General features: G+C 41.2%; 55 protein-coding genes (1 of these 55 running past the window's edge). 30 read left to right on the top strand and 25 right to left on the bottom strand.

The window, feature by feature from the left end; translation table 11 throughout:
* Window positions 1-480, bottom strand: the 5' portion of a protein-coding gene (locus tag AB6D58_RS07030) for a YicC/YloC family endoribonuclease (protein ID WP_372156850.1). 387 nt of this gene lie to the left of the window's left edge; only the first 480 of its 867 coding nucleotides appear in the window; it begins with the start codon at window positions 478-480; its stop codon lies off the left edge, out of view.
* A gap of 248 nt (window positions 481-728) precedes the next feature.
* On the opposite strand from AB6D58_RS07030, the gene rph reads away from it, so the two are divergent.
* Together rph and pyrE are read left to right on the top strand one after the other, a co-directional pair.
* Window positions 729-1,445 (top strand): ribonuclease PH, encoded by a 717-nt coding sequence (gene rph / locus AB6D58_RS07025; protein ID WP_372132728.1) that lies wholly within the window; start codon window positions 729-731, stop codon window positions 1,443-1,445.
* A gap of 107 nt (window positions 1,446-1,552) precedes the next feature.
* Window positions 1,553-2,194, top strand: a complete 642-nt coding sequence (gene pyrE / locus AB6D58_RS07020; protein WP_017059267.1) for an orotate phosphoribosyltransferase — start codon at window positions 1,553-1,555, stop codon at window positions 2,192-2,194.
* Between the two features lie 84 nt (window positions 2,195-2,278).
* Here the strand turns inward: pyrE and lpxL are convergent, their stop codons facing one another.
* The 3 genes from lpxL to coaBC all read right to left on the bottom strand — a co-directional run bounded on the left by lpxL (window position 2,279) and on the right by coaBC (window position 5,270).
* Entirely contained in the window at window positions 2,279-3,259 is a 981-nt protein-coding gene (lpxL, locus tag AB6D58_RS07015) for an LpxL/LpxP family Kdo(2)-lipid IV(A) lauroyl/palmitoleoyl acyltransferase (protein ID WP_372156848.1), read from the bottom strand.
* Window positions 3,260-3,298: 39 nt separating this feature from the next.
* Window positions 3,299-3,889 carry a nucleoid occlusion factor SlmA gene (gene slmA / locus AB6D58_RS07010; RefSeq protein ID WP_004741428.1) on the bottom strand — a complete coding sequence of 197 codons (591 nt, stop codon included), beginning with the start codon at window positions 3,887-3,889 and terminating at the stop codon, window positions 3,299-3,301.
* A gap of 139 nt (window positions 3,890-4,028) precedes the next feature.
* On the bottom strand, window positions 4,029-5,270 hold the full coding sequence (gene coaBC / locus AB6D58_RS07005; RefSeq protein ID WP_102394583.1) for a bifunctional phosphopantothenoylcysteine decarboxylase/phosphopantothenate--cysteine ligase CoaBC: 1,242 nt from the start codon (window positions 5,268-5,270) through the stop codon (window positions 4,029-4,031).
* Between the two features lie 224 nt (window positions 5,271-5,494).
* Between coaBC and radC the strand changes: the two genes are divergently transcribed.
* From radC to mutM, 5 genes are all read left to right on the top strand, one after another.
* Complete coding sequence (radC, locus tag AB6D58_RS07000; protein WP_372156846.1) at window positions 5,495-6,169, top strand: DNA repair protein RadC; 675 nt, start codon at window positions 5,495-5,497, stop codon at window positions 6,167-6,169.
* Between the two features lie 291 nt (window positions 6,170-6,460).
* On the top strand, window positions 6,461-6,697 hold the full coding sequence (gene rpmB, locus AB6D58_RS06995; RefSeq protein WP_004728407.1) for a 50S ribosomal protein L28: 237 nt from the start codon (window positions 6,461-6,463) through the stop codon (window positions 6,695-6,697).
* A 13-nt stretch (window positions 6,698-6,710) separates the two neighbouring features.
* Complete coding sequence (gene rpmG, locus AB6D58_RS06990) at window positions 6,711-6,878, top strand: 50S ribosomal protein L33 (RefSeq protein WP_002535344.1); 168 nt, start codon at window positions 6,711-6,713, stop codon at window positions 6,876-6,878.
* A gap of 204 nt (window positions 6,879-7,082) precedes the next feature.
* Window positions 7,083-7,607 carry a hypothetical protein gene (locus tag AB6D58_RS06985; protein WP_032546317.1) on the top strand — a complete coding sequence of 175 codons (525 nt, stop codon included), beginning with the start codon at window positions 7,083-7,085 and terminating at the stop codon, window positions 7,605-7,607.
* 2 nt (window positions 7,608-7,609) lie between these two features.
* Window positions 7,610-8,419, top strand: a complete 810-nt coding sequence (gene mutM / locus AB6D58_RS06980) for a bifunctional DNA-formamidopyrimidine glycosylase/DNA-(apurinic or apyrimidinic site) lyase (RefSeq protein ID WP_372156844.1) — start codon at window positions 7,610-7,612, stop codon at window positions 8,417-8,419.
* A 33-nt stretch (window positions 8,420-8,452) separates the two neighbouring features.
* Here the strand turns inward: mutM and AB6D58_RS06975 are convergent, their stop codons facing one another.
* The 3 genes from AB6D58_RS06975 to coaD form a co-directional block, all read right to left on the bottom strand.
* Window positions 8,453-10,441, bottom strand: coding sequence for an LTA synthase family protein (locus AB6D58_RS06975; RefSeq protein ID WP_372156842.1), 1,989 nt, complete (start codon window positions 10,439-10,441; stop codon window positions 8,453-8,455).
* 9 nt (window positions 10,442-10,450) lie between these two features.
* Window positions 10,451-10,822: a diacylglycerol kinase gene (locus AB6D58_RS06970; RefSeq protein WP_372151489.1), complete on the bottom strand. Its 372-nt coding sequence runs from the start codon at window positions 10,820-10,822 to the stop codon at window positions 10,451-10,453.
* A 461-nt stretch (window positions 10,823-11,283) separates the two neighbouring features.
* Window positions 11,284-11,775 carry a pantetheine-phosphate adenylyltransferase gene (gene coaD, locus AB6D58_RS06965; protein WP_372151491.1) on the bottom strand — a complete coding sequence of 164 codons (492 nt, stop codon included), beginning with the start codon at window positions 11,773-11,775 and terminating at the stop codon, window positions 11,284-11,286.
* 156 nt (window positions 11,776-11,931) lie between these two features.
* Here coaD and AB6D58_RS06960 point away from each other — a divergent pair, with 156 nt between their 5' ends.
* Entirely contained in the window at window positions 11,932-12,852 is a 921-nt protein-coding gene (locus tag AB6D58_RS06960) for a glycosyl transferase family 90 (RefSeq protein ID WP_243584148.1), read from the top strand.
* On the opposite strand, the gene AB6D58_RS06955 is transcribed toward AB6D58_RS06960, so the two are convergent.
* Complete coding sequence (locus AB6D58_RS06955; protein ID WP_372151512.1) at window positions 12,836-13,903, bottom strand: glycosyltransferase family 9 protein; 1,068 nt, start codon at window positions 13,901-13,903, stop codon at window positions 12,836-12,838. The genes AB6D58_RS06960 and AB6D58_RS06955 overlap by 17 nt on opposite strands.
* A gap of 97 nt (window positions 13,904-14,000) precedes the next feature.
* On the opposite strand from AB6D58_RS06955, the gene AB6D58_RS06950 reads away from it, so the two are divergent.
* Window positions 14,001-14,693 carry a 3-deoxy-D-manno-octulosonic acid kinase gene (locus tag AB6D58_RS06950; RefSeq protein WP_372151493.1) on the top strand — a complete coding sequence of 231 codons (693 nt, stop codon included), beginning with the start codon at window positions 14,001-14,003 and terminating at the stop codon, window positions 14,691-14,693.
* 2 nt (window positions 14,694-14,695) lie between these two features.
* On the opposite strand, the gene AB6D58_RS06945 is transcribed toward AB6D58_RS06950, so the two are convergent.
* Genes AB6D58_RS06945 through waaA form a run of 3 tightly spaced genes read right to left on the bottom strand, consistent with a single transcriptional unit; the run spans window position 14,696 to window position 17,698 of the window.
* Window positions 14,696-15,280, bottom strand: a complete 585-nt coding sequence (locus AB6D58_RS06945) for a YrbL family protein (RefSeq protein WP_243584147.1) — start codon at window positions 15,278-15,280, stop codon at window positions 14,696-14,698.
* Window positions 15,273-16,394, bottom strand: a complete 1,122-nt coding sequence (locus AB6D58_RS06940) for a glycosyltransferase family 4 protein (protein ID WP_372156839.1) — start codon at window positions 16,392-16,394, stop codon at window positions 15,273-15,275. The genes AB6D58_RS06945 and AB6D58_RS06940 overlap by 8 nt, the downstream gene beginning before the upstream one ends.
* A 38-nt stretch (window positions 16,395-16,432) precedes the next feature.
* A complete protein-coding gene (waaA, locus tag AB6D58_RS06935) occupies window positions 16,433-17,698 on the bottom strand; it encodes a lipid IV(A) 3-deoxy-D-manno-octulosonic acid transferase (protein WP_372156837.1) in 1,266 nt (421 codons plus the stop codon).
* Window positions 17,699-17,823: 125 nt separating this feature from the next.
* Between waaA and AB6D58_RS06930 the strand changes: the two genes are divergently transcribed.
* Entirely contained in the window at window positions 17,824-18,705 is an 882-nt protein-coding gene (locus tag AB6D58_RS06930) for a hypothetical protein (protein WP_372151498.1), read from the top strand.
* A 26-nt stretch (window positions 18,706-18,731) separates the two neighbouring features.
* Here the strand turns inward: AB6D58_RS06930 and AB6D58_RS06925 are convergent, their stop codons facing one another.
* The 7 genes from AB6D58_RS06925 to rfaD form a co-directional block, all read right to left on the bottom strand.
* Window positions 18,732-19,466 (bottom strand): glycosyltransferase domain-containing protein, encoded by a 735-nt coding sequence (locus AB6D58_RS06925; protein ID WP_372151500.1) that lies wholly within the window; start codon window positions 19,464-19,466, stop codon window positions 18,732-18,734.
* A gap of 27 nt (window positions 19,467-19,493) precedes the next feature.
* Window positions 19,494-20,516 (bottom strand): NAD-dependent epimerase/dehydratase family protein, encoded by a 1,023-nt coding sequence (locus tag AB6D58_RS06920; protein ID WP_372151502.1) that lies wholly within the window; start codon window positions 20,514-20,516, stop codon window positions 19,494-19,496.
* Between the two features lie 16 nt (window positions 20,517-20,532).
* Entirely contained in the window at window positions 20,533-21,813 is a 1,281-nt protein-coding gene (gene tviB, locus AB6D58_RS06915) for a Vi polysaccharide biosynthesis UDP-N-acetylglucosamine C-6 dehydrogenase TviB (protein ID WP_372156834.1), read from the bottom strand.
* On the bottom strand, window positions 21,810-23,018 hold the full coding sequence (locus tag AB6D58_RS06910) for an O-antigen ligase family protein (RefSeq protein ID WP_372156832.1): 1,209 nt from the start codon (window positions 23,016-23,018) through the stop codon (window positions 21,810-21,812). The genes tviB and AB6D58_RS06910 overlap by 4 nt, the downstream gene beginning before the upstream one ends.
* Window positions 23,015-24,043 (bottom strand): lipopolysaccharide heptosyltransferase II, encoded by a 1,029-nt coding sequence (waaF, locus tag AB6D58_RS06905; RefSeq protein WP_372153397.1) that lies wholly within the window; start codon window positions 24,041-24,043, stop codon window positions 23,015-23,017. Before waaF ends, AB6D58_RS06910 begins: the two co-directional genes overlap by 4 nt.
* A complete protein-coding gene (gene lpxM, locus AB6D58_RS06900) occupies window positions 24,040-25,038 on the bottom strand; it encodes a lauroyl-Kdo(2)-lipid IV(A) myristoyltransferase (protein ID WP_372153395.1) in 999 nt (332 codons plus the stop codon). The genes waaF and lpxM overlap by 4 nt, the downstream gene beginning before the upstream one ends.
* Window positions 25,039-25,215: 177 nt before the next feature.
* Window positions 25,216-26,157 carry an ADP-glyceromanno-heptose 6-epimerase gene (gene rfaD / locus AB6D58_RS06895; RefSeq protein ID WP_372153393.1) on the bottom strand — a complete coding sequence of 314 codons (942 nt, stop codon included), beginning with the start codon at window positions 26,155-26,157 and terminating at the stop codon, window positions 25,216-25,218.
* 152 nt (window positions 26,158-26,309) lie between these two features.
* On the opposite strand from rfaD, the gene AB6D58_RS06890 reads away from it, so the two are divergent.
* The 6 genes from AB6D58_RS06890 (at window position 26,310) to AB6D58_RS06865 (ending at window position 31,803) form a co-directional block, all read left to right on the top strand.
* On the top strand, window positions 26,310-27,473 hold the full coding sequence (locus tag AB6D58_RS06890; RefSeq protein WP_372153391.1) for a nucleotide sugar dehydrogenase: 1,164 nt from the start codon (window positions 26,310-26,312) through the stop codon (window positions 27,471-27,473).
* Window positions 27,474-27,598: 125 nt separating this feature from the next.
* A complete protein-coding gene (gene rfbB, locus AB6D58_RS06885; RefSeq protein ID WP_372156829.1) occupies window positions 27,599-28,693 on the top strand; it encodes a dTDP-glucose 4,6-dehydratase in 1,095 nt (364 codons plus the stop codon).
* Window positions 28,693-29,580 carry a glucose-1-phosphate thymidylyltransferase RfbA gene (gene rfbA, locus AB6D58_RS06880; protein WP_372153387.1) on the top strand — a complete coding sequence of 296 codons (888 nt, stop codon included), beginning with the start codon at window positions 28,693-28,695 and terminating at the stop codon, window positions 29,578-29,580. Before rfbB ends, rfbA begins: the two co-directional genes overlap by 1 nt.
* Complete coding sequence (rfbD, locus tag AB6D58_RS06875) at window positions 29,580-30,461, top strand: dTDP-4-dehydrorhamnose reductase (RefSeq protein WP_372156827.1); 882 nt, start codon at window positions 29,580-29,582, stop codon at window positions 30,459-30,461. The genes rfbA and rfbD overlap by 1 nt, the downstream gene beginning before the upstream one ends.
* Before the next feature lie 4 nt (window positions 30,462-30,465).
* A complete protein-coding gene (gene rfbC / locus AB6D58_RS06870) occupies window positions 30,466-31,023 on the top strand; it encodes a dTDP-4-dehydrorhamnose 3,5-epimerase (protein WP_372097603.1) in 558 nt (185 codons plus the stop codon).
* 141 nt (window positions 31,024-31,164) lie between these two features.
* Complete coding sequence (locus AB6D58_RS06865; RefSeq protein WP_372156825.1) at window positions 31,165-31,803, top strand: TetR/AcrR family transcriptional regulator; 639 nt, start codon at window positions 31,165-31,167, stop codon at window positions 31,801-31,803.
* A gap of 62 nt (window positions 31,804-31,865) precedes the next feature.
* Here AB6D58_RS06865 and AB6D58_RS06860 read toward each other — a convergent pair whose 3' ends face one another.
* From AB6D58_RS06860 to AB6D58_RS06840, 5 genes are all read right to left on the bottom strand, one after another.
* Complete coding sequence (locus AB6D58_RS06860; RefSeq protein ID WP_016797614.1) at window positions 31,866-33,017, bottom strand: murein hydrolase activator EnvC; 1,152 nt, start codon at window positions 33,015-33,017, stop codon at window positions 31,866-31,868.
* A gap of 83 nt (window positions 33,018-33,100) precedes the next feature.
* On the bottom strand, window positions 33,101-33,922 hold the full coding sequence (gene cysE / locus AB6D58_RS06855) for a serine O-acetyltransferase (RefSeq protein WP_009847961.1): 822 nt from the start codon (window positions 33,920-33,922) through the stop codon (window positions 33,101-33,103).
* A 47-nt stretch (window positions 33,923-33,969) separates the two neighbouring features.
* Window positions 33,970-35,034: an NAD(P)H-dependent glycerol-3-phosphate dehydrogenase gene (gpsA, locus tag AB6D58_RS06850; protein ID WP_372055272.1), complete on the bottom strand. Its 1,065-nt coding sequence runs from the start codon at window positions 35,032-35,034 to the stop codon at window positions 33,970-33,972.
* Between the two features lie 178 nt (window positions 35,035-35,212).
* Window positions 35,213-35,680, bottom strand: coding sequence for a protein-export chaperone SecB (gene secB, locus AB6D58_RS06845; RefSeq protein ID WP_009847959.1), 468 nt, complete (start codon window positions 35,678-35,680; stop codon window positions 35,213-35,215).
* A 133-nt stretch (window positions 35,681-35,813) separates the two neighbouring features.
* The gene (locus AB6D58_RS06840; protein ID WP_016795010.1) at window positions 35,814-36,248 is read right to left on the bottom strand and encodes a rhodanese-like domain-containing protein; all 435 of its coding nucleotides are present in this window, start codon (window positions 36,246-36,248) and stop codon (window positions 35,814-35,816) included.
* Window positions 36,249-37,019: 771 nt separating this feature from the next.
* On the opposite strand from AB6D58_RS06840, the gene ispD reads away from it, so the two are divergent.
* The 5 genes from ispD to AB6D58_RS06815 all read left to right on the top strand — a co-directional run bounded on the left by ispD (window position 37,020) and on the right by AB6D58_RS06815 (window position 42,998).
* Window positions 37,020-38,396 carry a 2-C-methyl-D-erythritol 4-phosphate cytidylyltransferase gene (gene ispD / locus AB6D58_RS06835; RefSeq protein WP_372156822.1) on the top strand — a complete coding sequence of 459 codons (1,377 nt, stop codon included), beginning with the start codon at window positions 37,020-37,022 and terminating at the stop codon, window positions 38,394-38,396.
* On the top strand, window positions 38,384-39,544 hold the full coding sequence (locus tag AB6D58_RS06830) for a CDP-glycerol glycerophosphotransferase family protein (RefSeq protein ID WP_372156820.1): 1,161 nt from the start codon (window positions 38,384-38,386) through the stop codon (window positions 39,542-39,544). The genes ispD and AB6D58_RS06830 overlap by 13 nt, the downstream gene beginning before the upstream one ends.
* A gap of 57 nt (window positions 39,545-39,601) precedes the next feature.
* The gene (locus AB6D58_RS06825; protein WP_372156818.1) at window positions 39,602-40,750 is read left to right on the top strand and encodes a CDP-glycerol glycerophosphotransferase family protein; all 1,149 of its coding nucleotides are present in this window, start codon (window positions 39,602-39,604) and stop codon (window positions 40,748-40,750) included.
* The gene (locus AB6D58_RS06820) at window positions 40,740-41,474 is read left to right on the top strand and encodes a hypothetical protein (RefSeq protein WP_372156816.1); all 735 of its coding nucleotides are present in this window, start codon (window positions 40,740-40,742) and stop codon (window positions 41,472-41,474) included. Before AB6D58_RS06825 ends, AB6D58_RS06820 begins: the two co-directional genes overlap by 11 nt.
* A 384-nt stretch (window positions 41,475-41,858) precedes the next feature.
* The gene (locus AB6D58_RS06815) at window positions 41,859-42,998 is read left to right on the top strand and encodes a glycosyltransferase family 2 protein (RefSeq protein ID WP_372156814.1); all 1,140 of its coding nucleotides are present in this window, start codon (window positions 41,859-41,861) and stop codon (window positions 42,996-42,998) included.
* Window positions 42,999-43,071: 73 nt separating this feature from the next.
* On the opposite strand, the gene AB6D58_RS06810 is transcribed toward AB6D58_RS06815, so the two are convergent.
* Both AB6D58_RS06810 and AB6D58_RS06805 read right to left on the bottom strand, forming a co-directional pair.
* Window positions 43,072-44,103 (bottom strand): CDP-glycerol glycerophosphotransferase family protein, encoded by a 1,032-nt coding sequence (locus AB6D58_RS06810; RefSeq protein WP_372156812.1) that lies wholly within the window; start codon window positions 44,101-44,103, stop codon window positions 43,072-43,074.
* Between the two features lie 195 nt (window positions 44,104-44,298).
* Window positions 44,299-46,203, bottom strand: coding sequence for a nucleoside-diphosphate sugar epimerase/dehydratase (locus AB6D58_RS06805; RefSeq protein WP_016792888.1), 1,905 nt, complete (start codon window positions 46,201-46,203; stop codon window positions 44,299-44,301).
* Window positions 46,204-46,385: 182 nt separating this feature from the next.
* Between AB6D58_RS06805 and AB6D58_RS06800 the strand changes: the two genes are divergently transcribed.
* The 9 genes from AB6D58_RS06800 (at window position 46,386) to AB6D58_RS06760 (ending at window position 57,348) form a co-directional block, all read left to right on the top strand.
* The gene (locus AB6D58_RS06800; RefSeq protein ID WP_372135407.1) at window positions 46,386-47,375 is read left to right on the top strand and encodes a UDP-glucose 4-epimerase family protein; all 990 of its coding nucleotides are present in this window, start codon (window positions 46,386-46,388) and stop codon (window positions 47,373-47,375) included.
* A gap of 113 nt (window positions 47,376-47,488) precedes the next feature.
* A complete protein-coding gene (locus tag AB6D58_RS06795; RefSeq protein ID WP_372150043.1) occupies window positions 47,489-48,037 on the top strand; it encodes a sugar transferase in 549 nt (182 codons plus the stop codon).
* A gap of 268 nt (window positions 48,038-48,305) precedes the next feature.
* Window positions 48,306-48,551, top strand: a complete 246-nt coding sequence (locus tag AB6D58_RS06790; RefSeq protein ID WP_016784037.1) for a hypothetical protein — start codon at window positions 48,306-48,308, stop codon at window positions 48,549-48,551.
* A gap of 120 nt (window positions 48,552-48,671) precedes the next feature.
* Complete coding sequence (locus tag AB6D58_RS06785; RefSeq protein ID WP_372136642.1) at window positions 48,672-49,376, top strand: YjbF family lipoprotein; 705 nt, start codon at window positions 48,672-48,674, stop codon at window positions 49,374-49,376.
* 21 nt (window positions 49,377-49,397) lie between these two features.
* Window positions 49,398-50,324: a capsule biosynthesis GfcC family protein gene (locus AB6D58_RS06780; protein ID WP_372156810.1), complete on the top strand. Its 927-nt coding sequence runs from the start codon at window positions 49,398-49,400 to the stop codon at window positions 50,322-50,324.
* Window positions 50,324-52,591: a YjbH domain-containing protein gene (locus AB6D58_RS06775; RefSeq protein WP_372156808.1), complete on the top strand. Its 2,268-nt coding sequence runs from the start codon at window positions 50,324-50,326 to the stop codon at window positions 52,589-52,591. The genes AB6D58_RS06780 and AB6D58_RS06775 overlap by 1 nt, the downstream gene beginning before the upstream one ends.
* A 724-nt stretch (window positions 52,592-53,315) precedes the next feature.
* Window positions 53,316-54,449: a polysaccharide export protein gene (locus tag AB6D58_RS06770; protein ID WP_017063131.1), complete on the top strand. Its 1,134-nt coding sequence runs from the start codon at window positions 53,316-53,318 to the stop codon at window positions 54,447-54,449.
* Window positions 54,450-54,565: 116 nt separating this feature from the next.
* Entirely contained in the window at window positions 54,566-55,006 is a 441-nt protein-coding gene (locus AB6D58_RS06765; protein ID WP_048663167.1) for a low molecular weight protein-tyrosine-phosphatase, read from the top strand.
* A 170-nt stretch (window positions 55,007-55,176) separates the two neighbouring features.
* Window positions 55,177-57,348, top strand: a complete 2,172-nt coding sequence (locus AB6D58_RS06760) for a polysaccharide biosynthesis tyrosine autokinase (RefSeq protein WP_372156806.1) — start codon at window positions 55,177-55,179, stop codon at window positions 57,346-57,348.
* The last annotated feature ends 323 nt before the right edge of the window (window positions 57,349-57,671 follow it).

The raw sequence follows: 57,671 nt of genomic DNA, 5'->3' as shown, positions 1-57,671 counted from the left end.
GCGCTGTACGATTAGCGCCTTCATGTTCTCACCTTCACGAGCACGAGCATCAATGAACTCTGCGATAGCATCGTTGAATGCTTCAAGTAGGTCTTTGTTGATGGCATCCATGTCTTGCTCTGGCGTTTCCATCACACCAGGCCAGTTCATGACTTGGAATGGGTTCAAACGGCTCTCTTCGCCAGTCATCGTCATTACTTGTTTCGCCGCATTGATTACTTGCTGAGCCAAACCTTCGTTAATGCTTAGTTCGCCCTTTGCAGCAGGGTTTGCTTCAAAGCGTAGGTTACATTCAACCTTACCGCGCGCTAGACGCTTACGGAAACGCTCACGCAAGATTGGCTCTAAACCACGGAACTGTTCAGGCATACGGAAGTAAGTTTCTAGGTAGCGTTGGTTTACACTACGGATTTCCCATACTGCGCTGCCCCAATCGCCTTTTACTTCTTTGCGTGCGTACGCGGTCATACTATAAATCATCGAATTTTCCTGTCTTTTATCATTCTGAAAATAACGCGCACGCATAGTATCACGATATGGTGTGCTCTCGAAGCCTGTCGCTTTTCACTGTAAATAGCCTTTCGTGATAAATAGCTTTGAACGGTAAATAGATTTGCACGATAAACTGCTATATAATCTTGCCCCAATCAAAACTGTCTCACCCCTTTCTTAGGTGATGCACTCTTTCGATAGTAAATCACTTCAGACTGTTAATAAGGTAGATACCAATGCGTCCAAATGACCGCGCTGTAGATCAAATTCGTCCAATTAAAATTACTCGTAACTACACAGCTTATGCTGAAGGTTCTGTATTAGTTGAGTTCGGCAACACTAAAGTTCTATGTAATGCGACGGTAGAAGAAAACGTACCGCGTTGGTTAAAAGGCCAAGGAAAGGGTTGGGTAACGGCTGAATACGGCATGCTGCCACGTGCAACGCACACTCGTAACCGTCGTGAAGCGGCGAGCGGCAAGCAAGGTGGTCGTACGATGGAAATCCAACGTCTGATCGCTCGTAGCCTACGTGCTGTTGTTGACCTGAAAGTAATGGGTGAAATTATGATCACTGTCGATTGTGATGTTATCCAAGCAGACGGCGGTACTCGTACTGCTTCTATCTCAGGTGCAAGCGTTGCAATGGCTGATGCTATCAACAGCCTACTAGCAAGCGGCAAACTGAAAAAGAACCCAATGAAAGGCCACGTAGCGGCAGTTTCAGTGGGCATCGTTGGTGCACAAGCACTGTGTGACCTTGAGTACGTTGAAGACTCAGCAGCCGATACCGACATGAACGTTGTAATGACGGAAGACGGTAAGATGATTGAGATTCAAGGTACCGCAGAAGGCGAACCGTTCAGCCACGAAGAGCTGATGCAGCTTTTAACCCTGGCTAATAAGGGCATTGCCGATATCGTCGAAGCGCAGAAAGCTGCGTTGGCCGACTAGTCATTTTTAATAGCTCCCAATTTGGGGGCTATTTTTTTGTCTGTAAAACCTGAAAGGGTGGTACAGGGCGTAAGTTAAGTTTTATTGAGTAAACATAGAGGATGAGCATGAAAGCATATCAACGTGAATTTATTGAATTTGCACTAGAGAAAGAAGTACTTAAGTTTGGTGAGTTTACTTTAAAGTCTGGCCGCAAGAGCCCTTACTTCTTCAATGCTGGATTGTTTAATACAGGTCGTGACCTAGCGCGCTTAGGTCGCTTCTACGCAGCAGCATTGGCTGATTCTGGCATTGAGTTTGATGTACTATTTGGTCCTGCATACAAAGGTATCCCAATTGCAACGACGACAGCGGTTGCACTAGCGGATCACCACGATGTAGACACGCCCTACTGCTTCAACCGCAAAGAAGCGAAAAACCACGGTGAAGGTGGCAACCTTGTCGGTAGCGCGCTTGAAGGTCGCATCATGTTAGTGGACGACGTGATCACTGCAGGTACTGCGATTCGTGAGTCGATGGAAATCATCCAAGCAAATGGCGCTGATTTAGCGGGCGTGCTTGTTGCTATCGACCGTCAAGAGAAGGGCAAAGGCGAACTGTCTGCGATTCAAGAAGTTGAGCGTGACTTCGGTTGTGCGATTATCTCAATCGTTAGCCTGACTGACTTGGTGACTTTCCTTGAAGAGAAAGGCACAGACGCAGCACATCTAGAGTCAGTAAAAGCGTACCGCGCTCAATACGGCATCTAATACTACTCGTAATTAGATTATAGAATGCACAAGGGGTTGATGATTCATCAGCCCCTTTTCTTTTGGTTCAGTATTCAGTATTCATTATTTATAACGAATGCCGCGCTCCACTTTTGGGTCTTCCATGGTCTTAAAGCGCTTGTGCAGCCACATCCACTGTTCTGGTGCTCTTAAGATAATCTTCTCAAGGTAGCGGTTCATGTAGGCGGCAGCCGCTTTCTCATCTTTCTGTGGATAGTCATCTTCGATCGATTCATCGGCCATGATCTCATACTTGCCATCGGCATTTCTAAAACCAGAACCCGGAACAAGTGCGCATCGGCTCGTATAAGCCAGAATACTAGTGCCTGTTGTAGTACATGCATCTTCTACAGCGAAGAAAGGCACAAACACAGACTTGTTACGACCGTAATCATGATCCGGTAGGTAGAAAAGGATCTCACCCTGACGCAGGATTCGAATCATACGCTTCACGTCTTTACGGTGAATCAGACGATTGCCGTTCTGAGTACGGCCGCGGTATTGAATGAACTCATACGCCGGATTGTTGTGCGGGCGGTAAACACCTAAACCTGAAATACCGAGAACAGCCATTGCTCGCGCAGTGATCTCTAGGTTTAAGGCATGCACACAGCATAGAAGAACACCTTTACCGTTGGCTTTATGTGTACGCAGGGTTTGGGTGTCTTTATCTACTAGGATTCGCTTGAAACGCCATGTTGGCCAGAACCAGGTAATGCCCGTTTCGATGAGTGCCATACCTGTGTTCTTGAAGTTCTCACTGACCATTGCCGCGACTTCATCTGCTGGCTTGTCTGGGAAGGCGAGCTCCAAGTTACGTGTTGCTACCGCGACGCGCTTTTTACCATAGCGAGCACCCAAAGAGCCTAACGATCGGCCTAACAGCAGTAAGAGGCGATAAGGGAGAACGTTAACAATAAGCGCCAATAACCCAAAACCAAACCATACACCCCAATATTTAGGGTGAAGTAGAGCTAGAGTAAAAGGCGGCTTAGTAATCACGTGTTGTGCTGTGCCGTTTGCTGAAGAAGTTTTCGTCGTCATAACCATCACTTAAGATTTGATTGCCACTTAATTTGATTGCTACTTAATCTGAGCGCTTAGCAGTGCCCAATAAGCATCAAAGTTTTCTGTTGGTTGATATTTGAAGTCTGAGCGAACAAATCGATTCAAGCTGCCTTCAACTTGACCGAGCAGTTGAGCGGCTAAGATTTTCTCATCAACCGGGAATGATTTCCCTTCACGAAGCTTTCTTTCACGCAGGATCTGGCGAAGTTGCGTCTCAATGCGTTCGAAAAGTTGGTTGATGCGATCACGCAGGCGTTCATTTTCAAACATTAGAGCATGACCAGACAAAATTCGAGTCAGGCCTGGGTTACGTTCTGAGAAAACTAAGATAAGTTGTAGTACTAGGCGTATGCGCTCTAGCGTGTCTTTCTCTTCATCCAGAATACGGTTGATTCGAGACATCAATGCTTCTTCAATGAACTCGATCAGGCCTTCAAACATGCGGGCTTTGCTTGGGAAGTGGCGGTATAACGCAGCTTCAGAAACACCCACTTGCTTGGCCAACTTTACCGTTGTGATACGAGAAGCACCTTCGGTCGATTCCAACATTTGTGCGAGAGCTTGTAGGATTTCTTCACGACGGTTTGATTTTCGAGTACCAGCCATCTATTTACTTCCTTTCCTAAAGATGAGGATTGAGTGAAGAAGGATTATAAACACCATTCAATTCTGTTTCCTAGTTTTGTAAGCCCTAGGTCAACAGAATCGAGAGGTGTCAGCAGATTGTCAGAGCAAATTTGTGCGTTTATGCATCAATAAGCTGTTGGATCTGAGCGAGGATCTGGAAACCAAGTGTGTCTTTGCTTTCCAGTGGCAGAGATTTATCGCCGCCTTTCCAATAAAGGTGCAGCTCATTGCTATTGCTATTGAAGCCTTGCCCTTCGACTGAGACATCGTTGGCGCAGATCATATCGAGGTTCTTTCTTTCCAGTTTACCGCGTGCGTACTTCTCAACATCTTGAGTTTCTGCTGCGAAGCCGACAGTAAATGGGCGACCTTCGGTCATTGAAGCGACAGAAGCGACAATATCTGGGTTTTTAACCATTTGAATGGTCATGTCGTCTTTACCGTCGACCTTTTTAAGCTTTTGGTCTGCAATGGTCTCAGGGCGGTAATCGGCAACTGCGGCGCAGCTGATGAAAATATCGTGTTGAGAAGCGTTAGCAGTAACGGCATCAAACATCTGTTGTGCGCTGTCGACATCAATACGATTAACTTTATTTGGCGTTGCTAATGAAACAGGGCCGCTGATTAGAGTCACTGTTGCGCCTTGTTTCGCGGCTGCTTCAGCCAGTGCATAGCCCATCTTGCCCGAGCTGTGGTTGGTAATGTAACGCACCGGGTCAATCGCTTCACGAGTCGGGCCTGCAGTAATAAGCACAGAACGGCCAGCAAGTGGCTTAGGTTGGAAGAAGTCTTCACAGCGATGCACGAGCTGCATAGGCTCTAGCATGCGACCCATTCCCACATCACCACACGCTTGTTCGCCAGCCGCTGGCCCCCAAACTTCACAACCACGACGTTTTAGTGTCGCAATGTTCTCTTGAGTGGCAGGGTGGCTGTACATCTGTTGGTTCATTGCCGGAGATACCGCAACTGGCGCATCGGTTGCTAGAACCAAAGTGGTCAGTAGGTCGTTACCCATGCCAGCTGTCATGCGCGCAATCAGATCAGCGGTTGCTGGCGCTAGTAATACCAAATCAGCCCATTTTGCGAGCTCAATGTGCCCCATGGAAGCCTCAGCAGCAGGATCAAGCAAACTATCAGACACTGGCCTTCCAGAGACGGCTTGCATGGTGAGAGGAGTAATGAACTCCTTGGCTGCATTCGTCATCACGACTTGTACTTGTGCTCCACGTTCAATTAAGCGTCGAGTCAGTTCGGCACATTTATACGCAGCGATACCACCACTAATGCCAAGTAGGATTTTTTTCCCAGCCAGGCCTTGTAGGTCAGCGTTATCCAGTTGATTAACCAATGTTTGCATGATTCTGTTCCTTAATTTCTCTGCGACTTACGATATCAGAACAAAGGATTAGTGCCTAGAAGCAGAATTAGAACAGATTTGACGCTCATCAAGTTGGTGTTATCAAACTTATCAATTACACGGTTTTGCTAGTGACTCGTTTCCTTTTATCTCTACCGAAGGATCTCCGATTATGATCTCATTAAGGTGGTGGGTCGTGTTCATGACTAGTGATTAGTTTTTATATGCCAATAGATAAAATGCCTGCCGAATCGATGCCGAGAGAAAAGTTATTGAGTCGAGGGCCTGATTCTTTGAGTGATGCGGAATTGCTCGCGATATTTCTGCGAACAGGGACACAAGGAATGAACGTCTTGGAACTCGCAGACAAGTTGATCAAAGACTTTGGCTCGCTCCGCCATCTCTTTTCAGCAACGCAGGAAGAGTTTTGTGCTCATAAAGGGATGGGGCAGGCCAAGTATGTTCAATTGCAAGCTGTGTTAGAGATGACGCAGCGTTATCTAGCAGAGACTTTATCTCGTGGAGATGCGCTTACTAGCCCAAGTCATACTAAGCTTTATCTCTCGAGCATGTTGCGCGATCGCCAGCGAGAAGCTTTCTATATATTGTTCCTCGATAACCAAAATAGGGTAATAAAGGGCGAGGTGATGTTTGAAGGAACCATCGATGCCGCATCGGTTTACCCGAGGGAAGTGGTTAAACGGTCACTTCATCACAATGCGGCGGCATTAATTTTGGCTCACAACCATCCTTCGGGTGTTGCAGAACCAAGCCAAGCCGATAGGCGGATTACACGTCGATTAACCGATGCATTAGCGCTGGTGGACATCCGAGTTCTCGACCATTTTGTCGTTGGAGATGGCGAAGTTGTCTCTTTTGCAGAGCGTGGATGGATTTGAATCACATTTTAGGTTGTTAGTTGCGTTAAATCTGCTATTATTCCGCCCACATTTTTAGACCTAAAATCAGCTCTGATTACTCAAGCAAGCTGCGCTGCACAAAAAAAGATCACGAAATCCGTAAAAAGGATCTGTTCGGGTCTTGAGCAATGCGTGTCAAGTTAGTATAATGCGCGACCTTTGATAGCCTTGTATGGATTTTCCATAACGGTTTTTACCTTCTATTTTAACTGATAGAGAGGTTCGGCCACCAAGGTTGATATCGAGCTGAAACGATTGGAGAAGACATTCATGTCCCGAGTATGCCAAGTAACTGGTAAGCGTCCAGTAACGGGTAACAACCGTTCACACGCACGCAATGCTACTAAGCGCCGTTTTCTGCCGAACCTACAAACTCATCGTTTCTGGGTAGAGAGCGAAAAACGTTTTGTTAAACTACGTCTAACTGCTAAAGGCATGCGTATCATTGATAAGAAAGGCATCGATGCTGTTCTTGTTGATATCCGTGCACGTGGCGAAAACGTTTAAGAGGAATTAAGCAATGGCTAAAGGCATTCGTGAGAAAATTCGTCTAGTATCTTCTGCAGGTACTGGTCACTTCTACACAACTGATAAGAACAAGCGTAACATGCCAGGCAAATTTGAGATCAAAAAGTTTGATCCAGTAGTTCGCCAACACGTTATGTACAAAGAAGCTAAAATCAAGTAATTGATGCTTTTTTTGCTCTTCTTCAGTAGAAGAAAGAATTGAAAAACCCAGTTTAATCGCTGGGTTTTTTTATATCTACAATTTGAGGAACTCAATTATTCTTGCTTGATATAGCCTCTGATAGATAGAAATCTGTACAACATAGAAAGTATTGCCACTTTCACGATATACTGAATGTTCAATAGGTTAGATGAGCAGAATCAGATGAGATATCGTGGACGCCGGTGGAACAACATACTCATGTTCAGTGTGATCGCTTTTATTGGCGTGTTAAACCTTCCAACATTGATCAAAGCGTACCTTATCGAGCCTGAACCGCAGGTTGATAGCCCTTATCCTTATCTCCTGAACCCAACAGCAAAGCTTCAAGCGTTACACTTTGCTAAGTGGTCTGTCATTCAACAAGATAATCAATGGGTTTACCAGTTCGAAGATACTGACTTTCCTCAAGCAACCAATGCACAAGAGTTGTCACAACGTTGGAAAGAGCTTGTGGGCACGGAAGTCGACTCACAGACCTACACAGACCTTACGCCTCGGTTAAATACACCACACACCATCGAAGTATGGTATCAAGACCAAGAAGAGCCCCAGCGTATTACCTATTATCAATTGCCTGAGTTCTGGTTGTTAAAAAACTGGAATGATCAGTGGTTGGCGGTGTCTATTGAAGAGAGCTACCTGTTTCCAAGCTTTAACGCTAACCACTCCTCTAAATCGGACGACTAACTATGCCTGAATTACCCGAAGTCGAAGTAAGCCGTATGGGGATCTCGCCTCATTTAGTTGGCGAGACCATTAAAACCCTTACTTTTCGCACGCCTAAGCTGCGTTGGGATATCCCACAAGAGTTAAAAGCATTAGAAGGGCAGGTGATTCGCTCTATCTCGCGCCGTGCAAAGTACCTATTGATTGAAACGGATACTGGCACTGCCATTGTTCACCTTGGTATGTCTGGCTCACTACGCGTATTAGATGCTGACTTCCCAGCAGCCAAACACGATCACGTGGATCTTAAGCTCACCAACGGCAAAGTACTGCGCTATAACGACCCTCGCCGCTTTGGCGCTTGGCTGTGGGCTGCTCCCGACGAAACACACCCTGTGTTACTCGGTTCTGGCCCTGAACCACTAACCGATGACTTCAACGCTGACTACATTGCTGAGAAAGCAGAAAAGCGTAAAGTGGCCGTCAAGCAGTTCATCATGGACAACAAAGTGGTGGTCGGTGTCGGGAATATCTACGCTAACGAAGCCTTGTTCTCTGCAAAAATCCACCCGTTACGATCGGCAAACAAAGTGACCAAAGCCGAATGGATCTTGTTAACCGATGAGATTAAACAAGTACTCGCAACGGCTATCAAGCAAGGTGGTACTACGCTGAAAGATTTTTCTCAGGCTGATGGTAAACCAGGCTACTTCGCACAAGAGCTGCAAGTGTATGGTAAAGCAGGTGAAAAGTGCCCTAACTGTGAAGCTCTAATCCAAGAGTTAAAAATAGGGCAGCGGAATACGTTTTTCTGTGAAGAGTGCCAAAGTTAAAAAGGGGAGCACTGTGCTCCCCTTTTACTTTTATTATTGAGCTCTAAAGCCTCTCATTTGCGAATTGATGAACAATGTCTGTAACTTTGAATGTTCTACATCAATATTAGGCGTTGGGTTTGATATCGATTCCCTTTCGACAGCGAGGTTAGATTCATTCTTCCAAGGGTAAATCGCTTTAGAATCTGTGCTATGGGATACGCCCAGTGGGGTAAAGGTTACTCCGCTTGTGTAGGCGTATGGGGATGATACGTCTTGTTCTGCTAGTAGGTTTCTACCTCCCAGAGATGTATATTCTGCGTTTGATAGACTGAAACTATACAGCGTAGGAAAAATATCTCGATGAGAACCGATACGATTTTCTTGGTAACGATATTTGGAGTGCAATAAAATCTCTTTTGGAACATAGAGATAAAAAGGTACAGCATGAGCGACTCCTAGATCCTTTGGATAAGAGATCGAGTAGTTGCGCAAGCGGTGATCACCAGAAGCTGAAATAATAGTATTACTATTCAATTCACTGTCTTTAATGTCACTAATAAAGTCACCAAGTGCATTAGAAGAATATTGATATGTTTCATAGATCTTCTTTGAGTTTTCTTCACTCAAGGACATTTTCTTCATAGCATACTCACTCACTTCAATAGAACCTGGAGTATAGTTGCTTGGAATTTGGTAAGGAGGATGATTGGTTTGTGTCTGTATCATCACCATAACAGGCTGTGTATTTTCTTTGAGTAGCTTTTCAGCAAGCTTAAATGTAAATTCATCAGCGGCACCCCATGTGCTAGCGTACTCAACGGACTCAGGAAACGCTTCGTAGATATCTTCTTCCGAATAAAATTCATCAACCCCTTGTACCGGCATGTAATACTTGAGATTGCGCCATAATGGGCTACCTCCGGTAATGTATATAACTTTATATCCAGCTTTTTTATAAGGTAGGAATGCTGAGCCTGGTAATGGGGTGTTCTGTTCTTTGCCGTGGCTTATTGAGTTCACGTTACTATGAAATAACATCATGACGATACTGTTAATGGTTCCGCCTGTACCGGGCAAAAATCGCTCAAAGCTAAAATCGTTCTCGTAATGCGGTCTTAGTGAACCCAATAGGTCGGTTGTTTTCCCATTATCTTCAACAAGTAAGTTTGTCCCCATACTTTCCATGAGAGCAAACACTACGTTAGGTTTGTTGCTTTCAAGGTAGTTGTTTTTATCCGTATGGTAAACTGGATCGTCCTGACCAAGAACTTGGTGTGCTTTTTCTTCGAAATCGGCTCTTGTTACCGCGGTAAAATCTGCGCTTCTTTTATGCTCGCTTCTTGCCCAATCTAATGCCAAAAAAGCATTGGGTGTGACTTTATTGAGAACTTCGTAATTTGAAACATTAGCGTGGTATTGTTTGAGTGGGAATGTCCCTACAGAGCCTCGAGCTAACACAAAATAAGCCGCGATGGTGAAGAGTATGGTCAGAGTTGTAACCCAAACCTTTTGCTTCGGCCATGTTTTTTTATCTAAATTCGCCCAAACAGATAGCGTTATTTTGAAGAGCGTTATAGTGGTTAATAGCGATATTAACGACATGATGATGATTGGATAATCTTGCCACATTGTTAATAAAACGGCTGAAGTATCATCTTCAACAAGACCAAACATGAAGATATCGAAGTGATTACTGTATGTTTTATAGTAATAATAATTACCAATAGATACAGATATCCCTAGGAAATATATAACAAACGAATAAATGGGAATTATTTTATTGACTAATTTAAATGATTTTGTGCCTGATAGAATTAGCCCCAGTAATAATAATGGTGAAAAGGCTATTGTTGCAACTCTTAAATCAAATCTAAATCCAATTACAATTGATTGAATATAATCCGGGATGACTTGGTAGATTTCACTGACATCACCAATTAAAAAAGTGAAAACTTGTCTAAACAATGATACTAAAATAGTAAATAAAGCAACTTGTAACCAAATAATACGAGTGAGCTTTTTGATGTTGTTTTGAAACATAAATCTAACTTAAACCAATATTAATAACCAAGTGAAGATAGCAAATAGAATTGCAACCATGACTGCCGCGGAACCTATGTCTTTCGCTTTACCGCTGAGCTCGTGATGCTCTGGACCGATCCGATCAACGACAGCTTCTATTGCTGAGTTGATTAGCTCTAATATAAAGATAAATACTAGCGAACCGATAAGAGCTAGAGTTTCTAGTTTGCTTACATCTAAGTAAAGGGCCGTAGGGAAAAAAATAGCGCATAAGGCCAGTTCTTGTCGAATAGCGGCTTCACTCTTAAAGGCTGATCTCAAGCCTTTTATTGAGTAACCAGTTGCCTTTATAACTCTTAGAAGGCCTGTATTACCAGGTTTATTAGATGGGGTTGTCATAGAGTATTATTGCTGTCTGAAATTAGAGTTGTATTGTACTATAATGAATTACTGTTTACGAAATCAATTTAAGTCATTGAAAAATAAAATATATTCAATTGTGGGAATTCTTCGTATAGTCAATGTCTAGAATCATTAGGAGTTCATTACAATTACTCCCCACCCTGTATTTGGACACTCAAAAGGTTCGCTTCATTAGACATAATCCCAACGAAACCCTTGTTGACATAAGCTTAGATTTACTTGAAAGTATTGTTCAAAATCGTTCCACGATGGTGATGATCATTCGATAATGACATTGCTTGCTCAAGTCACTTTTAATAATGAAAGCTAAGTTATTTACTCTGATATTTTCAGACCAAAGTCACACCTCCAAGCTCGACTTTGTGTTATTTAGCAACCTGTCACCGTAGGTATGTCAATAGTGATAATGCTCCATAAATGGGGGTATTAACTTTTTACTATTTTAACTTCGAGAGAATAGCTTGATTGACCGACCGAGGAACAAATGGAGCTACATTTCCTTTATGAATGGCAACTTCTCTTACTATTGTTGATGAAAGAAAAGCGAACTCTTCAGCAGGGGTTAGAAAGATACTCTCAAGACCAGGCAATAGTTTACGATACATACTTGTTAAGCCAAATTCATACTCAAAATCCATAGTGGTACGTAGACCTCGAATAAGAATGTTAGCTTGTTGTTGTTGAGCAAAATCTACCAGTAGGCCATTAAAACCTACAACAGATGTATTGGTAAGGTGGCTACAAGATTGTTTTACTAGTTCGACACGTTCATCTAGATGAAACATAGTATTTTTAGAAGGACTGGCCGCAACACCGATAATCATCTCATCAAACATAACTGAAGCACGTTCAATGATGTCAAGGTGGCCATTGGTGACAGGATCAAATGTACCTGGGTAGATAACTCGCGTGTAATTCTTCTCAGACATAATTGGCTCGGAAGGTTATGGTATTCAAAATTAAATCAGATATTATATAAGATATCACAGTCAGAAAAATGTGAAAGGGTACCCACAGCTTGTATAAACGGGTTAAACTAGGCTCTGCGCTAACGGGATAAACATAAACCAAGGTGATCGCAATCGATGAAACTTTTCTACTATGTGAATAATTTTTTGCTTAATATTTATCCGTCATATCTATTTTCTCGATATAAGAAAAAACTAGAAGACCAGTTTAGTGGTGAAGCGGAAGCCATTCAGCGCCGAGTCGATTACTATTGCAAGCTTGTAAAGACAACGCAATTAAGCTCGAATGCTGAAAGCAGAGCGACTAACTACAAGTTACGAGATAAAAGTGCTTATTACTACGATCTTAAACAATACCTTTACTACTTTCCCAAGAGCTTCAAATTTTGTTATTACTTTGGCGATCATGTTTCGATTGAGCCCTGCCCTACGCTTTACAAAGCTCGTCCAACAGAAGGTTCTAATCAAAACTCAGTTTTATTTAAGTTAGATAAATTACGCCACTTTCGTTTTATTGAAGACACGCTCTCTTTTCATGCTAAGAAAGATATGGCGGTATTTCGTGGACGAGTAACTCAGAAGCACCGAATTCGATTCATGAATGCTATGTTTGACCACCCTTTAGTAGATGCAGGTCAATCCAACTTAAGTGAAGCGAATCCTGACTGGCAGCAACCTTTTATGTCAGTTGAAGAACAACTACAGTATAAATTTCTTATTTGCCTTGAAGGCAATGATGTTGCCTCCAACCTCAAGTGGGCAATGTCTTCAAATTCGATAGTCGTTACCCCTAAGATGAGATATGAGACTTGGTTTATGGAAGGAGCATTAGAGCCTGGTGTACATTTTATACAGGTTGAGGATGACTGGTCGGACTTCGAAGAAAAGATTCATTATTACCTTGATAACCCTTCTGAATCAGAAGATATACTTCGAAATGCACATAAACATGTGGCGCAGTTCAAGAATGCTAAACTTGAAGACCTAGTGTGTATTAAAACTTTAGAAAAATATTTTGCTATTAGCCAGCAATTATAACTTTATTGAGATGTATCGCTCGGGTTATCTTCTCAAACATTTTAATCACATGCTCACTTTTTATCCGCTGCATTGCTTGCTCATCTTTCACTCTAGTTCGCCAGTTTAAATCTTGACTTGTTTTGCCTGTTTCAGAAAATATGGCTTCTTCATAGACGGAAACTACGTAGGTGAGATAGCTGTAGGGACCAACACGCAAAGGATTATGATGAGCATAAAGACCAATAACGGGCGTTTGCATCGCATTAGCCATGTGAGTAGGACCTGTATCTGGTGCAATGACTAAGTCGACCTTATCAATAAGCGCTAGCATTTGCATAATGGAGCTTTGACCGACAAGATTTAGGCAGGGTTGAGATAGTTCGTCTTGAATCTCATTGGCTAGATCAATTTCTATCTTGGAAGGACTCCCTGCAAGAATTATGTTCCAACCTTTTGCTCGCGCATGTTCAATTACATCCACATAGCCTTGAGCGTGCCAGTTTTTATAAGCTTTGCTAGCTCCAGGTACTACTAGTAGATTAGGGGTGTTTTTGTTGAGTTGAGAGCTGGCCCATAAGCCATCTTGTTCTGTGTACGACAAGGACCATTTTAGATCTTGCGCTTTAATTCCAATATGATGAGCAAAAGCCATTAATCCATCAGCAACGTGCAAAGATGATGGAGATGTGACCTTTTGGTTGGTAAACAGAGTTTGAAAATCTTGACTTCTGTCTGCTGCAAACCCAAGTTTATATTTTGCTTTAATACCAAGAACCGCAAAACTTGCCCGAATGGCATATTGCATGTGTAGAAGAGCATCGAACTCTCGTTCTTTCAACTGAGCCCAAAGAGTTTGGTAGCCTTTGATACCATTTTTTTTGTCAAAGACGATTACTTCCACACCATCAATTGCAGCCAGTAGTTGTGCTTCGAGTTTTCCGGTAATCCAGGTGATTGTTGTTTCCGGCCACTGCTTTTGGATAGCTTGCACGGTTGCTATGGTATTACATACATCTCCAATCGCAGAAAGCCTAAGAATACAGATTGATTTTGGGGCTGAGTTGAACAAAGGCATGAGATTAACTCTATCAAATTGACTAATTAGAATTATGCAGCTGGGCTAGGGGAATGTAAAATAAAACTAAGTAACCAGATAGGTAAATATGATGGAAACGCTTAGTTCTAATAATCAAGTCATTTGGTTTGATGAATCTTTAATTTCACCGCAAATGGTAAAGCAAGCTTTTAAGGTGGAATATTGGCAACAGCAGAACAAGATGATTGGCAGTGCTACGGGACGAGGTACGACATGGTTTGTAGAACTACCCTCTATGCAGGCTGCATTGCGCCATTATCGTCGTGGTGGTTTATTTGGTAAGTTAGTTGAAGATAGTTATATTTATACAGGTGATGAGAGCACCCGGAGCTACCAAGAGTTTGAATTACTGACCCGACTTAAAGAATCTGGTGTTAATGTTCCCAGGCCAATTGCTGCAAGAGTTGTTAAAAATGGCTTGATTTATACAGCTGATCTTTTGAGTGAGAAAGTTCCTAATGCTCGAGATCTGGTCGCTGTTTTGCAAGAAAACGCATTGCCTAAAGAAATGTATCAAAAAATTGGTGTAGAAGTGCGCAAGATGCATGCAGCACAGGTTAATCATACTGATCTTAATATACATAACATTTTGATTGATGAGCAGGGCAAAGTTTGGATTATTGATTTTGATAAATGCTTCCAAAAGCAGGGTGAGAGTTGGAAGCAAGATAACTGGAATAGGTTACTACGCTCATTTAAAAAGGAGCAAATAAAACGAAATATTCACTGGTCTGTAGATGAATTCAACCATATGTTTGGATAATATTAGTTACAAACGTTAAGGTACTCTTCAATCGTAGGGTTAATACGCTCAACCATAAACTTCTGCCACTTTCTTTCAATCTTCTTTTTGCCTAAAAAGCGTATATAGTTAGCTAGGGGAAAGAGCTCAGCTGATCCTAAACCATCAACCATCATCACTTTCAACCCTTCTGGTTGACTGAGTACTAAGAAGTTACTCAGTACTAGGTCACATGGCACAATATTATTAATAATAAGGTAACGCTTGAGCTCAGCTAATGCAGCTTGAATTGCAATAACATCTTTATTACTCAAAGGGCGTTTTAGAAACTTATGTAGGTCTGGAGCACTTCTACCGTCTGGGTTACAGACAAACTCCATCTCAAGGCCTAAATAGTCCCCTTCATCCACTTTATTATAAAAGTTAGGAATATGAGAGTAAGAAACATCGCGTTTAGATAGGTAGCCGTAGTAGTTTAACTCACGTCTAGTCTGCTTAGATTTAGATTTTTTGCTGACTTTTATACAACGCGAGGGATCATATGGGTTGCGATAACATACTCGTTCTGCACCCGAACCAATTTCTGGCCATTCAAGAAAGTTAAGCATTAGCAGCCTTTTTCATTTCATATATTTTTATCAGTTCTTGATAGTTCTTTTCTAGAACGACTTCAACATCCATCGTCAGGGCTAAATCTCGACAGGTTTGGCTCACATTGGTTGTTCGTTTCTTATCTGCCCACTCAATCATCGCAGTGAGTAATTCATCAGGGTTTACATCAGAATCAATCACGGTGGCGACTTGCGGGTTGAGAACTTCTTTGGCTCCGCAGTTTTCGGTGGTGATCGCGGGTGTTCCACAGGCTAGCGCTTCGATAACGGTAAAGCCAAATGGTTCATATAAGGTTGGTAGCATATAACAATCAGCAAGAGTGAAATACAGTTCCGGGCGGTTGTCAGCACCTAAAAACTGGCAACGTTCTGAAACGGCAATTTCTTTGGCGAACTTGATGTAGTCTGCTTCATGCGTTTCTCTACCGACAACTAATAGGTGCGCTTCAAATGGCAGCTTTGAATAGGCGGTTAATGCTTGTTTTAAGCCCTTACGCTCATAACCAGTCCCCAAGAACAAGAAAACAGGTTTGTTATCATCAACGCCCAGCTTTTTCTTTAGCGCATCTGTTTCTGGTTGGATGCGTTCAGCGTCAAATCGTTTGGTATCAACAAAATTATGAATAACTGTAATTTTGTCAGTTGGAACATCATGAGCTTCTTGGATTTCAGCTGCACTCTTGTGTGAGTTACTGATGACTTGGTAGTAAGCACCTGGTGCCATCGCTCTACTTTCGATAATGTGGTTGATACGATCTTTAAAGCGCATTGGACGATTTAGTGAGCGTGACATATGTAAGCTTGTGCCAGCCCCAATACGTAATACATCATGGGTCCAAGCATGCGCTAAACCGTATACCAGATCATAATCAGATTCTTTTACATGCTTTTCTACCGCTTTGGCAAAGCGCCATAAGCGATGAGTTTTACCAATACTAAGGCCACGCAGTTTGACAAATTTAACAGAGGGGTACGGTGGTTTTTCATCATGAGAGCGGCAGATAATTGTTACGTCTTCGCCTTTTTCGGCAAGGTAGCGAGCCATTTGGTTCAAATATAGCTCAACACCACCAGAGTATGCGTGTCTTAAATGAACGAGTGCGATTTTCATGAAGAAATTCTCTTATTAATAGTTACTTTACCAGCTTACTACTTTTGTAACAGATTGATAGTTTGGCTGAGTGCCCCGCGATTTTTTTCAACTAATCGATAGGCGTTTTGTGCAAGTTGCTCACCTTTTACTGAGTTGGTGAACAGTTCATTTACTTGTTCTGCGAGTTGATTGCTGTCTTGGCAAACCAAAATACCTTTTTGCACTATTAGTGCTTGAGTAATTTCTTTGAAATTGAAAAAACTTGGTCCCGTAATGGTCGGTATATTAAGAGCTGCAGGTTCTAGCACGTTGTGGCCACCGACTTTTTTTCCACTTAGGCTGCCACCCATAAAACAAACATCTGAAGCTTTAAGTAACTTTAACATTTCTCCCATAGTATCTGCGAGATAGATCTGTGTTGAACTTTCAACTGGCTGGTTAGCAGTTCTTCGGATTGTATTGAGGTTTTGTGTTTGGCAAAGCTCAAATACTGAATCAAAACGCTCAGGATGACGAGGTACTAAGATAAGCAGTGCGTTAGGGTGCTGTAAAAGTACGTTTTTATGAGCTTCTAATACTTGCTCATCTTCACCTTTATGAGTGCTTGCTGCAATCCAAATAGGACGTTGAGCGCCAAACGATTTTTTTAGTGATTGGCCTTGTTGCTCTACAGTATCTTCTATTTTGATCTCAAATTTAATCGAGCCCGTCACGTCAATTTTTTCAGGGCTTACTCCCAGACGAATAAATCGCTGCGCATCCGCATCTGATTGACATAGCCAGCGTGTTACCGAAAGGTTTATTGAGTTAAACAAAGCTTGAACCTTGGCATAGTTACAACAAGATCTTTCAGATAATCGAGCATTAATAACTGATATATCTATACCTTGCTTATCGACTTGATGAAGGGTGTTTGGCCAAAGCTCGGTTTCAATAATAATTAACTGATTTGGCTGGACTACTTTGAGGAATCGACGTATTGCAAAGTTAAAGTCGATAGGCATATAGCGATGCTCGACCAAATCGCCGAGTTTAGCAATTTGCTCAGCACCTGTGCTGGTTGTGGTTGTTACTAAAATGGGCAATTCAGGAGATTTCTGTTTTATCTCTTTAACTATGTTACAGGCAAGAATCGATTCACCAACAGAGACCGCATGAATCCAGACTGGATGTTTTACGTGTTTGAGTTTGGGAGTAAAGCCAAAATGTTCTTTCCAGCGAGCACCAAAGCTAGGCTTGTTTGGCTTATTTTTGTATAAACCGATTAGGAGCATAGGAGCTAGTAAGAGTAGAACTAAGGTATAGAAAGTGCGGGCTAACATAGCGCATCCATGAAAAATGACATATTATTGCAAGCCAAAATAGTTAAAAAGTTAAGCCTTATAAGTGTATAAGCTTATAAGCTTGCTATGGATTATGCAATCCCAATAGAGATTGAGAGTCGATAATGATGTCCAATGATTCGGTGAATTCACCATACAAAGCAAGTTTTTTAGTTCTGCTCTACAATAAAGAAATTCAGAACTCGAATACTCTAAATCAATTACTTGATAGCAAGCTTTCTTTTGCTCGTTGTCAGTTGACGATTTGGAATAATGGACCGAAATTATTGATGAACCAAGCCGTCTCGAATTTTGAAAAACTGGGTTTTAGCGTTTCAATTGTTGAAACATTAGAAAACCGGTCACTGGCTAAGGTATACAATCAGTTTGCGGGTTCTGTTAAGTCAGATAAGTATGTGATCCTTGATGATGATTCTATACTTAACGATGATTATTTGAAGGATGTACTTTCGGCGAAGAGTGATGAGGTATGCATTCCTATCATTCGTATGAATGATGAAGTTAAAGGGCCGCGTATCAATAAGAAAATGGTGTTAGAGCCTAGCCAATTTACTAACCGTGTACGTATTAGTGCGATTGGCAGCGGGACTGTACTTGGCTCTAAGGTTGCTGAACTAATGAAACAGCAGGAAGGTACTATTTTTGATGAAAAATTCTTTTTTTATGGTGTTGATACTACTTTTTTTCTTCGCCTAAACCGACTCTCACAAGAAGTTCCTTTCAGGGTGATTAGTAGTTTTTCCCACTCATTATCTCGTTATGAAAAAGAGTCTGATAAGGTAAGAGAATTTCGGAAAAAGGAACGAAGTTGTACAACAGCACTGCGCTTGAGACATTACAAACCAGTAATTAATGGTTTTACGCTTTACTTAAAGCATATGCTTAGTAGTTTTTTTAAAGTAATCTTTGGTAAAGAATCGAAAATTGATTTCAAAGAGTTTACTCACGCTTATGTATCAGGTACGCACTACCGAGCGAGAAGTTAAAAGAAAGGCACTTAGGGTGCCTTTCTTTATAGCCATTTAAACAATTTATTGAGCTTTTTGTACAGAAGTACTTTTTTTCTATCAACCCAGCGAGTTCTATGGGTGTGTGCTTTTATTGAAAAGTATTCGGAATCACTTCGAATATTACTAATACCTAAAGATCCAATATTAACCTTATATTTTCCAATAACAAATGGGAAATAAAGCTGATCTCGGCGGATATGGTTCTCAAATAACTCAAACCATTCCTTCATTGCACAATTTAAAGCATCTGAGTTTGGGTTTCGAATCAGAATTCCACATTCAAACATTCCAGCCTGAGTATCTTTGAATGGTTGATAGCTCCCTTTTTTTGACTCCAAATACTCTGGGATAGTAATTTTGTTATAAATAAGGCACGCCTTGAATTCATCCGCAACATTACTTCTCTTTGGATGAGTAAAGGCGTAGATATCTTTGTCCGTATCGAGAGTTTCTAGTAAGTGATCTAAACTACCAGTAAAGTTAATGTTAGCATCGAGATAAATTGAATATTGATAGCTTTTGAACCAATCTAAACCGTTCATTTTGTAAAAGCGGTTTTCTACCGCGTACGAATCAAATTTACGCTCGACTTGGATAAGCCTCCAGGGTGCAGGCAGATCCAGCTTAATATCAGAGATTACATAATAATCGGTATTATTTTGTACGAGCTCTGAGTTAATCGGCTCGATCTTATCGTATGATCCAAATAGTGCTTTATATACAACAAATTCTTTCATCTTGCTCTCAAGTTTTCAGTTGACGACTTATCGTAAAAAACCGACGTACCAAGGCATTGCTTTTTGGATACCTTGCTGGATGTTGAACTCAGGTTGATACCCCAGGTTGCTTTCAGCTTTTGATATATCTGCTTGAGAATGTCGTACATCTCCTACTCTAAAATCACGATATGTTGGCTCTGATGAGTATTCAACATCATTTTCTAACAGTGTTTCTTTTATCGAGTCAAATAAGGAATTAAGTGTAGTTCGGTCACCTACGGCTACATTATAGACTTCGTTTTTGACATCATCGGAAGCGGTTGCAGCCAAGATATTCATTTGAACAGTATTTTCAATGAAACAGAAGTCACGACTTGTCTCACCATCACCATTAATAAAAATGTTTTCCTTTTCGATCATAGCAGCTGTCCATTTAGGTATTACTGCAGCGTAGGCGCCTTGCGGGTCTTGACGCTGGCCAAAGACATTAAAATACCTTAATCCAATACACTTAAAGCCATATGTACGAGCATAGACAGAAGCATAGAGCTCATTGACATACTTGGTAACAGCATAAGGCGATAATGGATTGCCTATTCGGTCTTCTACTTTAGGAAGGCCTGGATGGTCGCCGTAAGTTGAACTAGACGCAGCATAAGTGAAGCTTTTCACTCCCTCATTTTTTGCTGCATCTAACATATTTAAGAAACCATCAATGTTTGTGGCATTTGTTGTTAAAGGGTCATTTATTGAACGGGGAACAGAACCAAGAGCTGCTTGGTGTAGTACATAATCAACATTTTTTACTGATCTATTGCATACGCTTGGTTCTCGAATATCACCTTCGATGAACATAAAGTTAGCCCATTGCTGATCTGTTACTATATTCTGAACTTCATCCAAGTTATGTTGATGACCCGTGGCAAAATTATCTAACCCAACAACCTTTTGATTTAATTTAAGAAGTTTTTCCAATAGGTTTGAGCCAATGAAGCCAGCCACCCCGGTAATCAACCAAGTCTTAGGTTCATTGAGTAATTCTTTTTGTACCTGTTGATATTTTGACATAGTCTACCTGCTCTGTTTATAAACGAATATCAGCAAAGTCGCTGCTTAAAACATACTTTAAGTCATATATAATCGACTCTTCTTTAGTTAAAGCGCGGTATTCTTCTTGTGACATGCTCTGAAATTGTTGATGAGCAACAGCGATAATAACACCATCGTATTTTTCTTCAGGCCTTTGAGATATAACGGATAAGCCGTATTCATGACTAGCTTCTGCGGGGTCTACCCAAGGGTCGAAGATATCCATTTCTATATTGTATTCGGCAAGCTCTTTTATAATATCTACGATTCGAGTATTACGAAGATCTGGGCAGTTTTCTTTGAAAGTTAACCCCATAATTAATATTTTAGCTCCATTAACTTGAATGCGTTTCTTTAAAAGAGCTTTAACTAATTGAGAGGCTACATAAGCTCCCATACCATCATTTATTCTACGTCCAGCTAATATTACTTCTGGGTGATAGCCGACAGCTTGCGCTTTATGTGTTAAATAGTATGGGTCAACACCGATACAATGCCCACCAACAAGGCCGGGTCTAAATGGTAGGAAGTTCCATTTCGTTCCGGCTGCCTTTAATACTTCTTCAGTATCAATATTTAGCTTGTTGAAAATTAATGCTAGCTCATTAATTAGAGCTATATTGAGGTCTCTCTGTGTATTTTCAATAACTTTGGCTGCTTCCGCAACTTTTATTGACGACGCCTTATGAGTCCCAGCGATGATTATTTCTTTATATAATTTGTCAACGGTACCTGCTACTTCAGGCGTAGACCCTGATGTAACTTTCTTAATGTTAATTACTCTATGTTCTTTGTCTCCAGGGTTAATTCGTTCTGGAGAGTAACCAGCATAAAAGTCTTGGTTAAAAGTGAGTTTAGAAGATGCTTCTAAAACAGGAATACAAACCTCTTCTGTTGCTCCAGGGTAGACCGTCGACTCATAGATAACGATATCCCCTTTTTTTAGGACCTTTCCTATTGTCTCCGATGCTTTGATTAAAGGAGATAAATCGGGTTGCTTATGTTCATCAATCGGTGTTGGAACAGTAACAATATAGATATTGCACTGACTAATATTTTTGACGTTAGAAGTAAAAGATAGCTGCTCCGCTGATAAGAGCTCTTCTTTTGAGCACTCTTGGGTATGATCTACACCTTCTTTTAGTTCGGTTACTCGTCTGTCATTGATATCAAAACCAATAGTTTTTCGAACCTTTCCAAATTCGACTGCTAAAGGGAGACCTACGTACCCTAAGCCGATAATTGCAATACTTTGATCATCTACTTGTAGTGTCATTGCGGATTCCTGTGATTTAACTCAGTTGCATTTAATTGATTGGAACTATATATCCAAGATATAATCATAAAGAAAAAAACCAAATGTAAATTATTAAGTGGTACATTTGTAAGTGATGGTATGATATATAATAATCCTAGTGATAAAATCGGAAAGTACTCTTTATTCCTGTGTTTATTCCAAATATATAATGGGTAAGATAATAAAATAACTATGAAAGCTAACCCTACTAGCCCTGACTTAACAAGGACATCAATATAACCATTATGGTAATGACTAAACTTCACAATTCTTGGATCAATTATATGATCTTTAGCAAGCTCTGATTTTATAGTGTAGTGCTCTTTCCCTACTCCGACTATGGGCTCTTTCGTTACCACATAAGTAGCCGCTTCCCACATTTGAATCCTTAAACCTAAAGATGAATTCAGGTTTCCAGCTTGTATTAAGGCTATTTCATTCTTTGTTTGGGATATTCTATCTTTTATTGTAGGAATTTGACTTAACATGGATGAAAAAATAAGAACAACAAAAACAAAACATGCCATTTGTTTTTTATTTCTTATTACTATAAATAAAAAGTAACCAATAGATATAAACAATAATGTTACGAATGTAGATCTGGCTTGGGTTGCTATTATTAAAAATAATGATGCCGCTATTATTAAAATTGATTTTAATATAATAATATTATTTTTAGTCGTTGTTAATTTATAGAGTGCGAAACAAGCTAACCATGAAGACATTACAGTATAATGTAAAACGCCAATACCCCACGTTGCCCTTTCTCTCTCAAGAAGAATGTCTTGTTGGTAAAAGTAAGCTAGCGAGCATACTGTAGCCACGAGAGAAAGGTTAAGTAAATGGTTTTTTAATTGACCAAATAAACTTTCAGGGATTATTGAAAAATATAATAGCAACATTCCATATGCTTTTATTTGACCATTGCTAAATCCGTGCAAATGTCTTTGATATAAGCCATATAATATGAATAGAGAAATTAGCCATAATATTTTTTTGTTTATTAACTGTTGTTTAATATGATCAATTCCAAAATGATAAATTGAAAATAACAATGAGATAACTATAATGGCTTGAAGGTTTTTAGGGGCGTTTACGTATAAAAATAATCCTGAAAAAGAAAAATAAACAGGTAGTGAAATAATAAATAAAATAACAGATTCTTTTTTTGAAATAGTTTTCATTTTATTTTAGAAATAACCATATCTGGAGACAAATCGTTAAGGCACTTTAGGTGTCCTAGTGGGCATTGTCGTTTAAAGCAAGGGCGGCATTCGATATCGGTGTGTACAATATCGACCTTCTTAGCTAAAGGCGGTGTGTATTTTGGTGATGTAGAGCCATATATTGCAACTACACTACAGCCCACCGCAGCAGCAACGTGCATTAGACCTGAGTCGTTGGCTACGACAGTGTCGCATGCACCTAATAAATCTAGCGCTTCAATTAAACTTGTTTGGCCTGCTAAAACGTGGATATGAGATTGCAGCTCTTTTGGAACTTGCGCCTTAATATTATTGCAAGTATCTAGGTCTTTCTGTGAGCCAAATAACCAAATTTTCTTACCAGCTCGGCTCATGGATGTTGCAACTTCTGCGTAGTGACTCTCAGGCCACTTTTTGGCTGGTCCGAATTCTGCCCCTGGGCATAAGCCAATAATTGAGTAGCTATTATCTAGGTTGAACTTGGAGATTGTTTTGCTTTGTTTGTCTTCATCAATAAGTAGACTCGGGTGAGGTAGGTTGTCTAAGCCCCCCAAAGAAGAAGAGTTAATCATGGCAGGTTTTGAATGCGCCAAAGCTACGTAGCGCTCAACCATGAATTGAAAAGATTTCATGTTTGAGCGTAGATCATTCAATAAACCATAACGCATTTCACCTTTCCATCCAGTACGGATAGGAATGTTTGCGAACCAAGGGATGAGGGCTGACTTGGCTGATTTCGGTAAAATATAGGCGTGATCATACTGGTTTTCCCGCAGTGATTTACCTATCTCTCGGCGACCAAATAAATCAAATGCACCATGGCCAATCGGCATTTCGATCGCTTGATGGACCTCTGGCATACGCTCAAGTATGGGTTTACACCAGCTGGGAGCGATAACATCGATAAGTGCATCAGGATTTTGTTGTTTTAGTGTCATGTATAGAGTTTGTGACATAACCATGTCACCGACCCATGATGGTCCAATAATTAGTATTCTACTCACTCTTGGATTCCTAATTTTGTCCATTCAGATTTATATTTACTTTTGAATACATTGTAATAATTTAAGCCATCTTGCTGACTATATAAAAAGTTAAGTACCCACATGTATTGTTCTGGTTTGGGGCTCACAAAGGTCTCAATCGCTTCGTTCATAGCTCGAGCGTCAGCTTGGTCTTCATTTTGCAACTCCAGTGCTGGCAAGATTTCTAATGAATACTTTCCTGTTTCAGGGTTTATTGATGCAAAAAGAGGAACTATTTTAGCTCTAGATAGCTTAGCCAGTTTACTCAGTCCAGGTAGGGTAGCTTTCGTTGTCTCAAAAAAGCTAACGAACTCACTGAGTTCCGCTCCATGGTCTTGATCTGGTAGGTAATACCCCAAATAGCCATCTTTTACCGATTTGATAAATGGCTTTATTCCACCAGAGCGTTCATACACACGACCACCATATTGAACTCTTTGACGATGCATAAGCCAATCAGAGACCGGGTTCTTTTGCTTCTTTGCCATTGCAGAGACAGGGAGGCCCATTGAAGCAAGCATTACTGCGGGAATATCAATAGCCCATGAGTGTGGGACTAATAATATGACATTTTCACCGTTATTCGTGTGCTTGGTTAGGTTTTCTTTGCCAACGAATTCACACTGCTCTTGTAACCAAAATTTTGATTTTAAGGTAAGTAAGCTAAAGCGAAGTACAAAGACACTAGCAGTGTATAGTGTCTTATAAATTAATTGCTCGCGCTCTTGAAAACTGAGGTTGGGAAAGCATAGCTCAAAATTAACCCGCGCTCTATGAGCTGGGCCTTTCTGAGATTTAGATAGTTTTAAAGCGATAATATGCGCTACCCATTGATGAAAACGCAGCGGGAGAAGGGCGACTGGAAGCGCAAATATAACTGCTAACCATGTCCCCCATAGCTTAGGAGCTAGGAAGGCCCATCGAAAACTAGGGTTGTAAGCTTTTGAATCAAAGTCATTACGTTGATTTGTCATTTAAAATCACTAACCTTAAAATTTACTTAGCTTTCTATATCACTTTGCACTTTATTGCATTCGAGGGAGATATAGAGTAATTGCTTGCAGCACTAATCTAAATTTTGCTTTGCTTGGGATTAGACGTCAGGAGGGCGGGGGGGGAGTTGTACCCCGCGCTCTAAGTGCAATGTGATACTACTTATTTACAATTTGCATGTATTGAGCAACGCCTTGCGCTACGGTTTTAAATACCACATCACAGCCTGCTGCTCGAAGTTTCGTAAGGTCAGCTTGAGTAAACTCTTGGTAAGCGCCTTTTAAATGCTCAGGGAAAGGAATCGTTTCGATTTCACCTTTACCGTGGTGCTTAATTACCGCTTTGGCAACTTCGTCAAAAGACTCAGCATTGCCGGTGCCTAGGTTAAAGATGCCAGAAACACCATTTTCTAAGAACCACAGGTTTACTGCTGCAACATCACCGACATACACAAAATCACGCTGGAATTTTTCGCTACCTGCGAACAGTTTAGGGTTCTCACCAGCGTTCATTTGGTTGTTTAGATGGAAAGCAACAGAGGCCATGCTACCTTTGTGATCTTCACGTGGACCGTAAACATTGAAGTAACGGAAACCAGTAATTTGAGGTAACGTCTCATTATGCGCTACAGCATCCGCGGTTAGGCGACGAACGTAGTTATCAAATTGTTGTTTAGAGTAACCGTAGACATTTAATGCGCCTTCATACTCTTTCTCTTCGATGAAAGTCTCTGTCTCACCGTAAGTGGCAGCTGAAGAGGCATATAGGAAGGGGATTTCACGCTCAATACAGTAATGCAGTAACTCTTTTGAGTACTCATAGTTGTTGAGCATCATGTATTTACCATCCCACTCGGTCGTTGCCGAACAAGCACCTTCATGGAAAATAGCTTCAATAGGGCCGAAATCATCGCCAGCCATAACCTGAGTTAGAAAATCATCGCGATCCATGTAGTCAGTGATGTCTAGGTCTACAAGGTTCTTGAACTTTTTACCGTTCTTGAGGTTGTCGACAACTAGAATATCGTTGTGGCCTGCGTCATTGAGTGCTTTCACAATATTGCTGCCGATCATGCCAGCACCACCAGTTACGATAATCATATTTTTCCTACTCTTTTGAATATAAAACTACCGAGAGTATAGCAAGGAATGACAAAGACGAGCTAGTGGAATAATTCCTTAAGCGGAGTATGATATGAGCAGATTAGTCTTAGGTAAGTGCGCAGTAAGCACTCGAAATTATAGGTATTATCATGAAAATTGCAGTTGCGGGTACCGGTTATGTAGGTTTATCCAATGCGATGTTGTTAGCGCAGAATCATGATGTTGTTGCAGTTGATATCGTCGAAGAAAAGGTATCGATGTTGAACAACAAGCAATCGCCAATCATGGATGTTGAGATTGAAGAGTTTTTGGCTAATCGTGCTTTGAGTTTTCAAGCCACAACCGATAAGCAAGCGTATCAAGATGCAGAGTTCGTTATTATCGCTACGCCAACCGACTATGACCCTAAAACGAACTACTTTAATACCAGTTCTGTAGAGTCGGTGATTCGTGACGTAATGATGGTTAATCCGAATGCCGTCATGGTGATCAAATCAACGGTACCTGTTGGTTATACTGAGCGTGTTAAGCAAGATTTAAACTGTGAAAACATTATGTTCTCGCCAGAATTTTTACGTGAAGGCAAAGCCCTGTACGACAACCTACACCCATCACGCATTATTGTTGGTGAGTGTTCTGAGCGAGCGAAAGTGTTTGCAAACCTTCTTGTTGAAGGCGCAGAAAAAGAGAATATCGACGTACTGTTTACTCACTCCACAGAAGCGGAAGCAGTAAAGCTCTTCTCAAATACCTACTTGGCGATGCGTGTTTCTTATTTCAATGAGCTCGATTCTTACGCCGAAGCGCATGGTTTGGATTCTCGTCAGATCATCGAAGGTGTGGGTTTAGACCCTCGTATTGGTAATCACTATAACAACCCTTCATTTGGGTACGGTGGTTACTGCTTACCGAAAGACACCAAGCAACTGTTGGCGAATTACCAAGATGTACCTAACAACATTGTGGGTGCCATTGTCGATGCTAACCGCACTCGTAAGGACTTCATTGCGGATTCAATTATTAAGCGCTCGCCTAAAATTGTCGGTATCTATCGCTTGATCATGAAATCCGGCTCGGACAACTTCCGTGCGTCGTCGATTCAAGGCATCATGAAGCGTTTGAAAGCAAAAGGCATAGAAGTGGTCGTGTTCGAACCCGTGTTAGAAGAAGAGCATTTCTTTAACTCGAAGGTTTATTCTGATCTCGAAGAGTTCAAAGCTGTATCAGATGTGATTGTATCAAACAGAATGGTAGAAGAAATCGCAGACGTTGCAGATAAGGTGTACACACGAGACTTGTTTGGCAGTGACTGATTCTGCGCTACTTTAACTAATGTTAACAGGTTTATTCATTTTTCGAATTGTACATTGATGATCGTGTTTTTTATAAAGCTAGCACTGACATATACAAATTGTTTAATTTTTAATTTTAGGTTTTTATGAAGATATTAATTACAGGCGGTGCTGGTTTTATAGGTTCAGCTGTCATTCGTCATATTATAAGCAATAAGTCAGATAGCGTCGTGAACGTTGATAAGCTTACTTATGCAGGTAACTTAGAATCCCTTATTGATGTTGATTCGAATCAACGATATGCGTTTGAAGCGGTGGATATTTGTAACCGTACTGAGCTAGACCGTATTTTTGAGCAGCATAAGCCCGATGCAGTAATGCACTTGGCCGCTGAATCTCATGTTGACCGTTCGATTGACGGCCCAGCTGCATTTATCGAAACTAATATTGTTGGTACATATACATTACTTGAAGCGACTAGAGCTTATTGGAATGAGCTTTCTGAAAGTGATAAAGCCACTTTTCGTTTCCACCATATCTCTACTGACGAAGTCTATGGCGATTTAGAAGGCACGGATGACTTGTTTACCGAGACGACGTCGTATGAGCCATCAAGCCCATACTCTGCTTCGAAAGCTTCTTCTGATCATCTCGTCCGAGCTTGGCTACGCACCTATGGTTTACCAACCGTTGTAACTAATTGTTCAAATAACTACGGCCCTTACCACTTCCCTGAGAAATTAATTCCATTGATGATCTTGAATGCTCTCGATGGAAAACCTCTTCCAGTGTATGGCAATGGTATGCAAATTCGTGATTGGCTGTTTGTTGAAGATCATGCACGAGCGTTGTACAAAGTGGTCACTGAAGGTGAGGTAGGTGAAACCTATAACATTGGTGGTCACAATGAAAAAGCAAACATTGATGTTGTCAAAACGATCTGCTCATTACTTGAAGAGTTGGTGCCAAATAAGCCAGAAGGGGTGGGCAAGTACCTTGACTTAGTTACTTATGTCACTGATAGACCTGGGCATGATCTACGTTATGCAATCGATGCGTCAAAGATTGAACGTGAATTGGGTTGGAAGCCAGAAGAGACTTTCGAATCAGGTATTCGTAAAACGGTCGAGTGGTACTTAGATAGTAAACAATGGTGGTCACGCGTATTAGATGGCTCTTACGCTGGTGAACGCTTAGGTGTTTCTTCAGATTTAGTTGTAAATGGTAAGGTTGATAAGTAATGAAAGGGATAGTTCTTGCTGGAGGTTCAGGCACGCGTTTATATCCACTCACTCGCGGCGTATCAAAACAGCTTTTGCCCATTTACGATAAGCCGATGGTTTTTTACCCAATCTCGACGTTAATGCTAGCTGGCATCAAAGATATTTTGATTATCACGACTCCTGAAGATAACGCTGGTTTTCAACGCCTACTTGGTGATGGTTCAGATTTTGGCATCAACCTTGAGTATGCAATTCAACCAAGCCCGGATGGTTTAGCGCAAGCTTTTATCATTGGTGAAGAGTTTATTGGTGATGATAGTGTTTGTTTGGTGTTGGGGGATAATATCTTTTACGGTCAGTCTTTTTCTAGAACGCTACAGAATGCCGCTTCAAAAGAGTCTGGTGCTACTGTTTTTGGCTATCAAGTCAAAGATCCTGAGCGTTTTGGCGTAGTTGAATTTGACGAAAAAATGAAAGCCGTTTCGATTGAAGAAAAACCTGAAATACCAAAATCAAACTATGCGGTAACTGGTTTGTATTTCTACGATAATCGAGTTGTAGAACTGGCAAAACAAGTGAAGCCATCTCTTCGAGGTGAGTTGGAAATTACCACTCTCAATGAAATGTATCTAAATGATGGTTCTCTGAATGTGGAACTATTAGGCCGTGGTTTTGCCTGGTTAGACACTGGTACTCATGAAAGCCTTCATGAGGCTTCATCTTTTGTTCAAACTATTGAAAATGTACAAGGGCTAAAGGTTGCTTGTTTAGAAGAGATAGCTTGGCGTAATGGTTGGTTAACTGATGAACAAATGTTAATGCTTGCTAAACCGATGATGAAAAATGAATACGGTCAGTATTTGACTCGTTTAGTCATGGATATTCAAAAGAAGGCAAAAGCTTAATGCGCGTACTAATTACTGGCTGTCATGGTCAAGTTGGCTCTTGTCTAACTAAACAACTGGCTAATAATGAGAATACATTGGTATTAGCGCTTGATAGAGAGCACCTTGATATTACGAGCCAAGAGTCTGTTAATGCCGTTGTTAGCGAATTTCAACCTACTATTATTATCAATGCAGCGGCGCATACTGCGGTTGATAAAGCTGAAGAAGAAGTAGAGCTTTCTTATGCGATCAATCGTGATGGTCCCAAGTTCTTAGCACAAGCAGCGCAAAACCTAGGGGCAGCGATTCTACACATTTCGACGGACTATGTCTTTGAAGGTAATAAAGTCGGAGAGTATCTAGAGAGTGATATCACAAACCCACAAGGTGTTTACGGTAAAAGTAAACTAGCCGGTGAAATGGCTGTTACCGAAGCGTGTGATAAACATATCATCCTTCGCACTGCTTGGGTGTTTGGTGAGGATGGCAATAATTTCGTTAAGACCATGCTTCGCTTAGGTGAAAACCGAGATACATTGAGTATCGTGGGTGACCAGTTTGGTGGACCTACATATGCAGGCGATATAGCAAGTACCTTGATAAAAATCGCGAACTTCATCAATCAAGGTGATGTGGTGGAGTATGGTGTTTATCACTATTCGGGGCTGCCGCATGTGAGTTGGTTTGAATTTGCTGAGGCTATTTTCAATGTTGCAGTCGAGCAAGGTGTTATCGCAAGTAAACCGAGCCTCTCGACTATTGCTACCGAACAATATATCACGCCAGTAAAGCGTCCAATCAATTCTAAGTTGAGTACAGAGAAAATTATGACTCTTCTCGCGGTCGAGCCTAGTGACTGGAAGGCGGCATTAAGCAATATTAAAGCGTACGCAGGATAAAATAATGAAAGTAATAGATACCCGCATAGCTGATGTGAAAATTATAGAGCCCAAAGTGTTTGGTGACGAGCGCGGTTTTTTCATGGAAACGTGGAACAAAAAACAATTTGAAGAGTTAGTCACAGGTAAATCAACACAATTTGTACAAGATAACCATTCTAAGTCTAAGAAGGGTACTCTACGCGGTTTACATTACCAAACTGAAAACACCCAAGGTAAATTGGTTCGGGTTATTTCGGGAGAGGTGTTTGATGTTGCTGTTGACATTCGAAAAGACTCTGCGACCTTTGGTCAATGGGTTGGGGAGTTCCTTTCTGCTGAAAATAAGCGTCAATTATGGGTGCCTGAAGGTTTTGCTCATGGTTTTTATGTTATGAGCGATATGGCTGAATTTGTTTATAAATGTACGGACTTTTATAACCCTACTGCGGAAATCTCAATTGCCTGGAATGACCCGGAACTGGGTGTTGAGTGGCCTTTGACTCAAGAGCAATCTATTCAGCTATCGGAGAAAGATCAATGTGCGATCTCTTTTTCACAGGCTCTAAAATCTAAATTGTAATCAATAGACCTAGCTAATTTGAGGGACGATTGATTCCACTCTATTTTCGTCAGAGCTAATTCGACCAGATGTTATCAGCTCGATCTATCCGCTTAGTGGCGATATACTGAACCACTAAACGGATAGGGATACTAATAACTAATGAAAACACGTGACAAGATTGTTGATGCTGCTCTAGAGCTTTTTAATGAGCACGGCGAGCGCAGTATTACGACCAATCATATTGCTGAGCATATAGAAATTAGCCCTGGTAATCTCTACTACCACTTCCGCAACAAACAAGAAATTGTCCGTGATATCTTTACTCTCTATTCGACAGAGTTGCTTGAAAGGTTCACACCGATTCAAGGGCAACAAGAAAGCCTCACGCTACTCAAGCGCTACCTAGATTCTATCTTCACGCTGATGTGGAAGTACCGATTCTTCTATGCGAACCTACCTGAAATACTGTCTCGTGATGAAAAGCTCCACCTTGATTACATGGCTGTACAAGAAAAGCTGCAAACCAACCTTGTGGGTATCATGCGAGCCTTCGTTGAATTGAACTTACTCAAGGCAACAGATGCAGAAATGAAGTCGATGGTGACGTCTCTTCACTTGATTGCATCAGGTTGGTTGGCGTATCAATCTGCGATGTCTCCAAAAGCTCAAATTACCGAGCAAGTGGTTCATCAAGGAATGCTGCAGATGATCGCGACGGTTAAACCGATTGCGACAGCTCAAGGTTTTGAGCAGCTGACATTATTGGAAGATGGTGTAAGGGCGTTGAACTCTAAATAGAAAGAGACGAGTAAGCGATATACGGGATTCGAAGAAAGATACTTGCATCCCGTATCTGCTCTTTATCGAACCAACCAGCTCTTTGGATTCTGAGCTTGGCTGTTTCTACGAATTTCAAAGTACAATGATGGGCGTGTTTGGCCGCCAGTGTCACCTGCAAGCGCGATGGCTTCACCCGCTTTAACCTTGTCACCTTCTTTCTTCAGTAGTGCTTGGTTAAAGCCATAGAGCGTCATATCACCTTTACCATGATCGAGAAGAACCACTAAACCATAGCCTCGCAGATACTCGGCAAATACCACCGTACCTGAGTAAACGGATTTAACCTGCTGACCGTACTTGGCGTTGATCACCATGCCTTTCCAGTTAATTTGCCCCGTTTGACGTGAACCGTAGTTATGTAGAACTTTATCTTTGATCGGCCAAGGTAGCTTACCTTTACGTTTTGCTAGGCCATCCATCGGTACTGCATTACGTCGTTCTCGAGCCGCTTTTTCTGCTTTTGCTATTTCAGCTTTCAGGCGAGTTTCATTTCGCTGAAGTTCAGCCAAGTAATTTTTGTCGCCAGAAATATTCTTCTTAATACTGCCAACGGTTTTCTTACGTTGTGTTTGAGTCTGAGACAACTTGTCACGCTTGGTGGTTTGCTGTTTTAACAATGTTGCGATTTGTTCTTGCTCGAGTTGACGCTGTTTGTGGCTTTCTTCTAATTCAAGTTGCGTCTGTTCAATCGTTTTAATGGTTGCGGAGCGAGCTTTGGCAAGGTGCTGGTAATAATGACTGATGCGATCTTCTTCTACACCGGTGTTGAGAATGTGAGAAGAAGCCTTAGCTCGACTCGTCATGTAGTAAGTCTGAATGAGCTGCTCTAACTTGTCTGTCTGGACTTTTTTCTGCGCAGTGAGCGCTTTAATCTTTGTGTCTAAATTAGCAATATTAGCATTAGCAGTATTGAGCTGCTTTTTACTGTCTAGAATCGCTTTTTCAAGTGAAGCGATGGACAGCTCCTGCTTCTTGAGGTTTGCCTGTAGGCTATCGAGTTTCTTTTGCTGGGAAGAGAGCGCTTTCTGTTGACGAGAGATTTCGCTTGATACGCCTTTCAGTTCACCTTGAGATGCAGCAAATGATGATGAAGACAAAAGAGCAACACCAAGGCTGGCAGATATCAAAAGAACAGTGCTCATTGATTGAACGGGTTTCATCATTATCGTCATTTTGCTCTTATTAATAATCAGCATCTGCTGCGAGTCTTTTCGCATCTCGGCTATCGGCTATTCGTTGAATCCCGAACCTGCTCTTAAATCCCATCACCATGGATGAAGTTCTGAGAGCGACCATTGAATCCTTGGTCCATATCTAAAGACGGCTTGTCAGTTTTCGGTTTTCCAACAATTTTTGCAGGAACACCAGCGACAGTCGTATGAGGCGGTACGGCTTGTAGAACCACAGAGCAAGAACCAATCTTAGCGCCTTCACCCACTTCAATGTTGCCGAGGATTTTAGCACCTGCACCAATCATCACGCCTTCTCGGATCTTAGGGTGACGATCGCCACCTTCTTTACCCGTACCCCCTAAAGTCACGTCTTGAAGGATAGAGACATCATTTTCAACGACGGCTGTTTCACCAATCACAATGCCTGTCGCGTGATCAAGCATGATAGCTTTACCGATACGAGCCGCCGGGTGAATATCCACTTGGCAAGCAACTGAAATTTGGTTCTGTAGGTAAGTGGCAAGCGCAATACGACCTTGCTTCCACAACCAGTTAGCCACTCGGTAACCTTGAAGAGCGTGGTAGCCTTTTAGATAAAGCAGAGGCATCGAGTACATCTCAACCGCAGGATCTCGGTTTACCGTCGCGCAAATATCACAAGCGGCCGCATCAATAATCGATTGGTCCTGCTTAAATGCTTGTTCAACCACTTCACGCACTGCCATTGCTGGCATTGATGCTGTTTTTAGCTTATTTGCTAGGATGTAGCTAAGCGCAGCACCTAAGCTTTCGTGGTTGATAATGGTGGCATGGTAAAAACTCGCAAGCATAGGTTCTTGCTCCGACTGCTGTCGAGCTTCCTTCACAATGCATTGCCAAACTTTTTGTTGTTCACAGTGTTTCATTTTACCATCCATCTTATCTATTTTATCCCACGACTGAATACGCGATGTTATCGCTCTGACTTCTTGTCTCGAGCAAGTAGATCTTGTGCTGCTAAGTGTGCGTCTTTCCCTTGATACAGCACTTGATAAATTTGTTCAACGATTGGCATCTCAACGCCCATGCGTTCTGATAATAACCAAACTTCTTTGGTGTTGCGATAACCTTCAACGACTTGGCCAATTTCTTCTTGTGCGGTATCTACATCTTTGCCTGCGCCAAGTGCCAAACCAAAGCGACGGTTGCGTGATTGGTTATCAGTACAGGTTAGTACTAGGTCGCCTAATCCAGCCATGCCCATGAAGGTTTCTGGCTGGGCACCAAGTGCTGCGCCCAAGCGGCTCATTTCAGCCAAGCCGCGAGTGATGAGTGCGGTACGTGCATTGGCACCAAACCCAATACCATCCGACATGCCTGCGCCAATTGCGATAACATTTTTCACTGCGCCGCCAAGTTGCATACCAATGAAATCTGAGTTTGCATACACGCGGAATGTTTTGCCGCAGTGGATTTTTTCTTGGAGCTCTTCTAGGAAAACTTCATCAGGTGAAGCGACAGAGATAGCCGTTGGCATGCCCATCGCTAACTCTTTGGCGAAGGTCGGTCCGGATAGAACCGCTAAAGAGTAGCCATCACCCAGCACATCGTGCGCGACATCTTTAAGCAGGCGTCCTGTCTCTGGCTCTAAGCCTTTGGTCGCCCAACAGATGCGAGAGTCCGAGGCTAAGTAAGGTTTAACGCTATTAAGCACAACGCCAAATACGTGGCTCGGGACTACAAGTAAAAGGTCTCGGCTTGAAGTCACTGCTTTTTCTAAGTCTGATTCAATGATCAGGCTTTCTGGGAATTCTATATTTGGTAGAAACTCATTATTAGCGCGCTCAGATTCAAGGCGAGCCATATGAGCAGGGTCATGCCCCCAAAGAACAACGTTTGCACCGTTACGCGCTAGAGAGATAGCTAAAGAGGTTCCGTAAGAACCTGCACCAATGACAGTCATGGCGATCTCTTTTCCGTAAGCGCTGTCTTTACCGTAAGCGTCTGTCGTGTTGGTCGGGTGAGTTGTGTCTGTCATGCTTCCACCTAAAAATATTGAGGGAAATCGAAGAATTCTGGAAAAGCTTTCCACTAAAATAAGAAGAGCTTTCAACTTTAGTACAGTGTAAAGAAAAAATGCACATCGCAGAAGTTGCGATGTGCATTTAAAAGCGAACTAGCGCTTGAATCGTTAGAGTTAAGTTCTACTTTGAGACTTAAGCCTGTTCGCCTTCAGCTTGTTGAGCTTGGTTTTGTAGGTAGTTCATGAACAAAGCATCAAAGTTTACTGGAGCTAGGTTCAGTTGTGGGAAGGTACCTTTAACCACTAGGCTAGAAATTGTTTCACGCGCGTATGGGAACAGGATGTTCGGGCAGAATGCACCTAGGCAATGTGCCAGTTGACCAGCTTCCATTTCGCTTGCAGAGAAAATACCGCCTTGTTGAACTTCACAAAGGAATGCTGTGTCTTCTGCATTCTTAACAGTAACAGTTAGACGTAGGATAACTTCGTAAACGCCTTCGCCAAGCTCACGGCTTTGAGTGTCTAGGTCCAGTTTTACATCTGGGTTCCACTCTTTTTGAAACATATCTGGAGAGTTTGGCGCTTCGAAAGAGACGTCTTTTAGGAAAATACGTTGGATTGCGAAGTTCTGTTGTGCGTCTTGTTGTGCTGCTTCAGCCATTTTCTTGTCCTTAAAAATTTCAAATTAGACTCTGTTCATTCAATTTATCGAACAAAGCCTGAAAGTTAGTTTATCTGTCAGCTTACTTCTTGTCGTTAACGGCTGTTTATCTTTAAAGGCTTTTCACCTTTAACTACTTCTTACCTTTAACCAAAGGAAGGTTAGCTTCGCTCCAAGCCACTAAGCCGCTTTTCAGCACGCTTACGTTTTCGAAACCTGCTTTAACCAGCAAGTTCGCGCTTTCTTGAGCGGTTTGACCAGTCTTGCATACTACGATGATTGGGTCTGCTTTGTGACTTTCAAGGTTACCAAAGTTATTTGCTTTGATATCTGACGGTAAAATGTGAACTGCGTCAGTAATATGGCCTTTCTTGAACTCATCCTTAGTACGAATATCAACCACAACACCGTTTTCACGGTTAATCATGTGTGTGGTTTGCGCTGCCGTGATCTCTTTATAAGCTGCGTTTGATGTCTTGATAACGTTCGCAATGATGGCAACAACCAAGCCGATCCATACGATGGCTAAAATCATATTCTCTTGAACAAATGGAACTAACTCTTGCATATCTTGAACTCTTATTCGTTATTGGGCGAAAAACTGTAAGCATGGAGTATAGCGATAATAGGAATGAGAATACATAAGAAGCACTACTTTCTGTTTCTTAAACGCTAAGGTGAAAGGCTCGTTTCAGAGGGGCTCCAATTATTTAGAAGTCTAAATATGAATCTCATCACTTTATTATTATATTCTTGTTCAATTGACTGCAGAGAGCAGTAACACGGTAAATAATGATGCTCGCCAACGAGTACTTTTGCTTCATTTTTACCAATGCTTTCCTAATTTGGTGAGTGATAGGCAATTCTCATTAATGTGGTGCCATAAGTTTCAAGGGCCTATACAAATCGAACCATAGCCCAGCTTTGTCGATTTTTTTGGGGAGGGGGGAATGAAATGGCATCTACAAGCGGTACTTGGACTTTACTTAACGCAGTGCTCTATGAATAGCATGGTCGACTTTGCATACCATCACTCCTGATTACTTCCATCTCAGGGTCTAACTTTTCGGATTGAAGATAATCGTTGATATGGAAAAACAACCGTTGTTTATAAATGCGAAGGACTTGAAGGGTTTTGGAGCATAAACATGAACCTGATTTTGTAAGAAATCGAGAGCATTCAATAATCACAGGTAGAGCGGGTTATCTAACAAGAACGTCTTTTTAATCGGGTGGATGCTGTCTGTTCTTTACCCTGTTGTGTTAGGTTGTTGGCATGTTTTAGTTTATAATTCGGCTCCGTTTATAAGTTTGGTGTCCTGTAGGTCAAAGGTAGAAAATGTCGAAATATACAAACATAGCTGTGATTTTAGCCGGTGGCGTTGGCAGTCGTTTTGGTGGTGATTTACCAAAGCAATTTGTAAAACTGTCAGGTAAGACGGTTTTCGAACACACATTGGCTGCTTTCGAAAATCACCATCTTATCGATGAAGTAATTATTGTTTGTAAAGCTGAATACATCAATAAAGTTGAAAACATTGTAAACCTTCAAGCAACCAGTAAAGTGACCCATATTGTATGTGGTGGTAAAGAACGAGCAGACTCTACTCGATCTGCACTAGCGTGTATCAAAGGCAAGCACGAAGGTAGCAAAGTAAAGTTACTTATTCATGACAGCGTTAGACCTTTCATTTCTGATGAAATTATCACTCAATGCATTATTGACCTTGACGCTAATGAGTCTGTTGATGTCGCTGTACCATGTACAGATACCATCATTAAGGTAAAAGACGGCTGCATTGCTGACATACCAAAACGTAGTGAGTTATACCAAGGTCAAACACCTCAAGGCTTCCACTTAACGACCTTATTGAAAGCATATGAGTTGATGGACCAAGATCCTGGCTTCCTTGTTACTGATGACTGTGGTGTAGTGAAACACTTCCTTCCAGATGTAGATATCAAGGTCGTTTCTGGTGATTACAATAACATTAAAATCACGAACCCAAATGATATTCAAGTCGCTGACATATTGTTTCAGCTAAATCAAAAAGACATTGCAAGTACCGATGTTGATCTAAGTAAATTTGATAAGAAAGTCGTGGTTGTTTTTGGTGGTAGTTACGGTATCGGTAAAAGCATAATCGAAAAACTAGATGGATCTGGTGCACTAATTTATTCATTTTCTCGTACAGAAACAGGCGCATCAATTACAGATTCATCTGCAATTGAACGATTCTTAGCTGATATCTATGAAAAACATCAACGTATTGATGCCATTATAAATACTACGGGTAGCTTAAACAAAAAACCATTAGCACAAACAACGGAAGAAGAAATTCGTGAAGATATTGATGTCAACCTGATATCAAACTTCAATCTAGCTCGAATTGCATTTAAGTATTTAAAAGAAACCGGTGGGAACTTAATCTTATTCAGTTCAAGTTCATATACTCGTGGCCGTGCTTTCTATTCTGTATATTCTTCTACTAAGGCCGCTATTGTTAACTTAACGCAAGCTTTAAGTGAAGAGTGGGCTCCACATGGCGTTAGAATAAACTGTATCACACCGGATCGTACTAAAACGCCAATGCGTGAAAAGAATTTTGGGCTTGAATGTGAGAAAACATTATTAACACCAGAGGAAGTGGCTGACGTAACACTAATAGCTCTATCTAATGATGTGACTGGAGTTAACTTTAGATGTCAGCTTTAAAAGAATACTTCTATAAAAAATTTGTAAAGTATTTTTTGGCGACTGGGGTTAAATACGCGAGAAAAATGCGTGCTAATTTGAGTAGTGGGTTAGCTCATGATGAAGCTATTACAGTTCCAATTCTACTTCACCACTGTGGTACAAAAAAAAGCTTGTATCAAGTAAGAATGTGGTTACCTGTACTTGAGCAGCTTGGCAATGACGTAGCCATTGTTGTTCGTGAGTTACATGGCTTAGAACTAGAGGAAGAGACGTCGATACCTGTGTATTACATCCCTAATGCTGGTTCAATCTCGTCTTTAATATCTGCCCCAGAAGTTAAAGTTGTACTTTACACTGCAAATACAGGTAAAAATATTCACCTTGTTCGTGATGTTAATATAAAACATGTTTTTATTGGTCATGGCGATAGTGATAAAGTTGCCAGCGCGCACAATCTATTCAAGATGTATGATTCTTCTTTCGTTGCGGGAGATGCACATATTGATAGATTTAAACGTAACAATATAGAATTACCTGATGGGTACTTTTATAAGGTTGGTCGACCAAATGTTGCACTAAAAGTATCGGAAATACAGTCAATCGGAACAGTGTCAGATAAAAAGACTGTTTTGTATGCTCCTACATGGGAGGGTGCGCATTCAGACTCGAGTTATTCATCTGTGCTGGTCATGATGGAACAATTGCTTGAACTTCTAGTTGCTACTGGTTTACGAGTTGTTGTCCGGTTGCATCCATTTACAGGGTCAAATGATGAAGAGTTTACCGATAAAATCGGTGAGTTGAAGCTGAAGTACCAAAGCAACGAATCTGTTATCTTTGATTCAGAGTCTGATATTTACCTGCAAATGAACCAGTCTGATATGTTAATATCTGACGTATCAAGCGTTATTTCAGATTACTTGTACTTTAATAAGCCAATATACATTACTAATCCTCATGATGATGAATTATTTGAGGAAACATTCCCGATTGCGAAGTGCTGTAATATTCTTCTTAAAAATAATACTACATACTACTTCAATAATGGGGTAGCACTTGACGAAAGAGAAGCCGTTCGGATTGATTATCGTCAATATGTAATGGGAGACTCTCCTGAAAAAGCATTTAGCTTATTCCATTCAGCGCTATACTCATTAGCTGAATAGTAATCTAAATAAATAAACGGTGTTGATGATTGTATTGGCACCGTTTGGTACATTATTGTGAATAAATATACTTTTTTAAGAATCTATCGTTTCCTTTCAACTTTTTTTTTGGTTTTACTGTTTATCCCTGGACGAAAAGAAAGACGTATCATTTTCATGTCCTCGTTTAAAGGGGATTTCACATCAAACTCAAAATATTTATTTGAAGACGTAATAAAATCAAAAATCGATTATCAATGCCGTTTTGTTATCTGTGATGATGTAGAAAGAGCAAGGCTAAATGAATTATATGGAAATTACTTTATAAGTAATAAATCTATAGCTGATAAAATATATTGCCTGCGATCTTCCGTATGGGTCTGCTCATACTTCGATCTCCCCGTTCAAGGCTTGGGCTTAGCAATAAATAGAAAAGTATTACATTTGGGGCATGGTATCCCTGTTAAAGCATCTGGATTACTTGAGAATAAAGTTAGCATATTAAAACGTATCTATTATTATTTGAATACTTCAAACTTCACTTATCATTTTGCTCCGACGGAAGAGGTAGCAAGTATCCTTTCTAATATGTTTGGTTGCTCAACCCATAAGTTTATATACGCTTCCCAGCCTAGAACGGATAGAATTGTAAAACTGAATAGTAATTACTCTAAAAAATATAAGTTATGTAAAGTGTTATATGCACCAACATGGCGTTACAATGATAAAGGCTCTTTCTTGAAGTTCGATGATTTTAACATCAATGAACTAGATAGGTTTTTGAAGGAAAATAATATAGTTTTATATTATCGACCACACCCTTTATTTCTGCCTGAAGATCAAAGTTTTTTATCTGAAAATATAAAGCTATCTACACCTGAAACAGAGCCTGAAATTAGTGACTATCTGCATACTTACGATGCCTTAATTTCTGACTACTCAAGTATAATAATTGATTACCTAATTCTTGATAGACCAATAGCAATATATGATTACGATTATGAAATATATAAAGAAGAGAATGGTTTTTGTTACGAATTCGATGGGTTTTGTCCTGGTATGAGAATTAATAGCCAAGAAGAGTTAATTTATTTTTTTTCTAATTTTCAGAACAATGATGGTATGCGCGAAAAGCGAGGCATTGAATCTGAGCGCTTTAATGGAAAAGTAAATAACTCTGTGAAGGTTTTTAAAAAAGAGGTTCTTGAAAGAGATAATGTTAAATAAAACAAAGAGTATGATAGCCATATACAAAAAATTTAGTCTTGATTCATTGTTTGTGGCATCTTTTTATATTGCCCTGAATCGTTTGATGAAAGTTGTCATCATGATTGTACCTCTTCAATTTGTTTTAATCATGGGAACTAATGCGGTGCCTCAGAAACTACAGGCTTTATTACCTGACTTTTTGACCAATGATTTGACTTTCTTGTTGGTATTAATGATAAGTGGGTTTGTTTTTTTACTCCTGTCTTATATGTTTGTTAACTACAAAAGTACAAGTTGTAAGAAAAAAAGCTTAGCTGAAAAGCATAAACAGTATCCAGATTTTATTAAAACAGTTAAAAAAGCAAAAGAGTTTTTATCAAAATCGGTTGAAATACAATCTGACTTTATACTAAATGTATTTTGTCTTTCAGTTATCGCTCTATTTAATATTCCATACTTTATATTTTGTACATTAGTTGTCGTAATAAGCTTGTATATATTTGATGAATTACTTGCTGACTTTATGTCAAAAAACATTGAGTTTTATACAGAGGTATACTCCTTGGGAATGTATATAATAATGGTCGGGTATTTAGCTTACACGGCTTATACTCACAATGGAAATATACTTCATTTAGTACCAATCTTTTTCGTTTCGAGAATGATTGTAGTTTCTGTACCAAGGCTGACAAAAAATATATTGGCAGTTAAAAAAATAGAAGTTAAAGAATTTATTAGTTAAATTAATAACCCATAATTAAAAATACAATATACGCCTCCATGTCTGATTATCATGGAGGTTTTTTTGTTGAATCAAAAAATGCATATAAAATACAGTATAGAGTTTTCGTCTTAATAACGAGGTAGAAGGCTTATAATTAATGATTGAGTATTGGCTAGAAATCACGTGGCACAATTTGCGCTATGATGTATTTCTGTGCGCGCTTTATTAATAACAAAAATGCACTTCATTATTAATGTTTATACAGCAGCTTAACTCTAAAGTAAATTGTAATTATTTGTTAATCTCCTAACTTATTCATCTTGAATGATGCTATAACTGCTTATGTGGGCTATCATCATTATATAAACCTTAAAATAGGTATGATTTCTTATAGGTATGAAAATGAATGTGGATATATCAGTTATTGTTCCTGTTTATAATGTGGAACAGTATTTAAAAGATGCTATAAACTCTTTACAGTCGCAAACAATAACTAATATTGAAGTGATATTTGTTAATGATGGTTCGACTGACAATAGTTTGAAAGTATTGGAAGAAGCAGCTAAAAAAGATGAAAGAATAAGAATTATTAGTCAGAGCAATGGTGGAGCATCAAAGGCAAGAAATAGGGGTATAGATGAAGCACGAGGGAAGTATATTTCTTTCATGGACTCTGATGATATTTTGCCTAACAATGCATTAGAGCTCTTGTTAAATAAATTTACCAGCACAGATGCAGATCTTGTAATGGGGAGGGTAGAGAGGTTTAATTCTGATAAAATATGGACTCCTCAACCTCAAATTCCTATTTATGTTAGAGAAAGATTAACAAATATTAATGATTTTCCAGTGTTATTAGAAAATGCAGGTGTGTGGAATAAGCTATATAAAAGAAAATTTTTAATTGATAACAAATTAAGATTTCTTGAGGGAAATAAAATAGAAGATATTTTATTCACCTTTAATTGTTATTTCTTAGCAAAGGTAATAGCTATAATACCTGAAACTGTCTATCAGTGGCGAGTTGTTAAGACCAGTGTATCAAATAATAAAAATAACATTAGATACTTTATGGATAGATTGGAAATAGCTTGTTTAATTGATGATTTAAGTATAGGTAAAATAAATAATGAAGCTAAGAAAATTTTAAATAAAAGAAATATCAATGCAATAATGCCTCTTCTTGAGTTCTATAGTGATTATTCATCTCAAGAAAAGAAAGATATAATTGAAATGGCCCACATTTACTTTGGGAAATTAAATGAAGAGGAAATTGAACAAAATTTTGAAATAATGACATTGCTCAAGGCACAACTAATTATCAAGGAGGATGTATTTAATCTTGAGAGATTAATTAAATTTCACAACCAAGAGTCTAACAAAAATAAAAAGATACAAAAATTTGAAAGAGAGTTAAAAGAGGTGTTGTTGGCCAATACAAAGCTTAAAGCTGTAAATTCCTACACTCCAGAGCGCAAGCCGAAGAAGAGAGCTCTCTCTATCGTTTCTCGATTAAAGAAAAACTTTCAACATAGAACATGAATAGTAAGACAATTAACAGCTCTTCGATGTCCCAACCTAAATAATACTTAAGGGAGGGACATTGAGGGGAAAACTATTTTATATTTGCTTCAGCTTTTATTTGTGATAACACCCAGTTTAAATTATTGTTTTCAATATAGAATCTATAAACATCGGCATAATTGACGTCTTTCTGGAGTAAGGTATTTAGGCTCGACATTAGGTGGTTATATTCATGACCAAACTGTGAAGAATTGACACTTTGAATATCTTCAAAGTCTTCTATTTCCCATTCGGGTACATAAGTGACATATGGCTTGTTGTATTGCATGTAATCAATAACAACACTAGAAATATCGGTATAGAGCCCATCCACGATTGGGAATAGGCTGTTTATATCACCTTCAAAGATTGCGATATTATTACTACTTGAAATAGTTTTTTTGATATCTTTAAGTGCTTTCTTAGGCGTTTTGCTTTTCTTACCAATCAGTGGATGAGGCTTGAACACAAGGAAATACTCACTTTGATTTCGATAGTATTCAATCAATTCCTCTCCGAGCACATCAATAGAACTGTAGCGTGTTTCCTTACTCCCACCTTCCCATGTTGGTGTATAAGCAATGATTTTTCGGTCGCCAGCGAGTTTGCGGATGGAATCAATTTCTGGGGATGGATCTATCGTTGTGCTTGGTCGGCCAATCACAGCGATATTCGCATCGTTTATGCCAATTTTTAATAATCGTTCTTTAGCTGCATGACCTGCGACCAATACTTTGCTGTAGGCATTGAAGTGGAAAGTGCTAGAGCAACTCTTGTCACTCTCACCATGGCCAATATGGAGCTGAGGAAAGTGGTGATACTTAAGCATATGGTAGTTAAGCATGGTATTGTTGACGTAAATACATGCAGCAATATCATGGTTGAGTACGTAGCTTTCAAGCTTACTCGCCCGTAAGCAGAAGTGCTTTTTAAATGGGCCTTCGTAGGCGTAGTAAGCCATAGGCTGGCGAAATATTATCTCTACCGCAAAGGTTTTGCTTAGTTCATGCAGTAGCTGGGACCACATATCAATCTGGTAAAGCTCTTTTTTTGAAGAGCCAAAATAGATAACAAGTTTTTTCATTAAATTATACCACGAATTTTTAACCATAATTTCGGCCCTTAGCAAAGGAAGGGCTAATAGCGCACTGCTACCGATGAGTATGTTTGTTTGTCAATACTGAAAATAATAAGTGGTTTGTATTAAAAGAACCTTAATTATCAAAAAATCATTTAGTCGAATATAAATACCAAAAAATTTAAAATAGATGGATCGTAATTAGTTCGTTTTATTACCACTTGTCGATACGTCTTTTAAATTTACATTTTGTACAAAGCCAGTAGGTGCTTCAAGCAATATGCGCTTGATACACTCTACATTGAAATCATGGCAGCATTCATCCAGTTCGTTTAAGAGAACTTGCATTTCAGGCCAGCTCAGTTTGCTTTCTTTAGCTGTCATGATTTTTTCGTGGCTGGTTCCTTCAACATTGTCCCCAATAAGAAGCTCTTCATATAGCTTCTCACCAGGCCTCAGGCCTGTAAACTTGATTTCAACATCGCCTTCATCCGAACTTGAACCAAGATTCACTTTCATTCCCATCAGGTGCACCATGCGTTTTGCTAGGTCTAGGATCTTAATTGGCTCTCCCATATCCAACACGAACACTTGGCCATTATTACCCATGGCGCCAGCTTGAATGACGAGCTGCGCCGCTTCAGGAATCAACATAAAATAGCGGATGATGTCTGGATGCGTAACGGTGACGGGACCACCGGCTTTAATTTGTTTCTTGAATAGCGGTACAACGGACCCAGAAGAGCCTAAAACATTACCGAACCTCACCATAGTAAAGGTCGTTTGAGTATCTTTGTCTGCCAGAGCTTGAAGAACGAGCTCCGCCATTCTTTTACTGGCTCCCATTACATTCGTTGGCCTCACGGCTTTGTCTGTAGAAATGAGAGTGAAATTTTTAACACCACATTCTATTGCAGCTTGCGCGCAGGATAATGTCCCAAAAACATTATTTCGGATCCCTTCTACGACATTGTCTTCGACTAGAGGTACGTGTTTATAGGCTGCGGCATGATATAAAGTGTCAACTTCATAGCTTGTCATTAGCTTTTCAAGGCGATTTTGTCTTTGAACTGAGCCTAGTGCAGCAATAATTTTAGTTTGGCTTTTAAGGTTATGCTTGGTCGCATTGAGCTCTTGTTCGATCTTATAAAGGTTATATTCATTTAACTCGAATAAGACCAGTGTTTTTGGTTTTTGAGCTATGATTTGACGGCACAGTTCAGAACCTATTGAACCTCCGGCTCCGGTAACCATGACACTCTTATCGAATATATTCTTAGTCAATAAGTTGTTATCTGGGGTAATCGGTGTTCGACCTAATAGATCAGCAACATCAAGATCTTTTACTTCGGTCGCCGTTGCTTTGCCTGCAGCGATATCTTCCACTGACGGTACGGATTGTATAGCGATAGGCCAATTAGACAGTTTTTCTACAAGTCTTAATCTCTTACCTTTGTTGATATTGTTGATCGCAAGCAACAGTTTTACTGGCTGGTACAGAGATTGAAGGTGTTCAAATTCACTAGGATGATGGACTTTTAATCCAAAGAAGATATTGCCTCTTTTACTAGGATCATCATCGAGTAAAATAACAGGGTTGTACTCATCACCATGGATCAGAGCGTATGTGAGTTCTCGCCCTGTTGCGCCAGCCCCGTAGATAAACACATTGGGCTTTTTTCGTTTAAAAACTTGGTCATAAGCAGAGCGGATCATGATTCTTGGCCCGCCTAATGTCAGTATGGCTAACCCAGCATAGATAAAAGGGACACTTCTGGGGATGAAGGTATGAAAGAAGAATCCGCTCAAGACTAAGGTGAGCGATGATATAAACACCGCGAGAAATATGTTCCCGACCGCAGGAAACATCATGTAGCGTAATACCGCTCTATACATCCCGAGTTTAGCGAAACTAAATATAGTCACCGAAATGGTGAGTAATAGTGTTACCCATTCATCTAAACCCAGTTCAAAAGTGTATGTGCCTAGCCTTAAAGCTATAGCTAAATAAACCGATATAGTTATCGCGAATATGTCGTAGCCAATACTGATCAAACGCTTATTTTTTCGTTTAGTATTGAGGATAAGGCGTATCGGCTTAATCATTATATTCCTTGGTAACTGTTCTCAATCAGGCTTACAAGCTGTAGCTGAGTAATTTAATATCTGCGATATTTTAATGCTCTTAAGTGCGGTAAGCTAGTCGTAATTGATGGTTCTGTGTTGCTCAGTAGTTTTGCTGTTGATGCTGCTTGTTTTTTATTCAATATGTAGAGCTTTTTTGTATTATGAAATTATTAGTCACTGGTAGTACGGGCTTTGTCGGCTCTCGCGTTGCGAATTTAGCACAAGAGTGTCAGTGGGAAGTTGTGCCTGTAGTGCGAAAAGCGGCACAAATACAGCCTAATAGCTTGTTTGTTAATAGCCAGTTTGTTAATAACTTGGCCGTTAATAGCTTTGCTGTTTCTTCTATTGATTCGAGTACCGATTGGTCTGGTGCATTCGAAGGTGTGGATTGTGTTGTTCATTGTGCTGCTCGAGTGCATCAAATGAATGAGAGTGAGCAAGGTGCTTTAACTGCCTATCGAGATATCAACACCCTTGGCACTTTGAACCTAGCGAAGCAAGCCGCTGAAGCGGGCGTTAAAAGGTTTGTATTTGTCAGCTCTATTAAAGTTAACGGTGAATTCAGTGAGCCAAATTTACCCTTTGAACCGAATTTAAAGAATACTCCGCAAGACCCTTATGGTTTGAGCAAGTATGAAGCTGAAGTTGAGTTGGCTAAGCTTTCAAAAGAGACAGGGCTAGAAGTGGTTATCATTAGGCCTCCATTAGTTTATGGGCCTGGCGTCAAAGCAAATTTCTTATCTATGATGCGTTTGATTGATAAAGGCATTCCGTTACCGTTTGGTGCTATAAAGAACCAGAGAAGCTTGGTTTATTTGGATAATTTGTCCGATTTGATACTAACTTGTTGCGAGCACCCTTCAGCTCCGGGCTATACCTTCTTAGCTTCTGATGATCAGGATGTATCGACAACTCAATTGATGCAAACCATCGCTCATGCTATGGGGAAATCACCGCGATTAATTCCAATCCCAATGTCTTGGATACAAGCTGGATCGTCAGTTTTAAATAGACAGCACATAGCGCAAAGAATATGCGGCAACCTCCAAGTGGATATAGGTTTGACGAAAGAGATATTGGGATGGAACCCCCCTGTAAGTTTTGAACAAGGGATCAAAAGAACCGTAGAAGCTTACTTGAAGTCGCATTGATGCGTTTTAGGTAGTTTATGGCTTTCTTGTCCATAAATTTTTCAGGTATCCTTTATTGATTAGTGGTGCTTATAGTGCCCCCACGTTTTCAATCCGAATTTGATAGGACACATATTTTGATTCGTTTGTTCGATTTTATTTTTGCTTTCTTTGGTTTGCTGTTCCTTTGGCCAGCATTTCTCATTATTTGTATCCTTGGTTACTTTGACACGGGTTCTCCTGTCTTTTTTCAGACCCGAGTTGGTCGCAACAAAAAGCCATTCACTTTAGTTAAATTCCGCACTATGCCAGTGGAAACAAAATCTGTTGCGACTCACTTAGTTGGGGCGAGCTCTGTAACTAAACTAGGTGGATTCCTGCGTAAGACCAAGCTTGATGAACTGCCTCAGTTATACAACGTACTTAAAGGTGAAATGAGTTTAGTTGGTCCAAGGCCATGCCTGTTTAACCAGCAAGAGCTCATCAATGAAAGAGAGTCGAGAGGCGTGCTGGCGGTAAGGCCTGGCGTAACCGGACTAGCTCAAATCAATGATATCGACATGTCGACACCGAAAAAACTCGCGGAGTGGGATCAACGCATGATTCAGACGTTGAGTACTAAATTGTACTTTCAATACATTATTCAAACCGTACTAGGTAAAGGCTCGGGCGACAGGGTTTAGTTAGATATGGTTTACGCTCTCTTATGATCATTGGTACTGGCTTCTGCGTTATACAAACATAGCTTTGTTGACCTCCACAGTCTCTAAGGCCATTTTTATGTGACGCTATTTCCTAAATATTGCTTTATAAGGTATTGCTTATGATTTATCCATTTACTTGATTGTGGTTATTATCTATGATGATCAATCAGTTGTTTAAGCTGAGCAACTGTTTGAGGGTGTGAAAATCATCTTCTACATATAAACGTTTATATTAATGGAAATCATTATGAAAAAGATGGCTCTAGCAGCTGCATTAGCAGTTAGCTTCTCAGGTGCTGCATTTGCAGCTGAAACTACAGCAGCAGCGGGTACTGGTTCAGGTACTGGTACAGCAGCTGGCGCGGGTGCATCTGCAGCAGCAGCTGGCACAGCAACAACAGTTGCAGTAGCGACAGCAGCAGTAGCGGCAGCAGCAGCTGTAGCGGTTGCTTCTAACGAAAGCGGTGCAACAACGACAACAACGACTCGATAATTTTTGAGTAGGCGTTTAAAACCATTTTATGTGAAAGCATAAAGTGGTTTTTTTATATCTAATTGATTAATTTTCCATATTGGACATCAGCAACCAGATTGCTAGGAAGCAGAACTCGTCATGCTTAAACCTCTAATCATATCTCTTGGTCTTTTTCTTGCTGGTTGTTCTCAGCAGTTTCAAGACGTTAACTCTACTTTTGATGAAGCCTTTTTTGGAAGCTCCGATGTTGAGCTATCCAAGGAATACATTCAAACGTTACCTTATTCCAGCATTTATGCAGAAGTGAATGACCAAGGTAAGATCTTCATGGTCTTAGCGTACGTCGGTGAAAACCCGCAAACGGGCGCAGAGCAGTTAAAGTGGATGTCTTCTGACAAAGCGATGATCGTCACTGAAAATGGACGTGTCGTACAAACGCTATTGCTTCCTTACGAAAACCTATCTGGTTTGGCATTCCAACCGTTAAATACATTCTCTTCTGCAAACAATTCGTCAGCCGATTCTTCTTCTGCGTTTGATGTGTCTGCCAACCCCGGAGCTCAAAAATGGCAAGCGGTTTACGACTGGCAACCTAACTATCGATTCGGCTATAAAGCGAACATCACCCGAACGTATGTGGGAAATGACACGGTTGAAACTCCGTTAGCGTCTATCGATACCAAGAAATTCCAAGAAAAAATTCAATTCCCAATATTAGAACAAGACATCACCAACGAATATTGGGTCGACAGCGAAGGCAAAGTGGTAAAAACCATACAGTATTTAGGCCCTGATATGACAAGGCTTGAGTTAACCGTCCTTAAGCATTATCAAAGCAATTAACGAACAGGGTAATGAACTAAAATGATGAATTATATGAGTCATACATCAAAAATGACGGGACGTCGGTTGCCATTGGTGAGAACTTTATTAACGATGAGAGCTCTGTTAATGATGAGCGCTTTGTTTGCTTTGAGCTCCGCTTCTTCGGCTTCTGATCTTGTTACGCCTGAACGCTCTTCGTCGATTAAAACAACAATCGAGCTTCCTCTTCAAGGTGTGACGCTTGAGTATCAAACTAACGTTCGACTGCTTCGTGTATTAGACGACGCAAACGTGAATGCGAGCTCTAACGCTAACGGTACTATTGGTTACTTCCCCCTTTCGGCTCAACTGTTTGATATAACCAATACTGAAGCGACTGCAGTTACTGGATTTAAAGAAGCTAACCAAGCTATCGAAGCCAAAAAGCGCAATGTACTGAACCAGCTTGAAGCTTTCGCAGTAGAAGAGCCAGAAGCAAACTTAGTGCGCCAACAGTTAGCCTCTTTCCAATATCTCAATCGAGTTTTTATTGAGCTAGACCGAAATGCGGTTATCTCGCAACCAGATAAGAACCCACTGCTTGTTTCAAGTTCTCATACTAACAAGCCGTCAGACAGTCAAACTCAAGCCTTTTCTCTGTACTTACCACAACGACCAACGTCAATTCAGTTGATGGGTGCAATGAAAGAGTCGGTAACAATGAATCTGATTGAGCATGGTACGTTGAATGATTACCTCGATGCATTACCGAATGGCTTTATTGGTGAATCTGCAGATAAAAGCGTGGCTTATGTTGTCCAGCCAGATGGCGAGGTACAAACCATTCAATACGCATACTGGAACGAACAGCCGGTTTACTTAGCACCAGGTGCCATCGTATTTATGGCGTTCTACTCTTTGCCATCGGAATACTCAACGTTGAACCAAGATATTGTCGATTTGCTACGTCATAAGGTTGGCCTGTAATGCTGAAACAGAAATCATTCCCTCTATCGGCAGTGTGCACATCGGTTACTTGTGCTTTATTAATGACCAATAGCATGTCGATTCGAGCAGAGACAGTCATTGATTCCTCTTCGATTCGAGCAGAAAAATCGTCATTCGACGACACTGAATACAGAACATCGCAAATGAACTTTGGTGGTGTTGGCTTAATGCAAATGCCGACAGGCCGAATGGCACCAGAAGGCGAGTTCAACTTTAGTGCTTCGTTCAACAATGAATACCATTTTTATAATGTCAGCCTGCAGGTGATGCCTTGGCTTGAAACCACCATTCGCTATACACAAACTCAAGATCTTTATTATAGCGGTAGTGGCAATCAAGACTGCTCTCAAAACTCATTCAGTGGTTGTACTAAGCACACCGATAAAGGTATCGACTTTAAAGTACGCTTAATCGAAGAAGGGTATTACTTACCAGAAGTGTCGGTCGGTATGCGTGATTTTGGTGGTACCGGTTTATTTGATGGCGAATTTGTTGCAGCGACCAAACGCTTTGGCCCTGTTGATTTTACCTTGGGCATGGCTTGGGGATACATGGGCACCAGTGGCAATTTCACTAACCCACTGTGCAAAGCCAGTGACAAGTATTGTGAACGCCCGTCTGATTTTAAAGGCAATGGCGGCAGTGTCGATTTTGAGCGTTGGTTTAAAGGCGATGCTGCAATTTATGGCGGCTTTGAATACCAAACCCCTTATAAGCCGTTAACCTTAAAGCTTGAATACGATGGCAACGATTATTCTCAAGACTTCCCTGTAGTACGTGGTGGTGTCGACATGACACAACACACGCCATGGAACGTGGGCGCGGTCTACCGTTTCACCGATTGGGGCTCAGCGAAAGTGAGCTATGAGCGAGGCGATACTTTAACCCTTGGCTTCGATCTTTCTACCAACTTCAACGAAATGTATTCCGTGTGGCGAGATACCGAAACAGCAGAGTTACGCCCGAGTGGTGTCGAGACGGTTGATGACATTGATATGGCGGCCCTTGCAAGCCAACTTGAAACGATCGCTGGTTATGAACAAGCGCAAATCTTGGTCGACGATAACAGCATTGTAGTCAAGGGCACTCAGGTCAAATACCGAGACAGAGATATCGCCGTTGAACGCGGTGCGACTGTGATTGCGAATGCGGTGCCAAGTTACATTGATACTTACAAAATCATCGAAAACGATAAATCGATGGAACTCACCGAGACAACGGTCAATGCACAAGCGTTCAAAGCGGCGGCTAATAACAGTTATCTCAATGCTCAAACCAGTGATGCAACCGATACTCACGAGTTAGAGCGTAAGAAATCCGTTATTTATCATGATGGGCGTGAGCGATTCGATGTGTCGATTTCACCAAACCTAGCTCAATCGTTCGGTTCGGCTGAAAACTTCTATTTATACAGTTTGGGTTTATACACCAACGCTTCGTTCTGGGCGTTAAACAATGTTGAACTGTCGGGCTCTTTGTACGTTAACTTAGTCGATAACTACGACAAGTTTAACTATACCGTCCCATCAGACGGCACTGACCAAACGCCAAGAGTAAGAACCTTATTCCGCTCTTACGTTGACGATCCGGTTCGCTTAGATCGCTTACAACTGACGTGGTTTGAAGACTACGGCAGCGGTGTCTACACCCAAGCTTACGGGGGGTACCTTGAAAGCATGTTTGCGGGTGTGGGTGGCGAAATCCTGTATCGACCATTCAACCAAAACTGGGCCATTGGTGCAGACATGACTGCAATAAGCCAGCGCGATCCAGAAAGCTGGTTTGGCACGTTTGATGAAGAGATTCAAGTTAACCCAGATGACAGTAGCCGAACGTACAAAGTGATCGATAAGGGCACGACGGGCTTCATCACCGGTTACTACACCCCACAATGGGACTTCTTGAGCGATACCTTGCTTAAAGTGGGCGTCGGTAAATTCCTTGCGGGTGATATCGGGACTCGTGTCGATTTCTCTAAGCAATTCAAGAGTGGCGTTATTGCCGGTGCGTTTGTCAGCTTAACCGACATGACAACGGAAGAGTACGGTGAAGGCAGCTATACCAAAGGCTTCTATGTATCGATTCCGTTTGATCTTGTTACCGTGAAACCAAGCTCAAGCCGCGCTGGCTTTACCTGGTTACCGATCACACGTGACGGCGGCCAAGTGCTGAACAAGCAATACAACTTGTTCGATCAAACCGATGCTCGCTCACCTTGGTTCCAAAGGCCGAGTAGCGTTAAGTAGATCGAAAGCAGATGCGGGTGACGAGTAAGCGGGATACGAAGAGTGGGGAAAGAGCAGTCTCGAATAATCGAATAACGAATAACGAATAGCTTAAGATATCGTGATATTCATTGGGTCTAGCTTTTGGTTCTCCCCCTTGAACGCCGTTCGTTTTTGATCGGTGATGTTCATCAAAGGGGGAGTTAGAGGGGGATATTAATCTATGTGTTACCAACCCCTCCCAGCCTCCCCTTATGTTGGTATTTTCTGCCAAGCAACAGTTGTGATAAAGGGGAGGAGCTAAAAGCATCCCGACACGGCTTTAGGCTCTTCGTTTACTCGTATCTCGCTACTCTCATCTGCTCTTTAGCTCTTCGCCACTAGTTCACTCGCATCCCGTATCTGCTCTTTAACCATTCAACTAGGTTGATAATAAACACAAATTGTGGATAATGCATACGCAATAAAATAACCGGGTGAAAGTCCGATCTTTGGCTCGGTTTATGACAAAAAACCTCTATCTCAATTCCAGATAGATAGAGGCAGATTAACTACGCAGTGTGATGTCGCGGAATATCAAAGGGCGGTAGCGTTCCTATCTTTGATATTAAGTGGGAGCGATATCACAGTAATAGCCCTCCTTAACTCTATTAAATACTGCGTAGCTGATAAAATTGTTTGTTCTAACTTCTTAGGGTGTCCTTTGGGATATCACGACACATTCCGTTTCTATGACTTGGTTAACATGAAGATTAATAAAAATCGTCTCCTTTTAGCGCTCCTTCCTGTATTGCTTGCAGGGTGTACTACTCCAGGAACTCACCTTTCTACTGGCAACAAGAATGTGATTCAGCCTTCAGAGGAACAGCAAGAATCTGATATCTCTGATGTGGTTAACCTTTACCCACTGACAGCTCAATCAGTATCGACTTACCAAACGGGTACATTGTCGGTGTCACAAGCCAACCCTGAACTCGACGTAGACATCGCAAAGTATGAATACAAAGTCGGTGTGGGCGATATCTTAAATATTACGATCTGGGATCACCCTGAACTGACGATTCCTGCGGGTTCTTACCGTAGTAGTACTGAAGCGGGTAACTGGGTTCATGCAGACGGCACCATCTTCTACCCGTACATTGGTACAGTCGAAGTGGCAGGAAAAACGGTTCGTGAAATTCGTTCTGATATAGCGGAACGTTTGGCGAAATACATCGAAAGCCCTCAAGTTGATGTAAACGTAGCGGCTTTCCGATCTAAGAAAACCTACATTACCGGTGAAGTATCTAAACCTGGCCAGCAGCCAATCACTAATATCCCTTTAACGTTACTGGATGCCGTGAACCGTTCTGGCGGTTTGTCTGAAGATGCTGATTGGCGTAATGTTTCATTAACCCGCAATGGCGTGGAAGAGAACCTTTCACTTTACGGTTTGATGCAACGTGGTGACTTAACTCAAAACCGCTTACTTCAAGCCGGTGATATTGTTCACGTACCGCGTAATGACAACCAGAAAGTGTTCGTGATGGGTGAAGTGAACGATCCTCAACTACTTAAGATTGATCGTGTTGGGATGAGCCTAACCGAAGCACTCAGCAACGTAGGTGGTATTAACCAGCTGACGGCAGATGCAACGGGTGTGTTTGTGATCCGAACTTCTGATGATAAATCAGAACGCATGGCAGACATCTACCAACTCAATATGGAAGATGCATCAGCTTTAGTGATTGGCACCGAGTTTGATTTAAAGCCTTATGATATTGTTTACGTAACGGCAGCGCCAATCAGCCGCTGGAACCGTGTAATCGGTCAGCTTGTACCAACCATTTCAGGCTTCAACGACCTAACCGAAGGTATGTTGCGCGTTCGTAATTGGTAATAAGCCCTGGTTTGTAATAAACCCTAATTAATCATCAGGTTGCATTGTGCGTGTAACCTGATTTTTACATCTAAAAGTAAACCCAGCTTATAAGCCCAATACAATTAGAGACCATTATGTTTAATAAAATTTTAGTCGTATGCGTGGGCAACATTTGTCGTTCCCCGACGGGAGAGCGAGTTTTACAAAACTTGCTGCCCAACAAAGAAGTGGCCTCTGCCGGTATCGCTGCTGAGAAAAGCCGTTTAATTGGTAAGCCTGCAGACGACACTGCCATTTTAATCGCCGCTGAAAATGGGGTTGATGTTGAAAACCATCAGTCTCAGCAAGTTACGCCACAGCTTTGTGCTCAGTATGACTTGATCTTGGTGATGGAGAAGGGCCATATGGAGGCGCTTACTCAAATATCGCCGGAGGCTCGCGGAAAAACGATGCTGTTTGGTCAGTGGATTGGCCAGAAAGACATTCCTGACCCTTATCGTCAAAGTCGTGAGGCGTTTGAACACGCTTATAAGCTGATTGACGAAGCGGCGCAAGCTTGGGCAAAAAAACTGTAGGTTTAAATGCAATAGATTTTAGATGCAGTAGGTTTTAAATAGACAGCTTTTTAAATGTCATGCTCTAAATGTAGGCATGGCAAAGCCACCAACGGAATAATATAAAAGAGAAGTACGCGGAGCGTATATATCGTCTCTTAAATAGCAATACTTTAGGAAGTAGCAAACAAATGACAACACAACCCTCTCAGCAATCGCATACAGATAACTCTGATGAGATAGATTTAGGAAAACTGCTTGGCATCTTATTAGATGCTAAATGGCTAATCATGCTCACCACATTCGTTTTTGCTGTGTTTGGTATTGCGTTTGCTTTGCTTTCGACGCCGATATACAAAGCGGATGCCCTGATCCAAATTGAAGAGAAAAGCTCTGGTGGCATCTCTTCTATGGTTGGTGATATGGGTGAATTGTTCTCTCAGGAATCTTCTGCCACGACAGAAGTGGAGATCATCAAATCGCGTATGATCTTGGGTGAAACGGTTGATAAGTTTAACCTCACCACGGTGACATCTCCCAACTATGCACCTATCGTAGGTAAAGGTTTTGCTCGCTTAACTGGCGACATCAACCACATTGCGGTTAGCCGTTTCAACATGCCAAGCTATGCGAGCGACTACGGGCACACGATCCAGATCCTAGATGCCGAGCAGGGCACTTACCAATTAGTTCGCGACGATGAGCGCGTTATCTTGCAAGGCAAGGTGGGTGAGCTAGCCACAGCCGACGACTACAGCTTGTTTGTGGCAGGTTTCGAATCTCATAACGATTTTGAATTCTCTATTAGTCAACGTAGCCGACTAGAAGCGATCGAATGGTTGAAAGCTTCTTTGTCTTTGTCTGAGCAAGGTAAGCAAACCGGTATTTTGAAGCTAAGCTTTGAAGGTGAAAACAAGCAACAGATCTCTGAAATCCTTAATCATATTAGCCAGATCTACTTCTTACAAAACGTGAAGCGTAATTCAGCAGAAGCAGAGAAGAGCCTACAGTTCTTAGAAAGCCACCTTCCGGGCATTAAATCTGAGCTAACGGGCTATGAAGACGTACTAAATAATTACCGCCAAAAGAACGAATCGATCGACTTGGGCTTAGAAGCACAATCAACCCTGAAGGTAATGGTAGAGCTTGAAGCGCAATTGAATGAACTGACGTTTAAAGAGAGTGAAATCAGCCAACGCTTTACTAAAGATCACCCGGCATATAAAGCTCTGCTTGATAAGCGTAAAACGCTGATGGGTGAGAAAGAGCGCTTAAACAAGCAAGTACAAAAGTTGCCGAAAACACAACGTGAAGTACTGCGTATGACACGTGATGTTGAAGTAAACCAACAGATCTACATCCAGCTATTAAACAAGGTTCAAGAGCTGAGCATCATTAAAGCGGGTACGGTCGGTAACGTTCGTATCTTAGATGACGCGCAAGCTTATGCTCGTGCCGTTAAACCGAAGAAGCCATTGATTGTTGTGTTAGCAACGCTGCTGGGTGGCATGCTAAGTGTCGCGTTTGTGTTAGTAAAAGCAGCGTTCCACCGTGGTGTGGAAAGCCCAGACCAAATTGAACAAATCGGTCTGCCTGTTTACGCAGCGGTACCAAAATCTGATTTACAGATTGAGCTAACCAACCGCTTTAAATCGAAGAAAGTACAAACAAAAGGCGTTCAGGCACTGCTTGCTGAATCGAACCCTGCCGATCTTTCGGTTGAAGCACTGCGTGGCCTTCGTACCAGCTTGCACTTCGCGATGCTAGAAGCGAAAAACAACGTTCTGATGATTTCAGGCCCTGCGCCAGGCATTGGTAAATCATTCATCTCGACCAACTTTGCCGCAGTAGCTGCTAAAACAGGCCAAAAGGTATTGTTGATTGATGCCGATATGCGAAAAGGTTACCTACAACAAAGCTTTGGTGTGAACTGGGATAACGGCCTTTCTGATGTATTGAGCAGCAAGCAAGAGTTCGCTCAATCAGTGAAAACCACACCGGTAGAGAACCTAGATATTATTACTCGCGGCCAAGTGCCACCGAACCCATCAGAGCTGCTGATGCACCCACGCTTTGCAGAACTAATGGAATGGGCATCGAAAGAGTATGATTTGGTGATTGTTGATACCCCGCCCGTACTTGCGGTAACCGACCCAAGCATTGTCGGCGCCTTCGCTGGCACCACATTAATGGTCGCGCGTTACGGTCAAAACACCATTAAAGAGATAGAAGTGGCTCGTAACCGTTTCGAACAATCAGGTATCGAAGTGAAAGGCGTTATCTTCAACGCCATCGAGAAGAAAGCATCAAGCTCATACGGCTACGGTTATTACAACTACGCGTATTCGAGCGACAAGAAATAAAGTTAAAGAGCAGTAACGAGATGCGAGTAACCGGGTAAACGAAGAGCTAAAGACAGTAACGGGATGCGAGTGGCGAGATACGAAAAGCGCATCTCGAATCCGTTCTTCATCTCTTGTTACTCGTTTACCCGCTGCTCGAATCTGCTCTTTTAGCTCTTCGAATCCCGTCTACCCGCCACCCGTATCTATTCTTTATCCAATCTTCAAATTATTCGAAGACTTAGCTTTTGGTTCTCCCCCTTGAACACCGGACTATTGTGAGTGATGGTGTTAATAGAAGGGGGGAGTTAGAGGGGGTTGCTAGCGATGCCTAATCAACCCCT

Origin of the sequence: Vibrio sp. 10N.239.312.D08 (assembly GCF_041466145.1) — a bacterium.
Lineage (GTDB): Bacteria > Pseudomonadota > Gammaproteobacteria > Enterobacterales > Vibrionaceae > Vibrio > Vibrio crassostreae_C.
The sequence above is the reverse complement of the archived record's forward strand: the minus strand, read 5'-3'. Positions and strand labels throughout refer to the sequence as shown.

Excerpts from the sequence above, each read along its gene's own strand:
- AB6D58_RS06960 (WP_243584148.1), top strand. The coding sequence starts at position 11,932 with ATGAAACTTTTCTACTATGTGAATAATTTTTTGCTTAATATTTATCCG.
- AB6D58_RS06970 (WP_372151489.1), bottom strand. The coding sequence starts at position 10,822 with ATGACAACCCCATCTAATAAACCTGGTAATACAGGCCTTCTAAGAGTT.
- secB (WP_009847959.1), bottom strand. The coding sequence starts at position 35,680 with ATGGCTGAAGCAGCACAACAAGACGCACAACAGAACTTCGCAATCCAA.
- AB6D58_RS06770 (WP_017063131.1), top strand. The coding sequence starts at position 53,316 with ATGAAGATTAATAAAAATCGTCTCCTTTTAGCGCTCCTTCCTGTATTG.
- AB6D58_RS06985 (WP_032546317.1), top strand. The coding sequence starts at position 7,083 with ATGAGATATCGTGGACGCCGGTGGAACAACATACTCATGTTCAGTGTG.
- coaD (WP_372151491.1), bottom strand. The coding sequence starts at position 11,775 with ATGTCTGAGAAGAATTACACGCGAGTTATCTACCCAGGTACATTTGAT.
- AB6D58_RS06810 (WP_372156812.1), bottom strand. The coding sequence starts at position 44,103 with ATGAAAAAACTTGTTATCTATTTTGGCTCTTCAAAAAAAGAGCTTTAC.
- ispD (WP_372156822.1), top strand. The coding sequence starts at position 37,020 with ATGTCGAAATATACAAACATAGCTGTGATTTTAGCCGGTGGCGTTGGC.
- AB6D58_RS06950 (WP_372151493.1), top strand. The coding sequence starts at position 14,001 with ATGGAAACGCTTAGTTCTAATAATCAAGTCATTTGGTTTGATGAATCT.
- AB6D58_RS06820 (WP_372156816.1), top strand. The coding sequence starts at position 40,740 with ATGTTAAATAAAACAAAGAGTATGATAGCCATATACAAAAAATTTAGT.
- AB6D58_RS06815 (WP_372156814.1), top strand. The coding sequence starts at position 41,859 with ATGAATGTGGATATATCAGTTATTGTTCCTGTTTATAATGTGGAACAG.
- AB6D58_RS06830 (WP_372156820.1), top strand. The coding sequence starts at position 38,384 with ATGTCAGCTTTAAAAGAATACTTCTATAAAAAATTTGTAAAGTATTTT.
- AB6D58_RS06940 (WP_372156839.1), bottom strand. The coding sequence starts at position 16,394 with ATGAAAATCGCACTCGTTCATTTAAGACACGCATACTCTGGTGGTGTT.
- rpmB (WP_004728407.1), top strand. The coding sequence starts at position 6,461 with ATGTCCCGAGTATGCCAAGTAACTGGTAAGCGTCCAGTAACGGGTAAC.
- AB6D58_RS06840 (WP_016795010.1), bottom strand. The coding sequence starts at position 36,248 with ATGCAAGAGTTAGTTCCATTTGTTCAAGAGAATATGATTTTAGCCATC.
- AB6D58_RS06800 (WP_372135407.1), top strand. The coding sequence starts at position 46,386 with ATGAAATTATTAGTCACTGGTAGTACGGGCTTTGTCGGCTCTCGCGTT.
- mutM (WP_372156844.1), top strand. The coding sequence starts at position 7,610 with ATGCCTGAATTACCCGAAGTCGAAGTAAGCCGTATGGGGATCTCGCCT.
- rfbC (WP_372097603.1), top strand. The coding sequence starts at position 30,466 with ATGAAAGTAATAGATACCCGCATAGCTGATGTGAAAATTATAGAGCCC.
- cysE (WP_009847961.1), bottom strand. The coding sequence starts at position 33,922 with ATGAAACACTGTGAACAACAAAAAGTTTGGCAATGCATTGTGAAGGAA.
- radC (WP_372156846.1), top strand. The coding sequence starts at position 5,495 with ATGCCAATAGATAAAATGCCTGCCGAATCGATGCCGAGAGAAAAGTTA.
- AB6D58_RS06775 (WP_372156808.1), top strand. The coding sequence starts at position 50,324 with ATGCTGAAACAGAAATCATTCCCTCTATCGGCAGTGTGCACATCGGTT.
- AB6D58_RS06785 (WP_372136642.1), top strand. The coding sequence starts at position 48,672 with ATGCTTAAACCTCTAATCATATCTCTTGGTCTTTTTCTTGCTGGTTGT.
- rfbA (WP_372153387.1), top strand. The coding sequence starts at position 28,693 with ATGAAAGGGATAGTTCTTGCTGGAGGTTCAGGCACGCGTTTATATCCA.
- pyrE (WP_017059267.1), top strand. The coding sequence starts at position 1,553 with ATGAAAGCATATCAACGTGAATTTATTGAATTTGCACTAGAGAAAGAA.
- lpxL (WP_372156848.1), bottom strand. The coding sequence starts at position 3,259 with ATGACGACGAAAACTTCTTCAGCAAACGGCACAGCACAACACGTGATT.
- AB6D58_RS06765 (WP_048663167.1), top strand. The coding sequence starts at position 54,566 with ATGTTTAATAAAATTTTAGTCGTATGCGTGGGCAACATTTGTCGTTCC.
- AB6D58_RS06860 (WP_016797614.1), bottom strand. The coding sequence starts at position 33,017 with ATGACGATAATGATGAAACCCGTTCAATCAATGAGCACTGTTCTTTTG.
- AB6D58_RS06865 (WP_372156825.1), top strand. The coding sequence starts at position 31,165 with ATGAAAACACGTGACAAGATTGTTGATGCTGCTCTAGAGCTTTTTAAT.
- AB6D58_RS06790 (WP_016784037.1), top strand. The coding sequence starts at position 48,306 with ATGAAAAAGATGGCTCTAGCAGCTGCATTAGCAGTTAGCTTCTCAGGT.
- AB6D58_RS06890 (WP_372153391.1), top strand. The coding sequence starts at position 26,310 with ATGAAAATTGCAGTTGCGGGTACCGGTTATGTAGGTTTATCCAATGCG.
- waaA (WP_372156837.1), bottom strand. The coding sequence starts at position 17,698 with ATGTTAGCCCGCACTTTCTATACCTTAGTTCTACTCTTACTAGCTCCT.
- rfbD (WP_372156827.1), top strand. The coding sequence starts at position 29,580 with ATGCGCGTACTAATTACTGGCTGTCATGGTCAAGTTGGCTCTTGTCTA.
- AB6D58_RS06945 (WP_243584147.1), bottom strand. The coding sequence starts at position 15,280 with ATGCTTAACTTTCTTGAATGGCCAGAAATTGGTTCGGGTGCAGAACGA.
- AB6D58_RS06930 (WP_372151498.1), top strand. The coding sequence starts at position 17,824 with ATGATGTCCAATGATTCGGTGAATTCACCATACAAAGCAAGTTTTTTA.
- rpmG (WP_002535344.1), top strand. The coding sequence starts at position 6,711 with ATGGCTAAAGGCATTCGTGAGAAAATTCGTCTAGTATCTTCTGCAGGT.
- rfaD (WP_372153393.1), bottom strand. The coding sequence starts at position 26,157 with ATGATTATCGTAACTGGTGGTGCTGGCATGATCGGCAGCAATATTGTG.
- rph (WP_372132728.1), top strand. The coding sequence starts at position 729 with ATGCGTCCAAATGACCGCGCTGTAGATCAAATTCGTCCAATTAAAATT.
- AB6D58_RS06910 (WP_372156832.1), bottom strand. The coding sequence starts at position 23,018 with ATGAAAACTATTTCAAAAAAAGAATCTGTTATTTTATTTATTATTTCA.
- AB6D58_RS06780 (WP_372156810.1), top strand. The coding sequence starts at position 49,398 with ATGATGAATTATATGAGTCATACATCAAAAATGACGGGACGTCGGTTG.
- AB6D58_RS06975 (WP_372156842.1), bottom strand. The coding sequence starts at position 10,441 with ATGTTTCAAAACAACATCAAAAAGCTCACTCGTATTATTTGGTTACAA.
- AB6D58_RS06925 (WP_372151500.1), bottom strand. The coding sequence starts at position 19,466 with ATGAAAGAATTTGTTGTATATAAAGCACTATTTGGATCATACGATAAG.
- coaBC (WP_102394583.1), bottom strand. The coding sequence starts at position 5,270 with ATGCAAACATTGGTTAATCAACTGGATAACGCTGACCTACAAGGCCTG.
- AB6D58_RS06920 (WP_372151502.1), bottom strand. The coding sequence starts at position 20,516 with ATGTCAAAATATCAACAGGTACAAAAAGAATTACTCAATGAACCTAAG.
- AB6D58_RS06805 (WP_016792888.1), bottom strand. The coding sequence starts at position 46,203 with ATGATTAAGCCGATACGCCTTATCCTCAATACTAAACGAAAAAATAAG.
- lpxM (WP_372153395.1), bottom strand. The coding sequence starts at position 25,038 with ATGACAAATCAACGTAATGACTTTGATTCAAAAGCTTACAACCCTAGT.
- rfbB (WP_372156829.1), top strand. The coding sequence starts at position 27,599 with ATGAAGATATTAATTACAGGCGGTGCTGGTTTTATAGGTTCAGCTGTC.
- gpsA (WP_372055272.1), bottom strand. The coding sequence starts at position 35,034 with ATGACAGACACAACTCACCCGACCAACACGACAGACGCTTACGGTAAA.
- AB6D58_RS06760 (WP_372156806.1), top strand. The coding sequence starts at position 55,177 with ATGACAACACAACCCTCTCAGCAATCGCATACAGATAACTCTGATGAG.
- slmA (WP_004741428.1), bottom strand. The coding sequence starts at position 3,889 with ATGGCTGGTACTCGAAAATCAAACCGTCGTGAAGAAATCCTACAAGCT.
- tviB (WP_372156834.1), bottom strand. The coding sequence starts at position 21,813 with ATGACACTACAAGTAGATGATCAAAGTATTGCAATTATCGGCTTAGGG.